Source organism: Campylobacter concisus, from assembly GCF_003048575.1.
Classification (GTDB): domain Bacteria; phylum Campylobacterota; class Campylobacteria; order Campylobacterales; family Campylobacteraceae; genus Campylobacter_A; species Campylobacter_A concisus_U.
Window position 1 is genome coordinate 1 of the sequence record NZ_PIRZ01000007.1, and the last position, 54,499, is coordinate 54,499.

The window sequence follows — 54,499 nt, forward strand, 5'->3', positions numbered from 1 at the left end:
AGTCAAAGAGGCTACAAAGATGTTGCTTTTATAGTTGTAACGGTTGTAATAGTTGTAAGGAGTAAAAAATGATGGATATAGCTATAAATCCTCTTGAAAATCGCGCGGTGGAGCGAACGCAAGCGGCAGGGCTAGTTAGACTGGTAAGAGAATTTGAAGAAAAAGGATTTGAAATGAGAGTAAGTGCTAAAGGTGAGCTATGGGGCATAAGGCGCGGAAACATGATAAAGGGTCAAAAGGCAGACTACTCAAAGAGCATGTTTAAGCTAGTAGGCAAATATATCATAAGAACCGCCGACGGCAAAGTAATCGATACAGCGGCTTAAATTTGATTTTTCGGGAGCTCTGCGGAGCTTCCTATAAAGTTAAATTTTAAGAAAGGAGAATAGATGAAAACAGCGAGATTAGTGTTTGTTTCTACTCCCTACGCCAGTATCGAGTGCAAAGATCGGGACAGAAACTACTACGCTAAGCAAATAGCACAGCAGGCTTGCGCTATCGTCAGAGCTAACGGCTATGAGCCTATCTCGCCCGTGCTTGCATGGATGGATGTATATAGCGAACTTGAGCGCGAAAGAGTAATGAAAAACTGCGAAGAACTGCTTAGAGTGTGCAGCTACTACTACAGCCACCCGTGCAAGTGGAGCGACAAGAGTAAGGGCATGGCACAAGAGGCGGCATGGGCTAAAGAATATGGTCTTAGTGAGCTTAAATTTAGTTTGTTTGAGTGATAGGGCTAATAAAAATTTTTAATGAGGAGCAAAAGATGCAAATAAATAGTTTTAGCGACGTAGACGTCGCTTTAAAAAGACTATGCGAAGTAAGCGTAGGTATAGAAAAAATTAACGGTGAAGTAACGCTTGAATGCAACCGTATAAAAGAAGCTAGAAAAAGCGAAATTGAAAGACTTGAGAGTGAAAAAAGCTACATTGAGCAGCAAATCACACTATTTTGCGAGGACAACAAGGCTGAATTTGCCGAAAAACGCTCTAAGGAATTTACCTTTGGCGAGATCGGCTACCGCATAAGCAAAAGCGTAAGAGTACCTAGCGTAAAAGCCAAGCTTGAGAGTTTGCTAAACTCCATAAAGGCGTTTGGGTTAGGTAAAGAGTGCATCATATACGAGGAAAAGCCTAACAAAGAAGCGCTGGCAGAGCTAAAAGACGAGGATTTGGTAAAGCTCGGTCTTAAAAGAGTGGTAAAAGATAATTTTAGGATAGTGCCTAAAATAGAGAGTTTGGAGGTAGGAAAATGAACGAGATAAAGAGTGATTTTCAAATTTATTGGAGTGAATATAAAAAGTTAAAAGATAGCAAAAATAGGCTTTTGCCTAGGTTTGTAAGACGAGAAAAATTAAGAATTTGCGTTAAAGGGCTTTAAGCCCTTTAAAATGCGTTTAATGCTGAATTAAACGTATTTTAAAAGGTTTAAATTTTAAAGGAAAACCATGCAAAACATCGACGAAAAACTAAAAGTTAGACTTCTAAAGCTCCAAGCTCTAGCGGAGCAAGGTGTAGGTGGTGAAGCGGTAAGTGCCAAAGAGATACTAAACAAACTACTAAAAAAACATAAAATAAGCCTTGAATCACTAATAGACGACGAAAAGAGCAAGGAGTATGCTTTCAAATACGAGAGCAAATTTGAAAAAGAGCTTTTGTTCAGAATTTGTGCCAAAGTAAAAAATATATTCATAAGTGACGGCATAAAATATATGCAGCGTAAAGGCAGACAAATAAGCTTTTGTTTGACCAAATACGAATTCATGGAGTTTGAAATTTTAAGATCGGCATATTTTCAAAGCTGGGAGAAATGTTTAGAAAATGCTCAAGCTGCTTTCGTATGGAAAAACAAACTAGGCTTCAAAGACAACAAACGCATAGGAGAGGTAAAACCTTTAAGCCCTGAAGAGATAAAAGAGATACTAAATATCCAAAAGATGGCCGAGGGAATGCCCGAAGCCCAGCTTCAAAGAAATTTGCTGGAGGGCAAATAATGAAGCATACTGCTAAAGAGATAAAACAAAATAGAATTTACTTCACCGATGTAATCGCAAAGCTGATACAAAAGGAGCCTAAAAAGCAGATGGATAGAGATCTAGCCAACCTTTTTGATGAGTTAAGAGAAACATTAAAGGCAAGAGATGAGCGCTAAGCAAAGAGAACACCTAAAAAATTTAGCTATTAAAAGACACGAAAATGCACTTTTTAGGCTGAAAAATGCACTCGGCTACGATCTTAGTTTTTACCGCTTTAAAAACGGAAAGCTAAACGTGTCAAAACTAGCTAGGTGCAGTGGTTTAAGCCGTGGATTTTTAGAGAAAGAGCTGTGGAAAAAAGGATTATAATGAGCGAAATTTTCGAGTTTTTAAAAAGTTCTAGCCTAACCAAGGATAGTTTCAATGAAAAGGTCGAGTTTTTGATAGATGGCTTTTTAGTAAAGCAGCTAATCACACTGATCTACGCGGACGGCGGCACGGGCAAAAGCTACATGGCCTTTGCTCTAGCTAAAAAACTTTGCAAAGAGGGTCAAAGGGTGTTTTTCATAGACTACGACAACCCCGTAGGCGTACTCAAACAGCGCGGCGTAGATAGGCTACTTATAGAAAGCTACGAGAATATGAATTATATCCAGCGCTCCACTTTGGAGCTTTGCGGATTTGAGCTTGTTCTAAAGCTAGAAGAAAACGCTGTAGGCAAAGCCTACAAAGATTGCGTTTTTATCCTGGATAGCTTGCGTGATTTTGTAGACATCAATAACGATAACCGCATAAATAGGCTATTTGGTGCGCTTAAGAATTTACGTGAAGCGGGAGCTACCGTGATCATCCTCCACCACTCTAACAAAGACGGTAAAAACTATCAAGGCAGCAACCATATAAGAAATTCTCTCGACGTTATGTATCATCTAATAAAACGCCCTAGCAAGGAAAACGAGTTAAATTTCTTACTTGAAGTAGCCAAAGAAAGAGCCGGAGTAAAAGATAGCGGTTTTTGTGTAAAAACGCTAAATTTAGAACTAAACGAGCTTGACGTGGAAGTAGCTAGAATGAGTGAATACGAGCTAAATTTTACCACTCTAGCGCAAAAGATACTAGCCGGCGGCGAGGCAAACAAGACCGAGCTGCTAAACGCTATGAATTACGAAAAAGACGATAGAACGGCTAGGGATTGCCTGGATAAATTCGACGGCAAGCTATGGTTTAGCCGTAAAATGGGCAAGAGCGTGATATATAGTTGTAAAGCGGAGACTACAACCGATACAACTGTTACAACTATAAGGGAAAATACCTTAAATTTGGCGGTTTGAGATGAATACGAGCGAACTAAAAAAATACTATATAAAAATGATACAAACATTGAAGCACAACTATTTCGTGGATGACGAGTGCAGGAAAGTATATTTACGGGCGCAATTTGGCAAAGATAGCCTGAAAGAGCTAAGTATAGAGGAGCTTAGGGTCGTGCTAGAGGTCGTGGGATATAAGCCCCATAAAGACACAAATTTTAAAAGACCTGCGCGAAAAACCAAAGCAACCCGCAAAACCAAAGCAAACAAAACGTCTAATCATTCTTTTGTAGCCGGTGAAGATCTAACGCCAGCTAAAGGCAGCCTATACGCGACCAAAAAGCAGCTTGAAACTATTGTTGGTATTTGGGAAGAGATAGCCAACGTAAAAACGGGCATGGCTTTAAGAGAGTTCATCTTTAGGATAGTTAAAATCAGACCTTTGCATCTTAAATTTCTATCAAGGAGCGATGCCGCCGACGTCGTGCAAGCCCTTATTCAAATGAAAGATAAATATTACAAATGATAAATAGCTTCGATATATTCGCCGAGTTCTACAACCGCGTCAAAGAGAGCGAAAGCATGGCCGACATCATCAAAGAATACGGCGGAGCAAATATTTACGTGCCAAGCTACAAAGGTACATTTAGAAACTACGATATACTCAAAGAATACGAAGAAGGCATAGAGTTAGGCAAGCCACGCCCAGTAGTCATTCGCGAGATCGCCGCGAAGCATAACTTGAGCTATAACAGCGTTTGTGCTATAACCAAAGAGTTAAGAGAGCCTAGTTTGTTCGAGTAAATGCGTCCTCTTTCCTACGCTTTTCTTTAAAATCCAATCTGTAGAAACTTCCGCCTTTAATCCTTTTTTGACAAAATATTCCCAAGCAACTATAATACACCCCAAAAAGGCCTTTAAAAATGCTTAAATTGCTAATATTTACGAGCCTGCTATTTACTTGCGCCTTTACGGACTATGAGGCAAAGGTGGTAAAAATTTCAGACGGCGACACTATAAAAGTCTTGACTGTGGATAAGCAAGAGATAAAGATAAGGCTTCACGGCATAGACGCCCCAGAAAAAAAGCAACCTTTCTCACGTTTATGTAAACAAGCCCTGCAGGCTAAAATAGCTGGAAAGATCGTAACCGTAGCGGGAGATAAAAAAGATAAGTATCAAAGGACTATCGCAAAAGTATTCCTTGATGGAGAAGACGTGAATAAATTTATGGTCAAAAACGGCTATGCTTGGGCTTTTAAGAAGTATTCCAAGGAGTATGAGAATGATGAAGCGTATGCCAGAAATGCAAAGCTAGGCCTTTGGCAAGAAGATAGCCCGACCCCGCCTTGGGAGTTTAGAAAAAAGAGAAAAAACTAGACTACTACTTAAAGCTATCCTTTACGAAATTTATAGCTACTTTTTTTACGACTTCTTCGGTTTTATCCGGCAATTTTCCGCTTTTATCTACCGGCAAGAACGGGCGAGCCGCGATTCTTACGTTTTTACTTCGTCCCGCCTTATTGGTGCCGAATTGATGAACTAATCCATAAGCAAAGCCATTCTTATTCGTATTATTAGATACTGTAGCTTTTTTATCATCTGCTTTAACTATCCACCTATCTGCTAAATTTCCATCTGATCTTAAAATATTAAGAGATTTTCCATGTCTTTGTTTTTGCTTGATAGTGCTAGGTTTTAAGGCTTGCCATTTTTGTCCGAAGGGACTGCTCTCGTTCTCAAAACTAGCTTCTATTTCGTTTTGTAAGATATTGCCTAGTGTTTGCATTAGCGGCTTGGTTTTTTTGTCGATATTTTGCAGAGATTTTAGCTTAGTTTGCAGCTCTTCTAGGCCTTTAACTTCTATCATTGCGTTTGTCCCCTTAAAATGTGGTATAATTACACAAAGTAGATAAGAGATGGCCCAGATTTGGCAGGGTTCCAGTTGCAAAAAGCAAGCTGTATATGACTTGGGTTCGATGCCCGGCCTTATCTACTTTATTCTTATATATCTTTTTTTATCTTTCAAAATAGCTTTATAATTTTCTACGGGTATCCTCGTAATAGTCGCTATAAAATTATCGGTTTTAAATTTTTTAAGCGTATAGTCTAGGCGGATGACGGCGTAATTTACCATGTTATCGTTTTGTAGGCTATTATAAAAATATAGTAAAACATTGTCCTTTTTATCGTAAAATACGCGTTTAGCTTCGTCAAAAACGCCTACTACGGCTTTTATTTCATCGATATTGGGCTCTTTTCCCTTCGGCTTGCTATCTCTCGTGATGTGCGAGATGGTGTTTTGATAAACGGCTATACTGGATGCTTTGGGCTCTACGTCGATGATTTTTAGATTTTTCTTGATACTTTGCTTTAACTCCCCTACTTGAGCCACCTGGTAAATTTTATCCTTGATGATTTTACCGCCGACTACGGCGCCTACCATGTCGTCTAAGCTTTTTTGCCAAACGTAAATGTCTCGCTCGTGCTCGAAGCTATCTATGGATTGTTTTAAATTTTTCTTTGCAAGAGTTGAAATAATGGCGTCTAAGGCCTTATTTTGCTTATCTTTTAGAATTTCGTTTGTTTTATCGACTTTACCTGGGTTGTATCTAAAATCTTTTTCTGCAGCTTGAGGTAAAAAAGAGCCATCTGTAAGTGGCACGATACCTCTAGCTACGCATTCGGCCTCTGTAAGCACCTGCACCTTGCAGCGACACCCCCAGCCATTTGGCGGATAGTTGGTATCCCAAAATTTATCAGTTTTAGGTAGTGTCTTGCCGTGAAGCTTTCTATGAGCTTCTCTTGTTCTGCTATCAAGCACTGCAGTATAGCGGAAGTATTCGCCTAGGCTTTGCATCTGACTTTCATACCTAGCCTTAGCATAGGCCGTTCTCATATTGGTGTTAAATATAGTTCTTAATCTTCTATTGCCTACGTAAATTTCTTTTTCTTCGCCAGTCTTTGGGTCTTTTACTTTGATATTTCCCAGCCAACCCTTCTTTGCCAGCATAGGTTTTACACTATTTTTCCACTCGTCAAACCCAATGCCGTCTTTAAAAGCTTTTGTAAGCGAACTTTGCATATCTTTTAAAAGGTCTAAATTTGTCATCTTGGCTATCGTAAAAGCTTTTTTGTGGGCGTCGTGAATGATCTCGTCGTAATCAAAGTGCGCTTCTGGCTTTTTGCTCTTTAAATATTCATAAACCGCCGTAGGCTCCTCAAAAAAACTAAAATTCATCTACATGTCCTAACATCTGGGCATTTGCTACAGCTCTAAACATTAGTGGTTCAAGCCTCTCAAATGGCAAATCATAAAGCTCGTAAAGCTTATCGAAAGCCTCTTCGTAAGTCTCGCTGCTTGCGATTAGTTTGTTTAAGGCCGCTTCTATCTCGCCGTCTTCTATATCCATCTCGTCCGTGGCTTTATCAAATCTATCTAAAGCCTTTAAAGAGCCTTTTAAGGCTGTTAAATTAGCTTTATTAGCTTTTAAATTTTTCTCTTGCACCCCGGCATTTTCGTCGATCTCGATATTGTAAGTCGAGGTTATATATTTTTTGGTCGGAGCAAAGCCCATATCGTATAGCGTCTTGTCTCTTGCGGCGCGCTCGGTATTAGGAGCGTCTTCGTCGAATAGTTTTGCGTAAAGCTCGCCGTTATAGCCGTTGATCTCCTTAAAAAAACTTATAGCCTTGTTCATCACGAAGATTAAAATTTTAGCATCGTTTGCGGCCAAATCCTCTCTGATTTCATTATGTGTCTTTGCTGCGGCATAGCTTCCCTCTTTTACATCGCTAGTCAAATTTGCGCCTAAAATAGCCTTGCTGATTTGATTGTCAAGGTATGCGGGAAGTCTCGTAAAATCTACGTTTGAGGTAGGCTGCACCAGCGTAATCTCCTCGTCTGTGTCTATGACCGCGCTATCGCCGCTAAGCATAGCTTGCACTTCCGCAGCCATTTCATCGGGCTCGTAGCTAGTTTTTGCTATCGCCCAGGGCGATCCGAATTTTTCTAAAAACCTAAACCAAAACTTTAAACTGGCGTTTTTCATCTTGACGGGGAAATACAGCTTTTTAAGCAGCCCGTCTCCGTATACCTTTCTAAAATTCGCTCTGTTTAATGCGTATATAACTTTTAAAGGCGGAATACTTCGCTCGCTTCCGTTCGCATTAAATGTGAACTCGCCCGCGTCGTTAAATTTAAACTGCCTAAAATCGCGCTGCACTAGTCTTGGGTATACAAGACCTTCTTTGTCTTTGTAGTTAATCTCGAATACGTTTAATCCGTAAAGATAGGTCTCTAAAATTTGGCTGACTACGTCGGGATTAAAAATCTTTTTAAATTCGTCCTTAATTTTTTCATCGTCGCAAACGATTTGGATCTCTTTTTTCTCAGTCACGGACTTGCGGCTTACGTCGCACTGCGTAACGGTAAGATCGGCTAGTATCATATCCATATCGTCGTCGCCTACACTCGAAACTCCTGTATTTATCAGCAAATCTATCAGGGTACCGTTTTGGGGGATGAGAGCCGCCTTCTTGCGCTGTGGCTGCTCGGATTTATTTTTAAATAATTTGTCAAATATCATCTTATGCGCCTTTTTACTTTCTTTTTTAGTTTTGTTAAGTCGTATGCGCCCGCCAAACTGTCGGGCGCGTCGTCGTGCTTGGCTTCGGGATACTCCGTAAGCTGCTCCATAAGCAAGCTTTGACTTTGATGAAAGAGTATTTCGCCGTCTTCTATAGGCACTTCAAGCTCCTCTATTCTTTGCCCTTTGCTTGAGGTATTATTCACGCCTTTTAAAGGTAGTTTAACGCCTATCTCGAAGGCCTTTTCTCTAATCCAGCCTCTAAAAAATTCCTGCCCGCCATTACTCTCTATCGCGCAAACGCGGCATTTATAGAGCTGATTAAGCCTAATGATCTCTTTGATGGCCTTTTTGGTCTTCATGACCTCTACTATGCTTTCTGCTACGTAGATCTTGGCTTCTGCCCTACTTACTCCTAGCACCGTTATAGCCGTGTAGTCGCTCTTTTTCTTTTCTCCTGCTGGGTCGATATACATCACAAAATAATCGCACCTTGGAAGCTCACGATAAAAATGCATACTCTCTTTGGTGAAAATTTGAGTTTCGATACGCGGATCGTTTTGTTGCTCTTTGTTGAAGCTTTTTAGGTTTTCGGCGCGCTTTTGCATGAGCTTTAGGATCGGTAGCGCATCCTCCCAAAGCACCCGCGCTCCGTTGTCCATAAGGGCTTTGTTTTTTAAATAAAACGTTTCGCTAGCCTCTTTTGAGACGTTTTTGTAAAGCTCGCTCCATCTCTCCCATAAATCCATACGCTTTGGGAAATTTATGATGCTTTGGTACTTTTTGGCGTTCCAAAATTTGAGTTTGAGCTTCCTGGCTAAAACGCTATCCGCGTGAAGTACGGTGCCGATATAAAGTACGTCGAGGCTACCGTCTACGCTACCCAAATTTAAAACCGCTTCGTCTAGCCACTCCTCGAGCTTGTCGCGTTGCTCTTTGCTGCGTACGTTGGTATCGTTTTCTAGGTCGTCTAGGACTACTAGATCGGGGCGATAAACGCCGAATTTTACACCGCGTAGTCTTTTACCCGAGCCAAAAGCCTTAAGCTTGACTCCGTTTTTGGATACGAACTCGCCTATCTTCCAATTTTTGCTTGCGCCGCAAACGTGCGGGAAGTCCATTTTTAAATTTGCGTTGTCCTCAAGCTCGGCTTTGATGGCCTCAAGACACCCCTCAACGAGCTCCACGGCATCTGAAATTTCGACTATGAATCGCTTCTTGCTAAAACAAATACACCAAAGCGGAAGAAGCTGTGAGCAGTACGTCGTCTTTGCATGACCGCGCGGCGCGGCGCGGGCGTATTTGTCTCCGCTTGCGTTTTGCGTCATAGCTTCAAAGATTTGCGCTAGATCCTCGTGAAGCGCACAAGAGCTACTAATACTAAAATAGTGCGGGAAATAAGTCCTTGCAAAAAACATAAAATCACGCTCAGCGCGCCGTACTCTTGCGGCCCTATCTTTTGGCGACAGAGGGCTATTTAGATGTATCTGCTCTTTTAGCTCTCCGCTAAGCTCCTCTAGCCAGCCGTAAAAGTCTTTACGCGTAAGCTTGCTAAGCTCGGGTTCTACGGCGCCGGCTTGCTTGTGCGTTTCTCTACTGTCTTCTAAGAAGCTATCTAACTCATCTCTTGAAAAAAGCATGCGTCATCCTAAACGTCGAGCTCTTCTATAGCTTTGACGAATTTCTCGCTCTCGATGAGCTCTACGAGTTTTTTTATGCACTCTTTGTTCTCGTCGTCTTTAAATTTATCGACTACTAGCATAATGACCTTTTTGGCGATGCTTAAGCGGTACGCCGCCGGATTTTCGTAGCTTGCAACTTTGGTCATCTTAACAAAGCTATCGCCTATCTTTGAAAGCGCCTCGGCCTTTTTGCCCGCGGGCAGTTCACTCTCTCTTATATCTTTTACGGCCAGGCGCATCTCTTCGATAAAGTTTTGATAGATGTTTTGCTTATCTTCTCCGCTTTTATTTAGATAGCTTGCTGCTTTTAGTTCGTCCCAGTCGCCGTTTTGAGATTTGTAATTTTTTATGGTTTTTACGGTCTTGTTTAAAATTTCGGCTATGCGCTCAAGGCTGAAGCCTTTTAAATATAGCTCTTTTGCTAGCTCTTTGATATTCGGTTTCTCAGCCATTTAAATCCTTTAAGTCCATTTTTTTCTCACTGTGTCGAAACGCTCTTATACCGAGCCTTGGCGCGCTATCGTCTTCTATTTGGCTCGGAAGCTTCTTATTAGCCATCTTCAAAAGTAGAGCGTCTATCTTTTCTATTTGCTCATTCAGCGCCTCTTTGGGAAAGTTGTTGCGCTTTTTGAGCTCGATAATAGTTAAATTTACGCCGATGTCTTTTAACAGCGGCGTAGGGTTTTGCGGAAGTTTGATGAAAGAGGAGATATAGGCCAAGGCATCGTTTACGCTATCGTCTATGACGTTTTGATTAACGGCACCGCTTCCTTCAAAGTCGCTGAGCTCTTGCAGCTCTCTAGTAGAAACTTCTTTTAGTAGATCCTCGTTTGTTAAAACCATTATTTTGTCTCCAAATATTTTAAACCTTTTGACCGTATTCGTTATTAGCTTTTAGCGAGCGTTAAAAGCGCGTTAAAACGTTTAAAATATTTTTCTCGTAGTTTTAGTCATTTTTGATTTAAAAGGACGTGAAGCCCTTTTAAATCGATTTGTTACATTTTTAGCTCAATGATCGCGTCAAGCCTATTGCAGATCGGAAGCGGTCTGCTTTCACTAACAATGCCCCAGCCCATACCTTTGTCAAGCACCTCTGGAGCCGCAGCGAAGAATTTAGTCGGAGCCTTTCCGATGGCAGACGTATGGTTTGCTCTCGTATAAACTATCTCAAAGATATCGTCCATCAAAGGCACTACTACGCCTTTTTTGCCACTCATGTAGCTCGTATCTTTACCCTTCGTGTTTTTGTACGAGGCATCGTAAGGCATAAAGGTCTTGCCAAAAAGTTTAAGGGTTAAAACGCCGTTACTGTCAATGACTCCGCAGGATTCTAGCTTTAGAAGTTCTTGGGCTTGGGCTAGTTTAAGCAGCTCGCCAAAAAGTTCTCTAGTTACTAGCGCGATATACGGCTTTGCAACGCCTAACACCTCTTTTTGAGCAGCCTCGATATCGCTTAATAAATCCAATAATTTAGTCGCATTCGTGATAGTTATCTCTTTTCTATTTGCGCTAAGCTCAAACAGCACCTTTCCTTTGCCGTCCATTACCTTACCGAAAATAGCGCCTATGGCCATATACTCTACGGTGTTGGTGATCTTGCTCTTTTGGCTAGCTAGTTTTTTGCCGATAGCCGCAGACAATGATTTAAGCTGCTCGCTTTGGGTATTGAGCGTTCTTAGTAAATTCATCTCGCTAGCTGGGAGTGGATCATACTGTGGGAAGCGAGGAAGCGGTACAGAGATGATAGTTTGGTCGGGATTTTTTGTCACTAAGTGCTCTCCGTTTTCGCTAACGCTTTCAAGGATTATGCCCGCACCTTTTTCGATGATAATGTTATGGGTATTGGAAAGCGTCGGAGTCCATTTTTTAAAAAACGTATCCGTTATAAAATTTTGATCGACCTTAGTCTGAATTATGATCTCAGTCATCGCCTCGACCGTAAATTTTTTTAAAAGTTCATCCATTTTTTATCTCCTTATCTAACTATGATTTTTTGTTTGAATAATGCGGTCTTTAGCTCCGCCGCGGCGCCTTCCAGCATTACCTCGCCAAGCACCAGCACGTCTGCGTCCCCTGTGGCCTCTACGTTGTCGCAAAGTACCCCGAATACCGCGGAAGCGTTTGCGATAGTAGTGGTTTGATTGTCGCTGGTCACGGCCGCAAAACTCTCGCCACCGTTAATACTAAACAGCACGGCTCCGCACTCTAAGGTCTTTGTAGTCTCTACTTTGGCGTTAACGCCGAGCACCTTGTTTACGACCACATCTCCGACGGTCTTTGGTTTTTTCTGTTCGTTTGACATCTTATTCTCCTCCTAATGCAAATTTAACGACATCTATTTCTGCGTCCGATTGGCTTTTGTTGGCAAACATATCGTTACTCGGTATACTCGTTTTTTGCTGTGGCAGCATAACGCCTTTTAAAAACTCATTAAAGCCGTTTAAATCGGCTTTTGCGTAACTGAGTGCCCACTGTTTTTGACTTTCTTGCAGCTTATTTGCGATAATAGCTGTGTCTACCGCGCTTTGAGCTAGTTGCTCTTTTAGCGTAGCAACCTCTTGTTTAGAGGCGTCAAGCTGATTTTTAAGCTCGACTATCTGAGCCTCATAGCTCGCGCCGTTTTGCGTAGCGGCCTGAGCCTTCGGCTCGCCTTTTGGATTTTTTGCATCATCCATGTTTGTCTCCTTTGTAAAATTTTTATTTGCTCTTACTTCGCCTAGCTCGTCAAGAAACGGCTTATTAGTTAGCGCCGCCGAGTGCAACGTGCACCCCTGCCAAGCTCCGGTTTTTTCGTCTACCCCCATAAAGTCGTAAACCGGGCTAAGATATTTATATTCGCCGTTCTTGATAAAATCCTTTGCCTTGGTTGTCCAACTTACGCGCCCGTAAAGCGCGCCGTCTTTTATAAAAAGCTCTTTTATCCAGCCCGCAGCAGGCGCTATCTCCCCGCTTAAAGTTTGGTGCTCGTAGTCGATCACTATATCTAGGCTACGCTTGTCGAAATTTAGCTTCATTTTTTCTATGTCTGCAGCGTCTATACTAAACGTTCCTCCAGCATGTCCTTGCCAAAAGCCGGTTACGGCCAGGCAAATTTCGCTTAAAACTTCTTCTTTATCGTCCTTTAGTGCGATTAAGTCTTTTGTTATGAGCATAAGAATTCATCCTTTTCTAAAAATTGCGTTCGTATCTGCATGGTGAGCACGTAGACGTAGCCGTAGTCGGTAATATCGTTTAGCGACGCCTTAGCACTTTGGGGTTCTATTCTAAACTCGTTACATAAATTTGAGTTTCTTAGCTTTTTATCTATCGCCTCGCATAGAGCGTAGGCTTTAAATTTATTGGCTTGTCGGTAGTTTTGATTTTTGTTTGAAGTGCAGGCTAGTATATGGATATTATACGTCGCGCTTCGTTCTACTACGTTTTCGTATTTTTCATCCACGAACTCTACGAATACGAAGCTCTCGCCGCCTTTTATCAATAGTTCCATCTCTTCTTTGTTGTTAAACTCGCCCAAATACGCTCTAATTACCGAGTTTTTGGGTTCGGCCGCTTCTTTAATCGTGTTTATAAGTTCTTTTTCAAATTCTTCTAGCATTTAGCACCTTTGGTATATTTTTGGCGCAATTATGAAATGTTTCGCGCCGAAAATCTATTACAGGACTTTGACAAAGTTTTTTGACAAAAAATCGTGATAGATTTTGGGATGGGTATGGCGTAATATTGCGGCAAAAGTTTGGAGGATGCCATGACCTTAATAGAAAAAATCAAAGAAAATGAGGGCCTTAAAGATCATAGATACGAGGATAGCCTGGGAAGACTAACCGTGGGCTACGGCTTTTTGCTTGCCGCGCTTACGGCCGACGAGCTAGCGCTAAACGGCGGCAAATACGAACCCATGAGTAAAGAGACGGCCGATAAAATTTTAGAGCTCAAGCTTGAAAAACTAACCGCCGCAGTATTCGCGACGTTTGATTGGTTAAAGGAAAAACCGCAAAACGTCCAAGAAGTAGTGATAGAAATGGCCTATCAGTTAGGCGTTTCAAAGGTAAAGAAATTCGTAACCACGATGCACCATATAAGAACGGGCGAATACGAAGCCGCCTATCAAAGCGGCATGAATTCTCTTTGGGCGAAACAAACTCCAAACCGGGCAAAGAAGGTGCTAAGTGGGTTACTTGCTTAATACCAAAATTTGCATCATTTTTGGTGCCGTTTTTTTGCTATGTATTGGTAGTTTTGCACTAAAAATACATTTTTTAAATGCAAGCATCGACGCAAAGAACCTTGAGATAAAAAGCATTGCTCTTGATCTTAACACGTCAAAGCAAAACTTAAAGGCAGCAAATAGCGTCATTGAAAGTCAAAATGAAGCTATTTCAAAGATGAGCGTAAAGGTAGAACAAAAACCTATCAAAGAGGCTAAGAGAGTAGAGAAAATTTACTTAAAAGACGAAAGTTGTGAGGCCAAGCTAAAGGCTTACCAGGAGTTATTTTTTGAGGGCGAGAGATGAAAATGATGCGATTAGGCTTATTGCCATTAGGTGTGCTTCTTTGTGGTTGTGCTTTTAAAGAGCCAACCATCATCTACAAAGAAAAACTAACACCAGTGCGCTGCAATGCTGTAATGCCAGATAAGCCAAATAATGATGGTAGCTTTGAAGCACACAAGGCAAAGATGATTTATTTTTTAAAGTGTGAGGATCTATTAAAACAATGCATAGGGATAGCGGATGGAAAATAGCGGCTTAAATTTTAGTGACGAGATAAGAGAGACAGCTGGATTAATAAATTTAGCTGGATCATGGGGTTTAAATGAATTTATCGTCTTTATGGCGATTTTTGGCTTTATAGGCTTTGTGGTGATCTTTTGGCTGCTTAGTAGATATACGAGCAAAAACACTGATTTGATGATAGATGTGGTGAATAAAAATAGTGAAGCGATAAATAAACAAAGCAGCGCCACTGAAAAACTAAGCGATATTTTGGCAGCAAATTTTGCCATAAATAAAGAGAAGCTCAATGAAATACATGATGATGTAAAAGAGATCAAGCATAGCGTAAAGTACACAAGAACGCCAAGAAATAAAAAATTTAGCGAGCATATAAATGATTGAAGTTGGAATTATAAGTGAAGTAAGAGCAGACCGTGCAAAAGTTGCCATTGGTTCTATGGTAACTGATTTTTTGCCGGTATTTCAAGCACATGCCAACTCTTATGCAGTGAGCTTTTCGCCAATACGTGTAGGAGAGCAAGTGCTAGTGCTACCTGTACATGATGAGTTAAACTCAGGTGTAGTGCTTCGTGGGCTTTATCAAAGTTCTCACAAGGCAGACGCTACTGATAAAAAGGTGCATGTAAGTTTTGAAGATGGCATAAAGATGAGCTATGACAGCTCTAGCTCGTGCCTTGAAATTTCATCTCCAAAGCTTATAAGCATAACTTGCGATAACGCAAATGTAAAGGCTAAAAATGTGATGGTAGAAGCTAGCGATACCACTATAAAAAGTCCAAAAATCAATCTACTTGGCAACACTTTGATACAAGGGGCGATAAATACAGCTGGAGTTGGTGGTGGTAGCGGTAGTTTTGAGATAAACGGAGATGTAAAAATCACTGGCTCAATCACAACAGGTGGTAATGCAAGCTTTGGTGGTAGCGTACGTGATGGACGTGGCAACCTAAGCGATCATACAAATAACGGACTTGCGAGGGATTAAAATGCAGATAATCAAATTTAACCGCGCTCCTTTGCCTTTTCAAGGACAAAAAAGAAACTTTATTAAGCAATTTAGAGAGCTTATAAAGGACGAGTTTAGAGCACACCGAAATGGAATTTTTATCGACGCCTTTGGTGGCTCTGGACTACTTAGCCACAATATAAAGCAAATTTATCCTAACGCAAGGGTAATTTACAATGACTACGATAATTACAGCGAGAGGCTGGCAAACATAGAGACAACAAACGAAATTTTACGATCGATAGCACCTATCACAGAAAAATATAAAAAAAATGAAAAAGTAAGTGAAGAGGATAGGGAAGAAATCATAAAAATTATAGATAATTATTTACAAAGAGGATATTTTATCGACTGGCTAACGCTTAGCTCAAACCTTCTTTTTAGTGGCAAATATGCTCATAATGAAGATGAGCTTAAAAAAGAGAAAACATTTTTTATAACCAGCACAGGAATGCCTTTATATCAAGCAAATGGATATTTAAAAGGTGTTGAGATAGTTCGCAAAGATGCAATGGAGTTAATAAAAGAATTTGAAAATGAAGACGTTGTATTAATCTTAGACCCGCCATATTTACAAACAAGCAAAGTAGGCTATAAATGCTTTTGGGGATTAAGAGATTTTTTAAAGTTGATTAGGCTAGTAAGGGAGCCTTTTATATTTTTCTCAAGTGAGAATAGTGACATCTTGCCATACATAGACGACCGTGTAGAGTGTGGCGATGAAGTTTTTAAAGGATACGGCCTAAAACAAGCAATTTTAGCTAATGGACAAGCGAAGCCTGACTATATGATTTACAAAAGCGACACAGAACTATTTGATACAGCCGATAAGATTAAGACGGCGCAAAAGGAACCGAACTTATGCATTATTTAACAAGCATTCAAGAAAGTATCCGCGACATATTACTCACGCCTCTTGGCTCGCGGGTTATGTTGCCCGAATACGGCAGTCGCTTGTTCGAGCTAATAGACCGCAAGGTAGACGACGAGTTTAGGGCCGATCTTGCCTGCTACGTCATAGAAGCCGTAGAAAGATGGGAAAAAAGAGTAAAGATCGATGAAGTTCGTCTTATAGGTTTAAAAGATCATAAGCTTAGCTTTAAAGTAGTGCTTATGAGTGGTGATGAGATAGAGGTAAGGATATGAGTTTTATCTATAAACTGCAGTTTGCGAGCAGCAAACATAACTTTAGATGGGTCAAGGGTGCTTTAGCTTCCTGCCGGAACATGGGCTATGCTCATGTGAGGAGTAAAAAATGAATTTAAAACAACTTCCATATCCAAACGTTATTGAGGTGCTTAAATATGATGAAATTTTAAATAATGTTAAAAACCTTTTTAAAGAGCATTTAACTGATGAAATTTCACTACTTGAAAGTGACAATTATTCGGCACTTCTTGAAACGCTAGCTTATAGAGAACTGCTCTTGCGAGCCAGGATAAATGATAGCGTTAAGGCTATGTTGCTGCCATTTTCTACTGGAGATGACCTTGATAACATAGTAGCGATTTATGGCATAGAGAGGTTAAAAGGCGAGAGACCAACGGCGCAGTGTGAGTTTAGTCTCTCAATGCCAAGAAACAGCGATACATATTTGCCAAAAGGGCTAATTTTACGCAGCGAAAATGGTGAAATAGCTAGCTTAAAAAGTGAAGTTGTAATAAGAGCAAATGAGCTAAAAGCTGTTGGAGTGATCATCTTAGATGAGTTTACAAAAACCAGCAAAGCAAAGTGCGAATATATCCAAACGCCGCTTCCTTTCGCATTAAAAGCAAAACAGCTAAGTGAGTTTGAAGGCGGAGCCGAGCGTGAAAGCGATGATAGGCTAAGAGAGCGTGCAGTTTTAAGCCTAGAGCGTTTCTCAACTGCAGGCAGTGCTAAAGCATATACTTATCAAACACTAAGCGCAAATGCAAAGGTGCTGGAGTGCAGCGTGCTAAATGGCGGTGCTGGAGTGGTGCAAATTTATCTAAAAACTACTGACATGAGCGAAGAGTCACGCAAAGATGTGGAGAGCTTTTTAAGTGCCGAAAAGGTCAGGCCACTAACCGATAATCTAAGCGTGTTAAATGCTACAAAGATAGATGTAAAGGTAGTAGCTACCCTTGAGCTAACAGATATGCTCTTTCAAGATGAAGTAGCTAAAGCTATATCAGCTCTGCCAACTAGCCTTAGCCTTGGAGAAGATCTAAATTTAAGCTACATCTATAAAAATTTACATCAAAACGGCGTTTATAGAGTAAGTCTTAAAGAACCGCTTAATGATAAAAAGATAAGCGTAAAAGAATTTGTAAATTTAAGCTATGAGATAAGCTACAAAAAGGCTGAATTATGAGCTTGCTGCCTAATCACAAAAGCAAATTTGATAAGAAATTTGACTTGCTTTTTGGCGTAAGGTTTGAGGATCTAGATATTGGTGTCATAAATACTCTTGCTAGCTCTTGCCCAAAAATTTTACTGCCAGTACTTGCAGCTAGCTTTGATGTAGATATTGATGGACTAAACGAAAATGAAGCTAGAGAGCTCATAAAAAACGCTTTTGAGATACATTACTACTCAGGCACTTTTTATAGTCTAAATAAGGCATTAAGCGCACTTTATGCAGATGCCAAGGTTAAAGAGTGGTTTGATTATGCAGGACTACCTTATCACTTTAAACTAGAGCTTGATGCAAGTAAAAATGGAGTAAGCCCACAGACATTAAAGAGATCTGATGAGATCATAAACACCTATAAAAACGTGCGTAGCGTATATGATGGAGCAAGCATAAAAGCGACTGCTAGCATAAATTTAAAAGCCTACTCTTACACATTTAGCGGAGAGAGCATAAGTATAGATCCTTATGTAATATCAAATATAAACCAAAGAGCAAGCTTTAAAGTAGGAGCTACTACGCAGATAAACGAGATCATAAGCATACCAATCAATGCAATAAGAGTTTTAACAAGATAAAGGATGGATAAATGAAGCAATACACACTTTTAACAGCTAGTGGCATAAATAAACTTTTAAAAACTGCTAGCGATGGATCAAAAATCGCATTAAAAGAAGTTGTAGTAAGCGACTTTGAAGGAGAATTAAGCGAACAGACGACATCAATACCAAATGAGAAGTATAGGGGTGCAATAAACGCCATAACGATAGACGAAAACGATAATAACATTCTAGACGTCGATGCTATCATACCGCCTGAAGTTGGCGGATTTTATATAAAAACGGCTGGCATATACTGTGATGATGGTTCACTCTTTGCAGTGGCAAGACTAGCAGATACTTACAAGCCACTTTTAAACGAGGGGTCAAGCAAAGACATCACATTAAATTTTAAACTTCAAATCGCAAACGCGAGCGAAAGCATCATTTTAAAGGTTGATAACAATATAGTGCTAGCAACTAGAAAATGGTGCGAAAAGATGTTTCTTAAGATAAAAGACAAGATAGACGCATACACAAAAGCGGAGAGCGACGATAAATTTACGCAGTTTTCACACTTTCTAAGCTCTAATGCTCAAAACGGATATACAAAGCTACCAAATGGCTTAATCATTCAGTGGGGAGTAGATACTCAAGTTCCACAAGGTGATAATACAAAAATGACATTTTTTCCTATTGTATTCCCAACAGCCTGCATTGCCTTAACATTAGCACACTATGGAGCTGGAAAAGAAGTAAGCGCGATGAGTTATGGAACACCGTCAAGGACGGGTGCTATATTTCGTCACAGCTGGCCACACACACCTACGGCGGTAGCATACATAGCTATTGGATACTAAAAGAAAGGAAAAAAATGAAATACGCAAACTACGACGCAAAAACAAATAAGATACTAGGCTTTTATGACGACGAGATACACGGTAGTATCCCTGAGCCAAATATAAAAATCAGTGATGATGAGTGGAAAAAGGCTTTATCTATCGGAGCAGACTATATACAAAACGGCGAGCTAATTAAAAAAGAGCCAAAGATAGATGAAAAAGCTAAACAACTAGCACAGCTCGAAGCGGATATAAAAGAGTGCGAGGATGATATAAAGCATGCTCTTATTATCGGCAACACCGCCGTGCTCGAGAGCTTAAGGGCGGAGTTAAAAGAGCTAATAGTGCAAAGAGAGGAGCTAAGAAAATGAGCTACATAATAATCTGCATTCTATCGCTAATCTTGGGCGTGCTACTCTGCCCTATCGTGATCTTTTTACGTGCTAGAAAGTGCGAGGGTTGGGACAATAGCAATATGACAAACATTTTAAGGGTGTTCGCCCATCTGGCGACACACCCAGATGACTTTGCCAAAATGCAATACAAAGATGGACAAAAGCCGTTTTGGTATTTGAGTGGCGATGAATTTACCGACATTGTAAAAACTAGACCAACACAAAAGGATAAAAAATGAGAATAAGAATAAAAAGGTGCGAAATTTGCGCGTCAAAGATTGATAAGGACGGCAACTGCACTTGGAGCGAGTGTCCTAAGTATCCAGAATACAAACAGAGCGAAACAAAAGAAAATGAGAAGCCAAGCAAGAAGTCAAAAAAGGAAAATGATGCTAAAGAGTAAAGAGATATTACAACTTATAGCGATCATTTCAGTGGAACTTGTGCTTGAGTTGCTTGCATTTGTGGTCGTGCCAGTCGCATTACTATTTTGCAAAAAAGATGATGAGCATTTGCCAAAGATATTTAGGTGGTTTGAAGATGCAAAAGACTATTACGATGGTAAGTGTGCTGCTATCAATGGCGATAGTGGCTGGAGAGAGAAGCACTATCCTGAACCAACTAATAGAACATATAAAGCAAGACTTCTTTGGCTTTTACGCAATAGGATAGGACACTTTTCAAGTGAAATTTTAGGCGTCAAAGTAAGTGATATAAATCCATATAGCATAGAAACCATAGGTGATCCCAATATCACCAGCAATGGTGGCAAAAAGAGTGGTTTTTGCAAAGTAACTTGTATCTTAAAAGATGGACGCTCACGTTTTGGACTTTACAAAACGATCCGATACAAAGGCTTTTTAAGTGGCTTTTATTGTCGTATTTATGTCGGATGGAAGCTTATGGATATAGCAGGGGCAAATGCCTTAAATTTTAAAGAGTTCACCCAGAAAGATGACAAGAAACATCTAAAAACGGTGTGGTGTATAAACCCATTTAAAAAAGTAAATCAAAAAGGAGAATAAAAATGGCAGCAAAATTTGGTGTAAACGTAACCATCTCAGCTGAGGCGGCAAGACCAATAGCAGTAGAAAGTACTACGCCTATTGGTATAGCAGGATATGAAGAGGTGCTAGAAAATGGCCTACATTTTTATATGACAACAGTAAAGGCACTTGAAGCTCTTGAAGCAAAATACAAAGCTAAAAAGGATGCGAGCCAAGCTTTTAAAAAAGGCTCTATTTATAGGGCTTTAAAAGGTATTGAAGATCAGGCCGTAAATACTCAAATAATTTTAAGTGTATTTACAAAAGATGACGATGAGGACACAAACGATGAGATTACGGAGTGCAAAAGTGCCGTCACAGCGTTTGCTAAAGCTAAATCACGCTTTGGTTATAGCCCAAATTTAATAATCGCACCTGGCTTTAGCCATGAAGATGCGATTAAAGGCGAGATAGAAAAGATGGCAACCAGGCTAAAAGCAACTGGCATTGTAGATCTAAAAGCAGATGACGCAGCAGCAGCCATTGTTAAAATGGGCGATTTTGGTACAAATAGGCTAGTTGCCGCTTATCCAAATGTCAAGGTTTGGGATGATGAAACGAATGCTTATGTCTATGAGGGGCAAAGTGCGAGAATAGCGGGGATGATAGCCCATACAGATGGTGCAAGCGAGTTTGGATATAGCGACAGCTATTCAAACAGGGTTATGATAGGAGTTTCAGGCACGCAAATAGACGTGGATTTTGAGCTTGGGGAAACTTGCACGGCTGATGAGCTTAGAGCTGCAAAAATTTCTACCATCATTAGAGAGAGTGGCTTTAGAGCTTGGGGTGGCGAAACGAGTGACCAAGATACTATTTGGCAAGATCTTGCACGTGTTAGGATATTTGACCGAATATCGCAAGCTTGCCAAAAGGGAGTGCTATTTGCGATCGATAGAAAAGCTAGTGAGCTTTATCATGCAAAAAGATCAGTTAGCGAGCTCCTTCGTGGGCTAGTTGGAGCAAAGGTACTTCTTGGATATGAGCTTAGCTGGAGTGCAAAAAACACCGACGCAACTATCACGGCTGGCAAATTTTACCTTGATGTCAGAATGCAAAACAATCCAATCGTTAAGCAGCTTACACTTGATTTTATCTACGTGGATAAATACGGTAGCGTTTTGATGGATGAGTTAAATAAATAAAGGAGATAAACAATGAAAAGACAAATTCCTCAAGTAATCCAAGAAGGTAACGTTTATATAGATGGCATCGGCTATCTTGGCGTAACAAAAAAGCTTAAGCTTCCCACAATAGAGTTTGAAATGATAGAGAGCAAAGGAGCTCTTAGTACAAATTACACAACTGGCATGCTAAAGGCAACAGAGGTTGAATTTACAGTTAGTGTGCTAGATAAAAACATGTGGGTAAATTTAGGACTAAACAGCTTTACCAACCGTATTCCATGGCTTTTTAAAGCTAGCATTTTCCAAAGCGGTAAAAGTAAAACTGTGCCTTTTAGTGCAGCCTTTACTGGAGATATTGTCAGTTATGAAGTATCTGAGTTTGAAAGCGGAAAAGAGCTAGAAGTTACTATTAAGCTATCAGCTCATTTTGTGGACATCAACGTGGATGGTGTGCCAATGGTACTAAAAGATAGTGAAAATATGATATGCGTTATAGGCGGAGTTGATTATATGGCAGGGGTTCGCTCAAATTTAGGAGAATAATATGGCAAAAATTAGAGTAGAAAAATCAAATATCATAGAAGAGAATGGTGAAAAATACACCGTAGTAAAACTAAGCGATGATAAAGACCTAAAGGTAAGACATCCAAAAGGTAGAGATCTTCGCTTTGCGATGAGAGGCACAAAAGGCGATGAAGGCGCACTTACATTTAAACTAGCAAGCACACTAACTTGCCTAAGTGAGGCAGAACTTGATGAGTTGGATGCAAAAGATTGTGCCCTGATCTTAGGAATGGTGACTAATTTTTTAGGTTAGCCCCTACTTATGAAGGGGTTGCAATAATAGCTCATACGCTTCATTTTTCATTTAATGAAATAATGGAGCTTGAGCTTAATGAGTATCAAAGCTTTTTAGAAATAGCTAGTGAAATTGCAAAGGCCAAATCTCAAAGTTTGGCGTAAAAGATATAGCTTATTAAGAATTTAATAACGCCCTGAAATAATATGGAGCCAAAGGCGCAAGCAAGAGCTAATTCAATGCTAAAAAAGCCTATTAGCCCTGAAAAAATTAGAGCTAAAGCCACAAAAATGCTAATGCTGCTGTCTTTTTTTTCATCAAAAAGAAAATCCATATTAGGCGTAGGGCGATCTTTGACGCACGGGGCTAATCCAAAAGCGTTAAGTAAAGCGAAGATTGGTACGGCCAAGATGGTTCCGAAAAATAGTCCGCCCGAGATATTATCGCTATTTGGTATTTTACCCTCGATCATATAGGCGCTAAGAGTTCCTAAAAGTAGGACGAATGTAAGAAAAATGAGCCGTTTCATACGGATATTTTAAGCCAAAAAACCAGTAAAGTCAAGAAAAGGAGAATAAAAATGGATAGCACGCAAGTGGGCATATTAATTAGCCTAAAAACAGCTGGATTTGGTGCTTTATCTGGCAATATAAGCTCACTTAGCAAGCTTAGTGCTGGGCTTGAAAAAGTTGGCAAAAACGTTACTGGGCTAAATGAAAAAATAGCTAAGATCGGCACACTTAAAGCAAACATCGATACGAATGTAGGCAAGATTAGCGGTGAGCTGGGCAAATGGCAAAGCACTCTAGCCACGGCTGCTAGCTTTGTGGTGCCGGTTAAGCTTGCCGTAGATTTTGAAAGCTCGATGGCGGAAGTTAAAAAATATGTTGATTTTAAAAGTGAGGACGAGGTAAAAAAATTAGGAGAGCAGATAAAACAGCTAAGTCGCGAACTTGGCGTAAACGCAAACGAGCTAGCGCAAATTTCAGCCTCTGGCGGACAGCTTGGACTTGATAGTTCAAAGATCGCAGACTTTACAAAGTTAGTCTCTAAAATGGGCGTAGCATTTGATATGAGTGGTAAAGATGCTGGCGATGCGATTGCACTAACGATGAACAACCTAAAACTAGGAATTGATGAGATAGCAACTCTTGGCGATAAGATAAACTACCTTGACGATAAAATGTCTATGGTAAAGGCAAGAGATATCATAAACGTAATCGGTCGTACGGCAGGCTCGGGCTCGATACTTGGGCTTAAAGGCGATAAAATTTCAGCTCTTGCTAGTAGTTTTTTGTCTCTAGGTAAAGCTCCAGAAGTGGCCTCAACAGCAATGAACTCGCTATTTAATAAGCTTGCGAATATCGACGGACAAGACGAGAAATTTAAAAAAGCTCTGCAAAGCATTGGAATGGATGCAAACTACTTAAAGGTTGCAATGGCACGCGATGCTAGCGCTGGGCTTGATATGTTTTTAAACACTCTAGCCAAAGTCGATAAAAAGGCTCAAATGGGCGTACTAACTAATCTGTTCGGTACTCAATTTGCCGACGATATAGGTTCGCTAGTAAATGCGATCGGTCAATATAACCAGGCTGTAAAACTTGTAAATGACAAGGGCGCGATCGGCAGTATGGACGAAGCAATGAAGGCTAAACTAGCCACTACTAAAAGTGGACTAGAAAGGCTATCTGAAAGCTTCATAAGCTTGGGTATCACGATAGGTGATGCCTTTTTGCCAACGTTAAATTTAATCGTAAATGGACTTTCAAAAGTGACAAATTCTATAGCCGCGTTTACCGAGAAATTTCCAAATTTGTCAAAAACACTATTTGGCATTGTAGGCGGTATGCTTGCTATTATCACCATGGCTCCTATGCTTAAAATTTTGTGGTGGAGTCTTAATATAGCATGGCAACAAGCTAAAATTTTAGGGACTGGCATAAGCTTTTTAAATAGTGTGTTTAAGCTTAAATATCTAAATACTTTAAAATTAAATGCTGCGTATTTGATCACAGCTGCCCGTATGAAAGCCGCGGCAGCAGCTACCTGGATAGCAAACGCCGCGGGCAAAGCATGGGCGGCGACTATGGCGGCGGTAAGAGGCGCGTCTCTCGCGGCTGCGGCCGGCATGAAAATAATGCGCCTAGCCCTCATCTCTACTGGTATCGGAGCGATCGTCGTAGCTTTAGGGGCGAGTGCAGCATGGATTATCGAAAATTGGGACGAAGTAAAGGCATTTTTTCTTGAAATATGGGAGAGTGTAAAGCCATATTGGGAGAGCACGACAAAGTTTTTTAGCGATCTTTGGCAAGGAGCGAGCGAGCTTTTAAGCGCTATTTTTGAGCCAGTTATCAAGATATGGGATGAGCTCTTTGGTGGCTTTTTTGACTGGATAGCTGAGAAATTTGGCTGGATAAACGACATGGTCGGTGAGGCCATTAAGGGGCTAAGTAGTGCTTGGAGCAAGACAAAAGAATTCTTTGGCTTTGGAGACGATGAGCAAGCAAGCAGTGAGCTAAAACCAAAAGATGATAGCGGTGGCTTTTTTAACTCTATCTTTGGCTCAGATAGTGATACTCATGCAAAAGAGGCTCCAGCTCTAGTGACAGCTAGCACAGGTGGTGGTGCTATCAACATTAGCTTTAATGGTGATTTTTTACTTAACTCAGATAATGGCAAATTTGACCTAGAGAGCTTTAAGGCTCAAATAGTAAAAGGCGTTAAAGACGCACTAAGACGTGATGAGTTTAACCGTAAAAACACGGATGTAAGGGGATAATATGGTGCTAAATCTTGGTGGGTTTAAATTTAGATGGGAGCAAACTAATAGCATTGACATTGAGACTGCCTTTGGTATAAGCGAACAAGAGCGTATACAAAACTATCCAGCCTTATTTAGTGCAAATTTAGGGAGCAGCGCTCTTAATATAGAGGGACAAACACTGCCATATCACGGCGATAAACAAGGCGCATTAAAACCACTTTATGCCTTAGCCACCTTACGTCAAAGCTTGCCACTTACAAATGGAAATGGTAAGTATTTTGGTCGTTTCGTTATAGTAAAAATCAGTGAAAAACAAGCGATTTTCACTCCAAATGGAGCATTTTTTACGCAAAGTTTTTCACTAGAGCTAAAGCGAGACTTTAGCTCATAACTTCGCAGATGAGTAAAACTCATCTTTGCGACCAAAGTTTAGCACTTTGGAAACGCACTAAAGACTAAGCTCGCCTGGTGCGAGCTAAATTATTGAAAAGGGATTATGATGGATAAAATTTACATAGCTAAAGACGGTGATAGGCTTGATACTATAACCTACAACCACTACGGACATCTAAGGTTTTTTGAGCAAATTCTAACTATAAACCCAAAGCTTAACGCAACACTTCACGCAGGTGATAAGGTGTTTTTGCCTGATATAAAAGAAGCAGCAAAAGAGCAGGCAAAACTATGGTGAGAAAACCGGCTTTCAAGCTAGAAGCTAGTGGCAAGGACATAACAAACATCATCAGACAAAACCTAATAAGTCTAAGCTTTACCGATAAAGAGGGCAATGAAAGCGACGAAATCAGCTTTACCCTATTTGGCATATATGCAAAGCCAGTATTTGGAGATAAGCTTAAACTTTGGTTGGGATATGAAAATGGGCTCTATCTTTGTGGCTCTTTTAGCGTGCAAACAACTAGCGCAGACTACAAAGCAAACACAACAGAGGTTAGAGCGACTGCTGTAAATTTCGCAAGCCCTGCAAAAGAGAAAAGACGTGTGAGCTGGGAAAATACAACGCTTTTTGGGATAGCTAAAAAGATAGCTGGTATTAATGCACTATCTTTAAAAACAAGCGGTAGCGACCAAAACATAGCTTCTGTTATCCAGGATAATGTAAGCGACATAGAGTTTTTGTATGATCTATGCGTCAAATTTGGCTTTTTAATGGCCGTTAAAAATGGTACCATCATCATAACAGCCAAAGATGCCAAGGGTGATGCTAGCCAAACCTCAAATACTTCAAAAAACGAGAATTTACCCACTTTTACACTAAATTTAACTGATCTTTACTCGCTAGAGATCACTGAAGCTAACAGAAACTCTTATACGGCCGTAATAGTAGAGTGGCAAGACATCGAAGCTGGTAAGGTAAAAAGCATTAAGGTGGGAAGTGGTGAACAGGTATATAAGATGCAGATAGCTCAGCCAAAGAGTGATAATGAGGCCTTTAAACAAGCAGAAGCTAAACTTAACGAGCTGCAACGCGGCGGAATAAATGGTAGATGTAGCTGCGAAGGGAAAAATATCATAGCAGGTGGCAAGCTTAAATTTGGTGGAGTTCCTGGGCTAGAAGCAAATGAGTTTAGTATAAAAGAAGTAAGCCATAAACTTAGCACGAGTGGGTATGAAATAGAGATAGAGTTTGAGGGGTAAAATTTTAGTTATTTAATATGTTTTAAAAGGTCGTAAAAGGCTATTTAAAAATATATTTTTTACATTTAAAATGATAGTGAAGCAAATTTTATCCTTGTCCCGCTCTCATTTTAAATGTAAAATACTCTCATTTTAAATGCGCGCGGATAGATCTATCAGGGCGCAGAGGGTTTTATAACAGCCGTGGACGTCGCCGATGAGATAAATTTGGTCGTTCATTTTGCTAAAATTTATACATTACCAACGATAGTTTTTATCAAAAAGACTATCTAGATTTTGCTTTAATTCATATGCTCTATTCAAGTGTTTTTCTATATCGTTTTTATTCTTGCCGACAGCATTTATTCCCACAAGGTCAATCGATATACTCACGCCGTTATCGCTAATATTTGAAACTCGCATAACATAAAGATAGATATCGAATTTGCTCCCGTTTTTAAAAACCTCAAGCTGCTTGTTGTATGTTGTTATAGCCTGCTTTATTATCATCTTTGACTTATATTCTTCTTCGGTATTATAACCAGATACGGTTGGAACCAAATTTTCGATATTTTTCTCGTAGGACACAAAATCAGCTGTTTTAATTACATTTTTACTCTTATAAGTTTCAAGGGCTGATTTCAAAAACTCTATATTTAAATTTACCATCGAATAAGCCTCAGCCTTAATCCAATCCAATTTATATTCTTTATAATAGCCAGAACTTCGTATATTTCTCCAAAATTTATCGTAGTTTTCTTTATTAAAATCAATCCAGCCGCCCGACATATCTATGGCTATCCTCTTTGCTATATGAAAATTCATATTACTTGAGGCTCCATCACCCTTTGACGCTATACCGCACCCGCAAAATATCAGCACAATCATAAAAATAATCAGCTTTTTCATCGCTTCTCCTGTAAACATAATTTTGCAAAATTTTACTACCGCAAGCATTAAATTTTACTTGCAAAATACGCGCAAGCTAAATTTCGCATCAAATTTGAGCGCTATCACTCGCCGATCACTAGCATCGCGTCAAGCGCACTTTGGTTTATGTCGCTACAAAAGTGCCCAAGCCCCATTAGATACTTTAAATTTTCTGCTTTTTTCATCTAAAATAGCCCTTTTAAAAGCCCCTTTAAATTTTGCTTTTCGCCGCTTGCGCCTTCATCATCTTTGCCAAGCTTTTTATCTAAAAATCTACCTATCTCTTTTTTGACTTTATTTTCAAGATATTGCGAGCCGACATCGTATTTTAGGTTGTCTGTCGTGCCTGAGATTTTCACGTTTAGGTCGGTCTTTTCAAGCCTGCAAACAAGCGGTGCGTTTAGCATTTTTGTAGCGCTGTTATAAGTGCCGTTTGAGACATTTATATCGCTCTTTGGCGAGCTTAAATTTACGTTAAAAATGACGTTGTCGCCCTTTATATCGCCGTAAATTTTGCCGTCTTTGTAAATTTCTTTTGTGATGTCCTTGCCAGTGAAGGTTTTTATATTGTTTGTGAGATTTGTGCTGGCTAGGTGTCCCTCTTTTAGCAATATGTCAAATTTGCCGAGCTTTTGAGTCGTCTCGTAGTTAAATTTAGCGTCGCCATTGCCGTCATAGAGATGATCAAGCGCTAAGGTTTGCGTTAGCCCTTTTACCTCGAAGCTTTTTAGCACTGCATCAAGCACGCCACCTTTGTAGTTTGCCTCGAACTTGCCCTTAAATAGATCATCTGAAGTGACTCTTACGCTTAGATCATCAACTTTGCCATTTGCCGTTACGAGCGATGCAAATTTGCCGTGAAGCTCACGACCCGCTAAAAATGCAAGCTTATTTAGCTCTGAAACCACCGCTTGAAGCTTTAAGCTTAGTGTGTTTTTGCCCACGTCAAAGCTGCCATCTATGCCCTTTATATCAGCTAGCGAGCTAAGAAAGTCGCCACTAAATTTTGCTACTTCACCTTTGTAGTCTAGGCTCAAATTTGAGCTAAATTTCTCGTTTTCTGGGAATTTTTTATCAAGCATTTTACTAAGCGTTGCGGCGTTAAATTTGCCGTCATTTAGGGCGATCGTTGCGGCTATACTTGGGCTTTTGCTAAAGATATTTTGCCCCTTTGCCTGGACATTTGCCTTAGCGTTTGCCAGTCTTTCGTTACCGCTAAGTGCTAAGATCTCTCCAAGCTGCGCCTCTTTTAGGCTAAGATCAAGATTTTCATTTTTTATGGTGGCGTTTAGCTTGCCAGCAAAGGCATCTCCACCTAAATTTAGCTCATCTATCTTGCTCTCTTTGACCTTCACATCTCCCGCAAGCGCCATCTTTGAGCTCACCTCAAAGCCACTAACCGCTTTAAATTTCTCAGGGTCGTTAATAAGCAGGGCAAATTTGCTAAAAATTTGGCTATTTTTTAGGTCATAAACGCCCTTTATATCCTTTAGCTCGCCAAGGTCGCTAAGCACATTTGCGCCAAAATTTACAAGCTCTCCTTTTGCGACAGCACCGCCTTTTAGCTCAAATTTAGTCGCATTTTTAAGTTTTGCAAGATCTTTATTTATAAGGCCGTTTTTTATATCAAATTTAGCCTCGCCGACAAGCTTTTTTAGCTCGTCAAAGCCGCTAAAATTTGCATTTAAATTTATCTCTCCGTCTGCATAGTTAGGCTGCAGGGCAAGTGCTAGAAGCTCTTTTAGTTTGATATTTGCGGCATTTAGGACTAAATTTTTACTATCAAAATTTGCATTTATCTTGCCACCAAGACCGTTAATGTCCGCTTTTAGGTTTTTAAGGGCATTTTCTTGCATCGTAATTTTGCCGTTTGCATCCACTGCGCCATTTAGCTGCTCGCCCAAGAGCTTGCCAAAAAGGGCGAGATCAGGCACGTTTAGCGAAAAGTCGCTCTTTAAATTTTTGCTACTTAGATCATAGGTCGTCTCATTTGCTTTCAAAGTGGCTTCTGGTGCGATGATAATGGTTTTTGCGCTCACTTTTTCATTTGCAAATTTAGTATTTACTCCGCCTTTAAAACTTATATCTTTTGCTAAATTTAGTCCAAATTCGTTTTTAAGAATTTCTTTGTTTATCGCTGCGTTGCTAGCTAAAATTTGAGCGTTAATGATGGGCTCATTTTTCTCATCAACGCCTTGCATGTTGCTCGTTAGATCAAGCTTGCCACTAGCTAAATTTGGCTTTTGAGTGAGAGCTGAGATCTCAGAAAGCTCGATATTTTTTGCGTCAAGATTTAGAGCTTTTGGCAGGTAGTCTTTTAAATTTGCGTTTAAATTTATGTTTGAGCCAAGCGCCGTACCAGTTGCCACTAGCTTAAAGTCGCTAAATTTGCCAGTCACGTTTGCCTTGAGCGCGACAGGCTCTTTTAGCCCGAGCTCGCTAGCCTTTGCCTTGTCGGTGTTTATGTCTATGTTCAAATTCATACTTTGAGTAAGCAGTGAAAGCTCGCCATTTGCCTTTAAATTTATGGCGTTCATCACAGTTGCTTCTAAATTTAAGGTGCTAACTCCTAGGCTAAAGTCTTTAAATTTGACGTCGATACCGCGAGCAAGTGCCTCTTTTTCTATTTTGCTGGCTATAAATTTATTACCAAAAGAGCTAAAGATAAAGCCAAAAATGCAAAGGATTATCAGCGCCAAAGCCACTACTAAATAGGCTATTTTTTTCATAAATTTCCTTTATATTAGTTTTACATATCATAAAACTTTAGTGTAAGTGACTAAAGTTTTAATAAAATTTAACTATAAATTATTGACTTTTTTAGAAAAAAGTGCTAGGATTTCATCACTCAAAAATAAAGAGTGCTAAAAAAGACAATTAAACCAAAAGGATGAACAATGAACTTTCAACCATTAGGCAAGCGTGTTCTAGTCGAACGCGTAGAGGAGACAAAGACCACAGCTTCGGGCATTATTATACCTGATAACGCAAAAGAAAAACCTTTAAGCGGTGAAGTAAAAGCAGTCGGGACTGAAATAGAGGGCGTAAAAGTTGGTGATAAAGTTGTATTTGCAAAATACGGTGGCACTGAGATAAATTTAGATGATAAAACATATCTTGTTTTAAACATCGACGACATTTTAGGTGTTATTAAATAATTTAAAAGGAAAAACAATGGCAAAAGAAATTTTTTACTCTGATGATGCAAGAAACCGCCTATACGAGGGTGTAAAAAAACTAAATGACGCTGTAAAAGTAACAATGGGGCCAAGAGGCAGAAACGTCCTTATTCAAAAGAGCTTTGGCGCTCCAAACATCACAAAAGACGGCGTTAGTGTAGCTAAAGAGGTTGAGCTAAAAGATACTATCGAAAACATGGGTGCAAGCCTAGTTAGAGAAGTGGCAAGTAAGACAAATGACCAAGCAGGTGACGGCACTACAACAGCAACCGTGCTAGCTCACGCTATATTTAAAGAGGGCCTTAGAAACGTAACTGCTGGCGCAAATCCTATCGAAGTAAAACGCGGCATGGATAAAGAAGTAGCAGCTCTTATAGATGCACTAAAAAATATCTCTAAAAAAGTATCAGGCTCAAAAGAGATCGCTCAGATCGCTACTATCTCTGCTAACTCAGACGAGAGTATCGGCAAACTTATCGCTGATGCGATGGAAAAAGTCGGTAAAGACGGCGTCATAACAGTAGAAGAGGCAAAGTCTATCCAAGACGAGCTAAGCGTTGTTGAGGGTATGCAGTTTGACCGCGGATATCTAAGCCCATACTTCATCACAAACCCTGAAAAGATGCAAGTTGAGCTAAGTAATCCATTCATATTGCTATTTGATAAGAAGATTACAAATTTAAAAGACCTACTCCCAGTGCTTGAGCAAGTACAAAAGAGTGGCAAACCACTTCTAATCATCGCTGAAGATATCGAGGGTGAGGCACTTGCAACGCTTGTTGTAAATAAGCTTCGTGGCGTGCTAAACATCTCAGCTGTAAAAGCTCCTGGCTTTGGTGATAGAAGAAAAGCGATGCTTGAAGATATCGCTATTTTAACAGGTGGCGAAGTCATTAGCGAAGAGCTAGGTAGAACACTAGAAAGCGCTACTATAAACGACCTTGGTCAAGCTTCAAGTGTAGTTATCGATAAAGACAACACAACTATCGTAAATGGCGCAGGCGAGAAGTCAGCAATAGACGCTAGAATAACTCAAATCAAAGCGCAAATCGCCGAGACTACAAGCGACTATGACAAAGAAAAACTTCAAGAGCGCCTTGCAAAACTAAGCGGTGGCGTGGCTGTTATCAAAGTAGGTGCTGCGACTGAGACTGAGATGAAAGAGAAAAAAGACCGCGTAGATGACGCACTAAGCGCTACTCGTGCAGCCGTAGAAGAGGGTATCGTAGTAGGTGGCGGTTCAGCTCTTATCCTTGCTTCAAAGAGCGTAAATTTAAATTTACAAGGTGACGAGGCGATCGGCGCTGAGATCGTTAGAAGAGCGCTTCGTGCTCCACTTCGCCAAATCGCTGAAAACGCTGGATTTGACGCAGGCGTGGTAGCAAATGCAGTTGAAACAAGCAAAGATGCAAATTTTGGCTTTAACGCTGCAACTGGCGAATATGTAAATATGTTTGAAGCTGGTATCATCGATCCAGTGAAAGTTGAGAGAGTTGCGCTTCAAAACGCTGTTAGCGTGGCTAGCTTGCTACTAACGACTGAGGCAACTATCAGCGAAATAAAAGAAGAAAAAGCAATGCCTGCAATGCCTGACATGGGCGGAATGGGTGGCATGGGCGGCATGATGTAAACCCGAATTTACCCGACTTTCCGTCGGGTAAATCTCTAAAATCTCAAATTTCTAAAAAATGGCTAAAATTAATAAAAATTTAACTTCTTTTTATCTATAATCCTAAAATTATTTAATTAAAAGATAAAAAATTTATGATAGAAGAAATTTTTAGAGAATATGATATACGCGGCATTTACGAGCGCGATCTAAACGAAACGAGCGTCAAAGCGATCGGATTAAATTTTGGCCGAGAAATGCTACGACGAGGCGCAAAAAACGTTAGCGTGGGGTATGATGCTAGGCTAAGTGCAAATGAGATTTTTGGCTGGCTAGTTAGCGGGCTAAATTTAGCCGGGATCAAGGTCTATGGTATCGGCTTACTGCCGACGCCGGTCGGGTATTTTAGCGTGTTTTCGGATAAATTTGACGCAAACGTAATGATAACCGGCTCTCATAATCCAAAAGAGTACAACGGCTTTAAAATCACGATTTTTAAGGATAGTTACTTCGGCGAGGATTTGCAAAAGTTAAAAGTCGCCGTGCTAGCAGACATCGCGGCAAAAACGCAAATCCCCGATGATTTGAGAGCCGAGAAATTCGACATCGCGACGCCTTATAAAAATTTTCTTATAGAACAGTTTGCACATCTAAAAGCCTTACCGCTTAAAATCGTCATCGACTGCGCAAACGGTGCGGTCGGCGCGGTTCTGCCCGAAATTTGCGAAGCGTTAAATTTGAACGCTCAAATTTTATATCCTGAGCCCGACGGAAACTTCCCAAATCATCATCCAGATCCTAGCGAGGAGAAAAACTTAATCGATCTAAAGGCCGCGCTAAAGGGCGAATTTGACATAGGATTCGGTTTTGACGGCGACGGCGACCGCATTGCGGTTCTGACCAAAAAACGCAACATAAAAGGCGACGAACTAGCATATCTATATAGCCTCGCGATGAAAAATCCGCGAGTTCTCGGCGAGGTAAAATGCTCGCAAAATATGTACGACGAGATCGACGCGCACGGCGGCAAAAGCTTTATGGGTAGGACCGGCCACAGTAACATCAAAAAGGCGATGAAGGAGCTAAATATCGACATGGCGGCCGAGGTGAGCGGGCATATTTTCTTTAAGGAGCGGTATTTTGGCTTTGACGATGCGACGTATGCGATGTTTCGCGCGCTAGAGCTGGTTGCAAAGGGCTTTAACCTAGACGGCGAGTTGGATAAACTGCCAAAAGTTTTTAGTACCGACGAGATAAAGATAAAAACGACCGATGCGCAAAAATTTAAGCTGGTTGCAAAGCTAAAAGAGGTTTTGGTTGAAATTTATGAGAAGGGCGACGCGCAAAATTTGCTAGCAGGCCTAGGTAAGATAGCCGAAATCATCGACATAGACGGCGTTAGAGTGAGATTTGAGGACGGCAGCTGGGCGCTAGTGCGAGCCTCGAATACTACGCCCGTCATCGTTACGAGATTTGAGACCAAGGATCAAATTTTGCTTGTAAAATTACAAGAAACATTTTTAAATTTGGTTGAAAATTTAAAGCAAAAGGCGTAAAAATGACAAACGTTATACTTTGCGGAGGTTTGGGTACGAGACTTTGGCCGCTATCTCGCACTCTGATGCCAAAGCAATTTATTAGGCTTTTTAACGGCAAATCTCTCTTTGACCTTACGCTTAGACGCAACATGCACGCGCAAAAAACGATCATCGTTTGCAACGAGGCGCACTATTTTTTGGCGCTTGATGAATGCGGAAGTAAAAAAATAGATAAATTTATCCTCGAGCCTTTTGGTAAAAACACTGCCGCGGCGATTACTTTTGCGGCGCTTTGCTGCGATGAGAACGAAATTTTACTAGTTACTCCAAGTGACCATCTAATCGAGAACGAAGCGGAGTACAAAAAAGCGCTTTTGATCGCGCAAAGTTACGCAAGTCAGGGCTTTTTAGCGACGTTTGGCATAAAACCTAACGAACCAAATACGGGCTACGGCTACATCAAGGCCGATAAAAACGGCGATGTGGAGCGGTTTATCGAAAAGCCAAACCTTGAAACCGCGACTAAATTTATAAAAGAGGGCGGATATTATTTTAACAGCGGTATGTTTTGCTTTAAGGCGGGCGTGTTTTTAAGCGAGATGAAAAAATATGCGCCAAGTATCGTAAAAGACGTTGCGGCAGCGCGATAGGGGGTTCGGCAAACGAACCGAATTTGCTAAAAATAAGTCCGAATTTCATGGATAAGATCGAAGATATCAGCATCGATTATGCGCTAATGCAAAAAAGCCTAAATATCAAAATGGTGCCACTTGATGCGGGCTGGAGCGATATGGGTAGCTTTAATGAGCTGAGTAAAAAGATAAAAAATATCGGCGAATCGTTACAAATCGACTCAAGCGAAAATTTTATCCTGACCAAAAAACCGACTGCGCTCGTGGACGTACAAAATTTGCTCGTAGTCGATACCAAAGACGAGCTTTTGATCGCCAAAAAAGGCGGTTCGCAAAAGGTAAAAGAGGTTTATAAGCACTTTTCAAATTCATTTCCTGAAATTTGCGAAGCGCACACGAGCGTATGCCGTCCGTGGGGTAGCTACGAGGTGCTAGGCGAGGGTAGCGGCTATAAGATGAAAAAGATAGTGGTTAAACCCGGCAAAAGACTGAGCTTGCAAAAGCATCTTTATAGAAGCGAACACTGGACGGTTGTATCTGGTGTGGCAACCGTAACCGTAAGAGGCGAAATTAGACTAGTTGAGTCAAACGAATCGACATATATAAAAACAGGAGAAGTTCATCGTTTGGCAAACAATGGTAATATGCCGGTTATTTTAATAGAGGTGCAAGTGGGGGAGTATATAGGAGAAGATGATATTATTAGGATAGAAGACGATTTTGATAGAAATTGATAAATAAAAATTTTATATAAAAGGATTATATAGTGGGTAAAGTGGCGTTAATTACCGGTATTACAGGGCAGGTTGGTTCGCAGATGGCTGATTTTTTGCTAGAAAATACTAGCTATGAGATAGTTGGAATGATGCGTTGGCAAGAACCTATGGATAATTTATATCATCTAAATGACAGGATAAATAAAAAGGATAGGATTAGTATATACTATGCTGATTTGAATGATTATGCATCAATTAATAGGATGATTAATGCAGTGAGACCAAATGTAATATTTCATTTGGCTGCACAATCATTTCCAAAAACATCTTTTAATATTCCAATAGAAACACTACAGACGAATATCATAGGAACTGCTAGCCTGCTGGAAGTTATTAGACAATTTAAAGAGACAGATGGTTATGACCCAGTGGTTCACATCTGTTCTTCGAGTGAGGTTTATGGTAGAGCAAAGCCTGGTGAAAAACTAAATGAAGATACTAAATTTCATGGAGCAAGCCCATACAGTATTAGTAAAATTGGAACCGATTATTTGGGTAGATTTTATGGCGAAGCTTATAATATAAAAACTTATATAACTAGAATGGGGACGCACACCGGGCCTAGAAGAAGCGACGTATTTTTCGAAAGTACGGTTGCAAAACAGATAGCGCTAATAGAAGCTGGACTACAAGAGCCAGTCGTCAAGGTTGGAAATTTGTCAAGTGTTAGAACTTTTCAGGATGCAAGAGATGCTGTTAGGGCTTATTATCTTTTATCATTAGAGAGTGAAAAAGGGAATATTCCTTGTGGTGAGGTATTTAATATTGCTGGTGAAGAAGCCTATAAATTGCCAGAAGTTGTAGATTTATTAATTGGTTATAGTACCATGAAGGATAAGATAAGGGTTGAAACGGATACAGACAGATTAAGGCCGATAGATGCCGATTATCAAATGTTTGATAATACCAAAATTAGACAATTTATAGATTGGAAACCTGAAATACCGACCAAAAAAATGTTCTTAGACTTGCTGAATCATTGGAGGGATGAGATTTCAAAAGGCAAGATTCCTTTAAATAGATAAATATAGCAAAGGATATTGTATGATAATTAGATCAAAGGCACCACTAAGACTAGGGCTTGCTGGCGGTGGTACGGATATAGAATTTTATTACTCTACTTATGGAGGGGCTGTTTTAAATGCTACTCTAAATTTGTACGCTTATTGCAATATAGAAGTTACTAATGACGACAAGATAATTTTTAATTCATTAGATCAAAATGAATTCGTAGAAGTTGTAAAGACCAATCTTATCAGTTGTGATGGAAGGTTGGATTTATATAAAAGCATATATAATAAGATAATAGAGCGCTATAATAATGGCAATGCGTTATCATTTAAGCTCACCACATATTCTGATGCTCCATCCGGTAGCGGTCTAGGAGGCTCATCAACCATGGTGGTAGCAATAATAAAAGCATTCTGCGAATGGTTAAACTTGTCATTAGGAGAATATGAAATAGCCTATCTTGCTTATGAAATAGAAAGAATTGATGTTGGTATAATTGGTGGTAAACAAGACCAATACGCTGCAACTTTTGGCGGATTTAATTTTATGGAATTCTACGATAATAATAGGGTGATAGTAAATCCATTAAGAGTTAAAAATTGGATTATTAATGAATTTGAATCATCAATAGTTTTGTATTTTACCGGGATAAGAAGGTCTGCATCCGTTATAGAAGAAGAAAAGAAAAATACCGCAACAAAAAATCCTAAACCATTGGAGGCCATGCACCAAGTAAAAGATGATGCCCGTCTAATGAAAGAGTTTTTATTAAAGGGTGATATCAACGGCTTTGCTAAGATATTGGGCAAATCTTGGGAGTCTAAAAAAAATATGGCAAAATCTGTTACGAATAGTGAAATAGATAAAGTTTTAAATATTGCGCTTGAAAATGGTGCATATTCTGGCAAGGTTAGCGGTGCTGGCGGCGGTGGCTTTATGTTTTTTATGGTCGATCCCATAAAAAAATATCAGCTTGTTAAGGCATTGAATAATAGCGGTGGAAAAGTTATAAATTTCAATTTCACAAAGGAAGGAACTACTGCATGGAAAGTATGATTAATGATTTTATAATAAATCAGTTTGGGAAGTCCTTGGAGCTAAAACAAGCAATTTACAATTCTAAGAATATCGGTATGGTTGTAAGAGATGTATCATTGGCGATAGTTAAAGCATATAAAAATGGAAATAAAACCATAATAGCTGGCAATGGCGGTAGTGCGGCAGATGCCCAGCATATTGCCGGGGAATTCGTTAGTAGATTCTATTTTGATAGACCAGGACTGGCATCTATTGCCTTAACTACGGATACATCGGTTTTAACGGCTATTGGAAATGACTATGGGTATGAAAAAATTTTTGTAAGGCAACTTCAAGCAAATGGGAAAGCCGGTGACGTATTTTTAGGTATTTCTACTAGCGGAAATTCTAAAAATGTAATAGAGGCTTTAAAGTATGCGAGAGAAAATAATATTTTAACGGTTGGGTTTACCGGTGAAAATGGTGGTCTTATGAAAAATGTCTGCGATTATTGTATATGCATGCCATCTAACGAAACGCCGAGAATACAGGAGGGGCATATTCTGATAGCTCACACTATATGTGCAGTTGTAGAAGAATTTATATTCGGTAAAGGTTTTTAGTTTTGGAAGCGATAATTTTAGCTGGAGGTCTTGGTACTAGACTTCGGGCAGTAGTTTCTAATGTCCCGAAGCCAATGGCTCCAATAATGGGTATACCATTCTTGGAATACATTTTTAGATACCTTAAAAAAAATAATATTAATAAAGTGGTATTGTCTGTTTGCTATAAAAGAGACACTATTATTAAATATTTTAGTGATACGTTTTTTGATATAAGTATAAAATATTCAGTAGAAGAAGAACCATTGGGCACCGGTGGCGCAATAAAGCAGTCGTTAAAATTTTGCAATAACGAGAATGTCTTGTTGCTTAATGGCGACACGTTTTTTAACGTAAATTTGGATGCGCTATTCAAAAGTCATCTAAATAATTTAGCGGACTTAACTCTATGTTTAAAGCCAATGTGTAACTTTGATAGGTACGGTATTGTAAAGTTGGATTCCGCAAATAGGGTTATTGGATTTAATGAGAAAAAGTATTGCGAGAACGGTTTAATAAATGGTGGTTTATATATTATAAGGAAAAATTTTTTAGATAATGAAGATGTACAAAAATTTTCTTTTGAAGATTTTATGAATAAAAACTATAAAGAAAAGAAAATTTATGGAGTAATAGATAATGGATATTTCATTGACGTAGGTATTCCGGAGGACTATTATAAGGCGCAAAAGGAGCTAAAATATGTTACATAAAGCTCTATTTTTGGATAGAGACGGAGTTATAAACATAGAAAAAAATTATCTTTATAAAATTTCTGAATTCGAATTTATAGATGGTATATTTGATGTTTGTAGATATTTTCAAAGGCTTGATTATTTTATAGTAGTTATCACAAATCAGGCCGGTATAGCAAGAGGATTATATACGGAAGACAATTTCATTAAATTAAACAATTGGATGATTGGTGAATTTAAGTCAAATAATATTAATATTACAAAAGTGTACTACTGTCCGCATCATCCAGAATTCGGTGTAGAGTGCGAGTGTAGAAAGCCAAGGCCTGGTATGATATTAAGAGCAAAGGCAGAAATTGGTATAGATTTGCAAAATTCTATACTAGTCGGTGATAAAATTTCAGATGTTGAAGCTGGTATAAATGCTGGTATAGGGAGAAACTATTTGATTACAACTGATTCCAGCATAAAAGAAAGTATATATTTTAATAAAATTAGCAATATAAAGGAGCTTGTGAAATATGCAAAAAGATTCTAGAATTTTGATTACTGGCGGCAATGGCTTGGTTGGATATGCCTTAAAAAAATTATTGCAAGAACAAGGATATTCGCAGATATTTACACCAACGAGCAGAGAGTATAATCTAGCAAATATGGAACAAACGTTAAAAATGTTTGCAGAATTGAAACCAGATTATGTTTTCCATAATGCGGCTAGAGTATATGGTATAATGGGAAATATGGAAAATAAGGGATTATCTTATCTTGATAATGTTATGATAAATACTAATGTTGTCGAGGCTAGTAGGATTTTTAATGTTAAAAAAATAGTAGCGATGGGCTCTGGATGTGTTTACCCATACCCGTCTCCTGGGTTACCGCTAAAAGAAGATATGATGTGGATGGGGTATCCGCATGATTCTGAGGACTCTTATGCTATTTCAAAAAGAGCTATGTACGCACAGTTGTGTGCCTATAAAAAGAGTTATAATACCAATTTTGCTTTTGTTATTAGTTGTAATTTGTATGGTCCTCATGATAAATTTGATGAAAATTTCGGACATGTTACGCCGGCTTTGATTAGTAAATTTTATAGAGCTTATAAAAATGGTGATGATATTGTTGTTTGGGGCGACGGATCGGCTCAAAGGGATTTTTTATTTTCCTATGATGCTGCACAAGCACTTATAAATATAATGTTTAATATAGACGGTGCTGTGAATATTGGTAGTAGTAGCGTTATAAAAATAAAGGATATAGTGGATAATTTAGCAGATATAACCGGACTTCATTGTAAGGTCAAATGGGACAGTACGAAGCCTAATGGACAAGATTATCGTGCATATGATTTAACTAAACTAAAATCAACTGGTTTTGAGCCAAAATATGATCTTTATAAAGGTCTAAAAATTACCTGGGATTGGTTTTGTGAAAATATTCAAAATATAAGAAGATGACGTATGCTAAATAGATTTTTATTAAGAAATAAAACTAATAGTATAGCCGTTGTTTGTGATTTTTCTGAAGATAATCCAGTTAAACTATATGCCACAAGGGTATCTAGAGCCATTGGGGCAAGATTAGCGTTTGCCGATACCGGAGCCATAAATAACATATACAATCCAGTACTAAGAGACAAGTCTAAATTTAATAATAATATTGAAAATGTTATAGAGATTGTAAAAAGGTCTGATGTTACACATTTGCATTTGGAACTTGGTATGTATGGTGATACATTGGAAGATATGAGAAGAAATATTTTTAATATATTGGAAAATTCAAGCAAATTGGTTTTATTTGTTCATTCTTTTCATATTCAAGATGATACCTTTACTAATTTATACCTAGACATAATTAGTTTTGTAAATAGTATTAATAATAAAAGTAAAATCTGGGTTAATAATATAAAAGACTATAATGCTGTTAAGAGAATATATAATGGAGATATAGTTTACTATCCGGTAACATATTTTAGCAACAAGATAAGATCTTACTTTTGCAATTACTCTAAAACGTGTATTAATGATAAGGCCAATTATGTAGATATTGGCATGTTCGGCTATATTAATGCCCATAAGGATTTTGAGACTGCCATAAAAGCATTAACTATTTTACCAAGTAATTATAGGCTCCATATAGTAGGTGGAGCTCATCCTGGTGAAAGACAGATTTGTAAGAAAAATGTATCCATAGAAAAATTAGATGAAATTTTATGGAAGTTTAAAGATTTTGATATTGCAAATAGGGTCCTTTTTTATGATAAACTTGGAAATGTTGACTTTTTCAAAGTAATGTCTAAAATGGATATAGTCTTAATTAGCTATCTGGAAACATATATGAGTGCAAGTTCTGTTTTATCACAAGCATATGAACTTAAGAAGAGTATAGTAGCAACCAGATGTACAACATTTGAAATGGCTGAGATGCATTTTGGTAGAGCAATTAGTTTTTTTGATCCAGGTAATAGTATACAGTTAATGCAAGTTATAAAAAGAACCCAAAGAGATAAAGTTAATTATAGTGCCATTTTTAGCCTAGAAGAATTTGTAAATAGGATAAACATATAAAATGAGTAGAATTTTAGTATTAGGCGGGGCGGGACTAATAGGGGCTTCCTTATTAAAAAATTTGATCAAAAAAGGATATAAAGACATAACCGTACTTGATGATTTATCTAGAGGAAAGATTAATAATATACCGCTGGAGTGCAATTTTATTAAAGATAATATATGTAATATCGAAAAGTATAATTTAGGTAGTTTTGATGTAATATTTCACTTAGTCAGTTTTATGCTGGGATTGGGGTTTTCTGAAAAAAATCAATTAAAACTTTATGATAATAATGTAAAGTTGAATGAGAATTTTATATCATTTTTGCTAAAGCAAAATCCAGACAGGTTGCGCCTTATTTATATTAGTTCATCTTGCGTATATTCTGATGACGGAGAAGATATCGTTGATGAATCCTCTCCCTTGGGTAATTTTCCAGAGCTCGCAAATATAGGTTATGGTTTTTCAAAGCGATACCTTGAGGATAGATTAAAATTACTATCTGTAGTGAATAAGTTTGAACTTTCAATAGTTAGGCCATTGAATATTTATGGCGAGTCATACAGATGGGCCGGCGAATTCTCACAGGCTATACCGATGCTTATAAATAAGGTTATGACTAGTAATGACGTAGAAGTTTGGGGTAGCGGAAATCAAAAAAGGTCGTATGTTCATGCCGACGATTGTGCGGAACTATTGGTAAGAATCGCTTTTAATGATCAATTGATCCCATTGCTAAATATAGGACACGAAAAAGTTATATCTATGAATGATTTGGTTATGTTAGTGGCAGAAATCGCAAATAAAAAAATTACCATCATTAATAATCTAAAAAAGCCAGAAGGAAGAAGAGTTAAGGGTTGCTCTTTAAAATCCATAAAAATCTATTTTCCTGATTTTAATTTTAACGTATCTTTAAAAGAAGGGTTGTATAGAATGATATATAAATGGTATATTAACAATAAAGGTAATCTGATATGAAAAAGAGCAAATTGGCTATAGTAAGTAGCTATAATGAATTGTGTGGAAATGCCACATATGCATTTGCATTAAAGAAAGAATTTGAAAAATACTATAATGTAGATGTACTTTCGCTACGCGTTAACTTGTTGCGATCCGAAAATAGACAATATAAAAAATTGGCGCAGCAGCATATTGATGATCTATGTAGTAAACTTAAAGATTATGACTATGTAAATATTCAGCTAGAAGTTGGATTGTTTGGTATAAAAAGAAGAGATATATATAGTAGATTAAAGAAAATTGTTGAGAGTTCTAAAAACCTAATTATTACAATGCATAGAATTGACGTGAAAAATAGTTTTTTATCGGTTGATTTTTTAAAAAAAGTTATAAATTCTCCAATGAAGGCAATAAAGGAATACAGAGATAGCTCATATTATCCAAGCCTATATGCAAAACTAATACTTTTTTTTAAGTATGCTTCTAATGAGCGTAATGTAAATATTATAGTTCATACAAAGAGGGAAAAAGAGATTATTAAGTATATGTTTGGTTTCGATAATGTTTTTGATTTTCCAATAACTTTTTTGAATCGTAATGAGATAAAATATTATTGCGACAAAGCTATAGAAAGTAATAAGGTATTTAGGAATAGGTATAATTTGGGCGATAGCGATGTTATAATAGGCGTGTTTGGTTTTATTAGTGATTACAAGGGGCATTTAACAGCCATTAAAGCATTGAGAATTTTGCCAGAAAACTATAAGCTTATGATTTTTGGAAGTCAGCACCCGCAGTCTATACTAAGCAATAGCGATATTGATCCATATTTAGAAATACTTATAAAGGAAATAAAAAATAGAAGAAAAGGTGATTTATCTAATAGGGTATATTTTTGCGGCTCTTTGAGCGATGATGAATTTATCACCGCGTTGAATCAAGTAAATTTTACTGTTTTGCCATATAAGGAAACGGGGCAATCTGGGTCTGGTGTAGCCTCAATTACATTAGAAACAAGAGCAAAATCAATTTTTTCTAACAATAAGGCGTTTTTTGAACTATCAAAATATGCGCCAGGTGCATTTGAGACATTTGACATCGGGAATTATGTCGAGTTGGCTCAAAAGATATTATTTTATAGAGATAATTATTCAAAAGGGCTAATTGAATATTACGATAAATATAACATTGAGAATAATATAAATTTGCACATTAGTCTGTTTGAAAAGGATAAAATATGATGTATTTTATATTAAATAACTACCAAAAATTAATTGTAATAGCATATATGGATTTAAAGTTAAAGTATCAAAATAGCTTTATTGGTTTTTCATGGTCTTTTATAAAACCATTACTGCAGTTTTTTGTATACTTTACAGTCTTCGGTATATTTTTACAAGTAGATACTGGTGATGGCTACGCATTAAGATTGTTCTTCGGTGTATTAATATGGACATTTTTTTCAGAAGCGACATCGCTGGGGCTAAATTCATTTGTTGGCAAAGCTTCAATAATAAATAAGATAAGTGTCAATAGACTCATACCGCCTATTGCCGCCTTTTTAACGCCATTATTTAACTTTTGTATAAACTTTATTATCTTTATAATTATATATCTGGTTTCATATAATTCTATATCGGATTTTAATATATTTAAATTTTTTATTATTACCGTTTCTTTCCTGCAGATTAGTATATTAATATTAAGTTTAAATATAATCCTATCTTTTTTAAATGTTTTTTTTAGAGATATAAAACAGATTTGGGAAATTGTCCTTATTTATGGCGTTTTTTTAACTCCGATTATTTATAAATTACCTATTCCGAAAGAATATGAAACTTTATATTATTGCACCAATTTATTATCCTTTCCATTAGAAAATATTAAATATTGTTTCTTTAATGGATATACGCCTATTCTAATATATGATATTTGGCTTTGGGTATTGCATAGTGCTGTAATTGTATTATTGTTTGTAGTATCATTAGTTATTGAAAATAAATTAAAATCAAAAATTTCGGATTTTCTATGATAGTATTTAAAAGTGTTAGTAAGTCATATAAATCATATAGGGTTCATACAAATTCGTTGAAAAGTTTCGCTATAAATTACAGGAATTATTTTCGAAACATAAATAGCATACCTACTATTGATGTTCTAAATAATATGTCGATGAGTATTGACAATGGGGATATATTATGTATAGTTGGTAGAAATGGTGTTGGAAAATCTACTTTAGCCAAGCTTATAGCAAAGACATCAACTCCTACGAAAGGTGATATTGTTGTAGATGGTAAAGTTATACCATTTTTAGAGCTGGGTGTTGCTTTTAGTGATGAATTAAGTGGTCGTGACAATGCTTTTTTAAATGGCGTATTATTAGGAATGGATATATGCTTTATAAAGGATAATATGCAAGAGATATTTTCATTTGCTGAAATTGAGAGGTTTATGGATACTCCATTGAAATACTATTCGTCTGGAATGAAAATGAGATTGGCGTTTTCAATAGCGCGATGTGCCAATGGTGACATATATATATTTGATGAAATTTTAGCAGTTGGCGATGAGAAATTTCAGAAAAAATGCTTTGATTTTTTTGATAATTTACTGGTTAACAAAAAAACAATTATATTTATAACTCATGATATAAATTTTGTAAAAAAGCATGCAACTAAGTTATTGGTTCTAAGGGGTGGTGGAGATTATATCTTAATAAGCAATAAAGAAAAAATTTGTAATTTTACCTTTGAGAGTTTATAGTTTGTATTAATGATGATAAAAAAAGCTTTAATATGCGATTGGCTCAATGTTTACGCTGGTGCAGAAAGATGTGTGGAGAGCTTCACAAATATTTGGACTGACTTTGAAATTTATAGTTTGATCGATTTTTTGAATGATACAGATAGGTATGGAATATTAAAAAATAAGCATGCCCATACGAGCTTTATTCAAAATTTGCCATTCGCTAAAAGTAGGTATCGTGATTATTTACCGCTTTTTCCATATGCTATTGAGAATTTTAATCTAAGCGAGTATGATTTAATCTTATCCAGTTCTCACGCGGTTGCAAAGGGGGTATTGACTCATTCGGATCAGCTTCATATTAGTTATGTTCATACGCCAATTCGTTATGCATGGGATTTATATTTTGAGTATTTGAAAAATAGCGGGCTGAATAGTGGATTAAAGGGTTTTTTTGCGAAATATTTTCTACATAAAATTCGTATTTGGGATTTGACTTCCACAAATCGTGTGGATTATTTTATTGCAAACAGTCGCTATATTGCCAGTCGTATAAAAAAAATTTATGGTAGGGCGAGCGATGTAATATATCCCCCAGTAGATACCGATAAATTTGAGGCCAAGGAAAATAAAGATGAGTTTTATTTGACTGTTTCAAGGCTTGTGCCATATAAAAAAGTAGATGTTATAGTGGAGGCTTTTTCACAAATTAATAGAAAGCTTGTGCTTATCGGCGATGGTCCAGATATGGACAAAATAAAAAGTAAGGCTAAAAAAAATATAGAAATTTTAGGATATCAAAGCAACGAAACAATAAAGCATATGATGCAAAATGCGAAAGCTTTTATATTCGCAGCCAAGGAAGATTTCGGTATCGCTCCAGTAGAGGCTCAGGCATGCGGCACGCCCGTTATATGCTACGGCAATGGCGGAGTACGTGAGACGGTGATAGATAACGTCAGTGGTGTTTATTTTTATGAGCAAAGCGTTGAGAGCCTACTTGGAGCGCTGGATAAATTTGAACATAATGTGGATAAATTTGATCCATCTTTTATTCGCAGAAACTCACTTAGATTTTCTCGTAAAAGATTTGAGGAGGAGATAAAAACTTACATAGAGCATAAATTTAATGAATTTAAGGCATTAAAATGAGGCAAATTTTATCATTTTTATTGCTGTTGCTAGCTGATATTTTTGTTATTTTTGGCTCTATATTTTTAGGCATTTTTGTCAAAAATCTTATTTATGGAAGCCCATTATTTTTTGATATATTTACATATCGAGAGTACATCTACGTTTATATTACTATAATATCTTTATTTGCTTATCAAGGTATTTATATTAGGAGATTTGATTTTTGGCATGAAAGCAAAATTATAATAAAAAGTTGCATATTAGGCTTTTTACTTTGTCTTGTGCTTGCGATAGAAAATAGTTTGTTTTCAAAAGTAACCCTATTATTTAGTTTTTTATCTATGATTATACTTTTACCCGGATTTAAATTTATATTCAAACGTATACTTTTTTATGTAGGCATCTGGCAAAAAAAGGCTAGAATTTTATGTGTAGAAAATAGCGAAGAGCTTGAATACGCAATATTTAATAACCATTATTTGGGTTATGTAAAAGCCGTTGGAAAAAGCTATGATGCTCTTTTGATAGGATATAACAATATTAAGCCTAAAACTCTAAATACTATTATAGAACAGAACATAAAGGATAACAAAGAAATCTTATTTACTCCAATACTTAATAGTTATGACTTTTCAAGGGCCTGTGTTTATAATATTTTTAACTCCCGCACGAATCTATTTGCTATTCAAAATTCCCTTCAAAGCAAATTTAATTTAATTTTGAAAAGATTGTTAGATTTATTAATATTATTGCTTGCTTTGCCCTTTTTGGTAATCATGTTTGGCGTAGTTATCTTAATCATAAAGGTAAAAGAGCCAACTGGTGACATTTTTTTTGGCCAGTACAGAATAGGTTTGGGTGGAAAAATATTCAAATGCTATAAATTTCGTTCAATGCATACCGACCAAAGTTTTATGCAAGAATGGTTGGATAAAAATTCGGAAGAAGTAGTATATTATAAAAAGTATAAAAAATATAGAAATGATCCCCGAGTAACTAAAATCGGCAGCTTTTTAAGAAAAACGTCACTTGACGAATTACCGCAGCTAGTAAATGTTCTAAAAGGGGAGATGAGCCTGGTTGGTCCAAGGCCATGTCTTCCGAACGAAATGGAAGATTTTGGAGAATACCTACCGCTTGTTTTGTCTTGTAAGCCCGGGCTTACTGGACTTTGGCAGGTTAGTGGTCGAAGCAATGTGGATTTTGCTACACGAGCCCAAATGGACATATGGTATATGAAGAATTGGAATATTTGGATGGATATTGTAATAATTATAAAAACATTTAAAGTAGTATTCCTTAGGTATGGTGCTATGTAAATAAAGTTTGAGATGAGGTGCTGTAACACCTCATTATTTATAGTTTGCCGCCTTCAACGACAAGTGATTCTGGATTTACGCTATCGCCATAGATCGGTTTTAGCGTAGCATCATAGTCTTTGTGGAAGAAATTTTCTTTTCCAAGCTCAATGATTTCATTGTTTAGCCAGTCAAGTAAAACTTTGTTACCTTTTTTAACAGCTGGTGCTATCACATCCACATCACCAAGTGCTTCAACACCTACGACAAAGCCTGGAGTCTCTTTCGCCCAGGCAAAAAGTAGGGCGTTATCATGTGCTAGTGCGGCACCTCTTTTATCAACCAAAGCTGCAAATGTTTCAGTATTTTGGTCGTATTTTGCAAGCTTAATATCTGGATAATTTTTTGTAAAAAACGCGTCTGCGGTTGTGCCCTTATTTACGATTAGGGTTTTGTCTTTTAGCTCATCGATGCTTTTTATCACTGCACCTTCAGGGCTTACGATGCCAAGCGAAACCTTCATGTATGGAAGCGCAAAATCAACAACTTGTGCGCGCTCAGGTGTTTTTGTAAAATTTGCAAGCGTGATATCTACTTTATCAGCTACTAAAACTTCAACTCTACCAGCAGCCTCGACTAGCTCAAATTTTACCTTGCTCTCATCGCCTAGTAGGTCTTTTGCGATACGTTTTGCAAAGTAAATATCATAGCCTTGATTTTTGCCGTCTTTATCGACATAGCCAAATGGTGGTTTGTCGCTGAAAACACCAATTCTTACATATCCGCGCTCTTTGATCTTTGCGATCGCATCAGCTTCGTTTGAAGCAGCTTTTGCCGTGTCGGCACCTTTGTCATTACCACAACCCGTTAGAAAGACGGTAGCGATTAATGCTAATAAGAAAAATTTAAATTTTCTCACTCTTTCTCCTTGTAAAAAAGTTAAATAAATAAGAGCGTTAAATTTTCGCTCTAAACGCATTTTGGAAAAACGGCAAATTATCTCTTATTTTTTCTAAAACGAGAATAAATTTAGAAATTTCTTAGCGCGATCGCTCTTAGGACTAGTAAAAAACTCCTCTGGTTCGCTGATCTCTACGATCGCTCCAGCGTCCATAAATACGATCTTGTTTGCAACCGCCCTTGCAAAGCTCATCTCGTGAGTGACTATTAGCATCGTCATACCATCTTTGGCTAAATTTAGTATCACATCAAGCACTTCTCTAACGATCTCAGGATCAAGCGCGGCCGTAACCTCGTCAAATAGCATGATCTCAGGGTTTAGACAAAGGCTTCTTACTATTGCTATGCGCTGCTTTTGACCGCCGCTTAGCTCCTTTGGATAGGCAAATTTCTTATCAAGTAGCCCAACCTTGCTTAGCCACATATCAGCAGTTTTTTCAGCCTCGGCCCTATCTCTTTTTTGCACCTTTAAAGGCCCAAGAAGGACGTTGTCTATGACGTTCATGTGATCAAATAGCTCGTAGCTTTGAAAGACCATGCCGACTTTTTGGCGGATCCTTTGCCAATCATTAAATTTAGCATCAATCACTTCGCCATCGATTATTATCTCGCCGCTAGCGATGCTCTCAAGGCCATTTATACATCTAAGAGTTGTACTCTTGCCACAGCCCGATGGTCCAAGAAGCACAACCACTTCGCCGCTTTTAACCTCTAAATTTATATCCTTTAAGGCGTGAAGCTCTCCATAAAATTTGTTTATTTTTTTAAGTTCTAATATGTTTTCGCTCATTTTAACTCCATTTTTCTTCTAGTTTTTTTGATAGTTTTGAGACCGGATAACAGATTGCAAAATATAAAAAGAATATGAGCGTGTATATCCAAAATGGCGCCATAGGATTTGTAAATACATTTCGCTCGATGATCTGCTGACCGACCTTGACTACCTCTACAACGCCAATTAGCACGACTATAGAGGTCGTTTTTATCATACGGCTTAGTAAATTTACAGCTCCAGGCACTAGCCTTCTCGTGGCTAGTGGGATGATGACGTAAGAGTAAATTTGAAATTTGCTAAGCCCCAGCGAGGCGGCTGACTCAAACTGGTGCTTTGGTATCGAGGTGATAGCGCCGCGCACGATATCCATCATCTCAAAAACACCCCAAAGGCTAAAGACGATGAGCGAGGCGGTAAATGCCGAGATATGCAGTCCAAAAGCCTTGCTAACGCCAAAGTAAAATAAAAATAGCCAGACGATCTGAGGCATGATACGAACGATCTCGAGGCAAATTTTTAAAATAAAATAGATAAATTTGTTTTTCATGCTCATAAGTACGCCAAGCACTAAACCACCGATTATAGAGATAAATATAGAGATAAATGAAATTTCTGTGCTAACGACTAGACCGTCAAAGAGCCTTAGTAAATTTTGCGTATCAAATAATATACTAACTCCTTGCATTTCTCACCCTTTTTTCGACATAGCTAAGTACCAGCGAGACTGGCAAAATGATGATGAGATAGCTAATTACTAGCATAAAAAGTGCCTCGTCTGTTTTGTAATAAAGCCCGATAAGATCCTTTGCGACGTAAACTAGATCAGCAAGTGCCACGATACTAACGATGCTTGTTTCTTTTAGCAAAAAGATAATATTTGCACTAATGCTTGGCACCGCTACACTAAATGCTTGAGGCAAGATAACATATCTTAAGAGCTGATTTTTGCTAAGTGCGATGCTTAGTCCCGCTTCTATCTGTGACCTTCTCACCGCCTCAAAGCCAAGCCTAAAGCTCTCGCTCATATAGCTACCACCAAGAAAGCTAAGTCCCGCAACCGCACAGGCAAAGCCGCTCATCGACACTCCAAGCTTTGGCAAGCCATAATATAAAAAGAAAAGCTGTATAAGAAGTGGCGTATTTCTTGAGAGCTCGACGTAGCAGTCAATCACTTTTGATAGAAATTTTAGCTTGTAAAATTTTACAGCCATACAAAAAATACCGATCAAAATAGAAAAAATGATCCCTAAAAAGGCGATCTCACAGGTAAGCACTCCGGCCTTAACATAAAGCGGATAAAATTTCTCAATAAACTCAAAATCCATAAAACTTTAATCCAATCTGAAAAATGGAGTTATTTTATCTTATAATCATAAATTTAAAACTAATTAGATATGATCTTGCTTTAAATTTAAGCTTGCAAAAAGGATAAAATTTGATCGACCTTTTTCAGATCATCGGCTTTTTAGGGATGATTTGCATCGTGATGGGCTACTTTTTACTTCAGATCGGCCGCCTAAATAGCCGCAATCTAGCCTATCAGATAATAAATTTAGTAGGTGCGGTTCTACTCATTATCTCGCTTTTTGTGCACTTTAACCTCGGTTCATTTTTGATAGAGGTCTTTTGGATATTCATCACGATTTATGGAATTTATAAAATTTATAAGGAGAGAGCGTGAGAGCATACGCAGAGTGGGAAGAGCAGGAGCTTTTGTTTTTATCGCTGCCACATAGCAAGAGCGACTGGGAGCCTTATTTAGAGGAGATTTTGGCGGGCTATGAGGAGCTAGTGGCTGCTATTACGCCTTTTGAAAAGGTGGTGCTCATCTGCCCTGATGAGGCAAATTTTGCTAGGTTTAAGAAATTTAAAAATGTAGAGTTTGTAAAGCTTGAGACTGACGATACTTGGATCAGAGACTACGGCATGATCGACGTTTGCACCAAGGACGGCGTAAAGAGCTACGACTTTAAATTTAACGCTTGGGGTGGTAAATTTAAGAGCTCAAAAGATGATGCGATAAATTTAGCACTAGCTAAAATTTATAAGACCAAGCTTGAGCCAGTTGATATGATACTAGAGGGTGGAAGTGTTGAATTTAACGGAGATGGCGTACTTTTAACCACCTCAAAATGCTTACTAAATGAAAATAGAAACAAGGCACTTAGCAAAGAGCAGATCGAGGAGAAGCTAAAGAGTTTGTTTGGCTTAAAGCGTATCATTTGGCTTGAAAATGGTTTTATAAGAGGCGATGACACAGATAGTCACATCGACACTTTGGCGCGTTTTATCACGCCTAATACGATAGCTTACGCAGCTTGCGATGACAAGAGCGATGAACACTTTGAAGAGCTTAAAAGGATGGAGAATGAGCTTAAAAAAACTGGCTTTAAACTGCTTGCTCTGCCACTACCAAAACTTAAATTTTATGATGGCAAAAGGCTTGGTTGCACTTATGCAAACTTCATCTTTATAAATGGTGCGCTAATCGTGCCAACATATAATGACGAAAACGATGAAAAGGTACTAGATTTACTGGCCAAGGCACTGCCAGATAGAAAGATCATCGGTGTAAATTCGTTAGTTTTTGTCCGTCAAAATGGCTCGCTTCACTGCTCAAGCCAAAATAGATACAAGAGGTCTTAAACTTGGGAAGTCCGTTTGATTATGAGTTTAACCGCATAAATAAGCAGGAGTGCACGCAAGGCGAAAATAAGGCTGTTATCGCAGCTGGAGCTTGCGCTTTTTTACTCGCACTTGTGAAATTTACAGCTGGGCTTTTTAGCGGCTCGGTTGCTGTGCTTGGCTCAGCGATTGACTCGATGCTTGATTTTATAGTCTCGCTTTTAAATTTATTTGCGCTTAGAAAGTCAAAAAAGCAAGCCGATGAGAGATTTAACTTTGGCTACACAAAGCTAGAGGCCTTGGCAGCGCTATTTGAGTGCGTCATCATCGTGGTGGCTGCTGGATATATATTTTATGAGAGCGTTAAGAAATTTAGCGAGCCAAATTTAGAGATAGACCTTGGCTTAAGCCTTGGTGTGATGGTTTTTTCGGTAGTTGTGACGTTATGTTTGGTGCTATTTTTAAACCAAATTTCTAAAAAAAGTGGAAACCTTATCATAAAAGCAGACGCACTGCACTATAAGATCGACCTTTTTAGCAATCTTGCTGTCATCATCTCGCTGCTTATCATTAAATTTAGTGGATTTGTGATGATAGATGCGATCTTTGGCATCGTGATAAGTGGCTACATCGCTCAAAGCGCCATAAGCCTTGGCAAAGACGCCCTTGGTGTCTTGTTAGATCACGCAGCAAGCCCTGAGGTCACAGAGGGGATCATCAAGATGATAAAGGCAAAGCAGAGAATTTCTGATTTTCACTATCTAAACACAAGACAGAGCGCAAATACCATATTTTTAACGCTGCATTTAGTTTTTAACAAAGATATCTCGCTTTACGACGCGCACGAGGTGGCCGACTCGCTTGAAGCTGAGATAAGAGAGAAATTTAGGGATTATTCGTGGCAGATAACCACACATTTAGACCCATACAACGACAAAGAAGGGAAATGAGATGAAAGTAGCACTACTTCAACAAGAATTTAAAGGCACAAAAGAGGCGACTATCGCAAAGACGCTTGAGCTAATCGCTGAGGCAAAAAAGGGTGGCGCTGATCTAGTCGTCTGTCAAGAGCTTCACCAGACGCAATACTTTTGCCAAAGCGAGGATACAAATTTCTTTGATCATGCAAACGAGTGGCAAGAAGATGTCGCTTTTTGGGGCAGGGTTGCAAAAGAAAATGGCGTGGTTTTAGTCACTTCGCTTTTTGAAAAGAGGGCTGACGGACTTTATCACAACACCGCCTTTGTCTTCGAGCGTGACGGCAACGTGGCTGGCAAATACCGAAAAATGCACATCCCTGATGATCCTGGATTTTACGAGAAATTTTACTTTACGCCTGGTGATATCGGCTTTGAGCCAATTGAAACAAGCCTTGGCAAGCTTGGAGTTTTGGTGTGTTGGGATCAGTGGTATCCAGAGGCAGCAAGGCTAATGGCGCTAAAAGGGGCGAAAATTCTTATCTATCCAACGGCCATTGGCTGGTTTGAGGGCGATAGTGATAATGAAAAGTCAAGACAGCTTGAAGCGTGGGTAGCGGTGCAAAGAGGTCACAGCGTGGCAAATGGTCTGCCAGTTGTTGCAGTAAATCGTGTGGGCTTTGAAAAAGATGATAGCGGTGTGATGGATGGGATAAAATTTTGGGGAAATAGCTTTGTTTTTGGACCACAAGGAGAGCAACTTTTCCGTGCAAATAGTACAGATGAGCTTTGCAAGATCGTTGAAATAGACATGAAAAGAAGCGAAGAAGTGCGCAGAATTTGGCCATTTTTAAGAGACCGCAGGATCGATGCCTACGCAAATATCACAAAGAGATTTATCGACTAAATTTAGAGCTAGAATTTCTAGCTCTTTTAAAATGCAAATTTCTTATCTACTATGCGAACTATCCTGCCACCAAGCCTTTTTGCCTGCTCTTCATTGTGTGTGGTGATGATGATCGTATATTTTTGTGACAAGCTTTTTAAGAGATCTTCTATGATCAAGATATTTTTCATATCAAGCGATGAGCAAGGCTCATCAAGCATGAGCACTTCAGGCTTTGTAGTTAGCATCCTTGCGATGCAAAGTCTTTGCTTTTGACCGCCAGAGAGCTTGTTAGCTGGCATATCTAGGTCGTTTATTTCGCCCAGTAAATTTACGCTTTTTAATAGCTCCTCTACTCTTTTTTGCTTATCTTTTATGCTGCCTTCATAAAATTCCATCGCATAGGTCAAATTTCTTTCTACGCTAAAGGGAAAGAGTGTGGCGTCTTGAAAGAGTATGGCTAGCTTTCGTCTTAGCCAAATTTCGCCCTTATTTTTGATATTTTCACCTTTAAATAATATCTCTCCGCTATATCTACCACCTTTTTGCTCTAAAAAGCCATTTAGCGCTGAAAGAAAAGTCGATTTGCCACATCCTGAGCTGCCCATTAAGCAGATGATCTCGTTTTGAGCAATGTTTAAATTTAGATCTTTTAAAATTTCACTCTCTTGGTAAAAGATACTAAGATCTTTTATGTTTAAAATATCTGGCAATTTTCTCTCCTATATCAAATAAAACTACGGCTGAAAGCAGGTGCAAAATGATCAGTATAAAAATGAGTACGAGTGCCGTGGCGTAGGCATTTTGCGTTGCGACTGACTGACTTAAAAGCATGTGCA

At 38.5% G+C, this 54,499-nt stretch carries 71 protein-coding genes and 1 pseudogene (1 of these 72 cut by a window edge); 53 read left to right on the plus strand and 19 right to left on the minus strand.

The genetic code is table 11. From position 1 onward, the window contains the following. Window positions 1-68 precede the first annotated feature (68 nt). From CVS84_RS08085 to CVS84_RS08125, 11 genes are all read left to right on the plus strand, one after another. Entirely contained in the window at window positions 69-326 is a 258-nt protein-coding gene (locus CVS84_RS08085) for a hypothetical protein (protein ID WP_107691853.1), read from the plus strand. Between the two features lie 63 nt (window positions 327-389). Further along, the gene (locus tag CVS84_RS08090) at window positions 390-731 is read left to right on the plus strand and encodes a hypothetical protein (RefSeq protein ID WP_087584948.1); all 342 of its coding nucleotides are present in this window, start codon (window positions 390-392) and stop codon (window positions 729-731) included. A 35-nt stretch (window positions 732-766) separates the two neighbouring features. Next, window positions 767-1,255 (plus strand): host-nuclease inhibitor Gam family protein, encoded by a 489-nt coding sequence (locus tag CVS84_RS08095; protein WP_107691854.1) that lies wholly within the window; start codon window positions 767-769, stop codon window positions 1,253-1,255. Beyond that, window positions 1,252-1,380 (plus strand): hypothetical protein, encoded by a 129-nt coding sequence (locus tag CVS84_RS09735; protein WP_258030146.1) that lies wholly within the window; start codon window positions 1,252-1,254, stop codon window positions 1,378-1,380. The genes CVS84_RS08095 and CVS84_RS09735 overlap by 4 nt, the downstream gene beginning before the upstream one ends. 67 nt (window positions 1,381-1,447) lie before the next feature. Continuing rightward, window positions 1,448-1,993: a hypothetical protein gene (locus CVS84_RS08100; RefSeq protein WP_107691855.1), complete on the plus strand. Its 546-nt coding sequence runs from the start codon at window positions 1,448-1,450 to the stop codon at window positions 1,991-1,993. Continuing rightward, entirely contained in the window at window positions 1,993-2,151 is a 159-nt protein-coding gene (locus CVS84_RS09465; RefSeq protein ID WP_159070078.1) for a hypothetical protein, read from the plus strand. The genes CVS84_RS08100 and CVS84_RS09465 overlap by 1 nt, the downstream gene beginning before the upstream one ends. Next, window positions 2,141-2,344: a hypothetical protein gene (locus CVS84_RS08105; RefSeq protein ID WP_107691856.1), complete on the plus strand. Its 204-nt coding sequence runs from the start codon at window positions 2,141-2,143 to the stop codon at window positions 2,342-2,344. The genes CVS84_RS09465 and CVS84_RS08105 overlap by 11 nt, the downstream gene beginning before the upstream one ends. After that, entirely contained in the window at window positions 2,344-3,306 is a 963-nt protein-coding gene (locus tag CVS84_RS08110; RefSeq protein ID WP_107691857.1) for an ATP-binding protein, read from the plus strand. The genes CVS84_RS08105 and CVS84_RS08110 overlap by 1 nt, the downstream gene beginning before the upstream one ends. Window position 3,307: 1 nt before the next feature. After that, window positions 3,308-3,811: a phage protein GemA/Gp16 family protein gene (locus CVS84_RS08115; protein WP_107691858.1), complete on the plus strand. Its 504-nt coding sequence runs from the start codon at window positions 3,308-3,310 to the stop codon at window positions 3,809-3,811. After that, on the plus strand, window positions 3,808-4,089 hold the full coding sequence (locus CVS84_RS08120) for a hypothetical protein (RefSeq protein ID WP_103583832.1): 282 nt from the start codon (window positions 3,808-3,810) through the stop codon (window positions 4,087-4,089). The genes CVS84_RS08115 and CVS84_RS08120 overlap by 4 nt, the downstream gene beginning before the upstream one ends. A gap of 119 nt (window positions 4,090-4,208) precedes the next feature. After that, the gene (locus CVS84_RS08125) at window positions 4,209-4,664 is read left to right on the plus strand and encodes a thermonuclease family protein (RefSeq protein ID WP_107691859.1); all 456 of its coding nucleotides are present in this window, start codon (window positions 4,209-4,211) and stop codon (window positions 4,662-4,664) included. 4 nt (window positions 4,665-4,668) lie between these two features. Here CVS84_RS08125 and CVS84_RS08130 read toward each other — a convergent pair whose 3' ends face one another. The 10 genes from CVS84_RS08130 to CVS84_RS08175 form a co-directional block, all read right to left on the minus strand. Then, window positions 4,669-5,154 (minus strand): phage virion morphogenesis protein, encoded by a 486-nt coding sequence (locus tag CVS84_RS08130; RefSeq protein WP_107691860.1) that lies wholly within the window; start codon window positions 5,152-5,154, stop codon window positions 4,669-4,671. Between the two features lie 123 nt (window positions 5,155-5,277). Continuing rightward, window positions 5,278-6,525 (minus strand): phage minor head protein, encoded by a 1,248-nt coding sequence (locus tag CVS84_RS09685; RefSeq protein ID WP_234411927.1) that lies wholly within the window; start codon window positions 6,523-6,525, stop codon window positions 5,278-5,280. Then, window positions 6,515-7,873 carry a DUF935 family protein gene (locus CVS84_RS08140; RefSeq protein WP_107691861.1) on the minus strand — a complete coding sequence of 453 codons (1,359 nt, stop codon included), beginning with the start codon at window positions 7,871-7,873 and terminating at the stop codon, window positions 6,515-6,517. Before CVS84_RS08140 ends, CVS84_RS09685 begins: the two co-directional genes overlap by 11 nt. Continuing rightward, window positions 7,870-9,513 (minus strand): phage terminase large subunit, encoded by a 1,644-nt coding sequence (gene terL, locus CVS84_RS08145; protein WP_107691862.1) that lies wholly within the window; start codon window positions 9,511-9,513, stop codon window positions 7,870-7,872. Before terL ends, CVS84_RS08140 begins: the two co-directional genes overlap by 4 nt. 8 nt (window positions 9,514-9,521) lie before the next feature. After that, window positions 9,522-10,007 carry a DUF1804 family protein gene (locus tag CVS84_RS08150; RefSeq protein ID WP_021088424.1) on the minus strand — a complete coding sequence of 162 codons (486 nt, stop codon included), beginning with the start codon at window positions 10,005-10,007 and terminating at the stop codon, window positions 9,522-9,524. Beyond that, the gene (locus CVS84_RS08155) at window positions 10,000-10,398 is read right to left on the minus strand and encodes a phage protein Gp36 family protein (RefSeq protein WP_107691863.1); all 399 of its coding nucleotides are present in this window, start codon (window positions 10,396-10,398) and stop codon (window positions 10,000-10,002) included. Before CVS84_RS08155 ends, CVS84_RS08150 begins: the two co-directional genes overlap by 8 nt. Window positions 10,399-10,550: 152 nt before the next feature. After that, complete coding sequence (locus tag CVS84_RS08160) at window positions 10,551-11,519, minus strand: major capsid protein (protein WP_103640419.1); 969 nt, start codon at window positions 11,517-11,519, stop codon at window positions 10,551-10,553. A gap of 11 nt (window positions 11,520-11,530) precedes the next feature. Continuing rightward, entirely contained in the window at window positions 11,531-11,803 is a 273-nt protein-coding gene (locus CVS84_RS08165) for a hypothetical protein (RefSeq protein ID WP_159070079.1), read from the minus strand. Window positions 11,804-11,858: 55 nt separating this feature from the next. After that, a complete protein-coding gene (locus CVS84_RS08170; RefSeq protein WP_107691864.1) occupies window positions 11,859-12,707 on the minus strand; it encodes a phage protease in 849 nt (282 codons plus the stop codon). Further along, window positions 12,698-13,150 (minus strand): hypothetical protein, encoded by a 453-nt coding sequence (locus tag CVS84_RS08175; RefSeq protein WP_107691865.1) that lies wholly within the window; start codon window positions 13,148-13,150, stop codon window positions 12,698-12,700. The genes CVS84_RS08170 and CVS84_RS08175 overlap by 10 nt, the downstream gene beginning before the upstream one ends. A 150-nt stretch (window positions 13,151-13,300) precedes the next feature. Between CVS84_RS08175 and CVS84_RS08180 the strand changes: the two genes are divergently transcribed. The 17 genes from CVS84_RS08180 (at window position 13,301) to CVS84_RS08255 (ending at window position 22,434) form a co-directional block, all read left to right on the plus strand. Continuing rightward, window positions 13,301-13,738, plus strand: coding sequence for a glycoside hydrolase family protein (locus CVS84_RS08180; protein WP_107691866.1), 438 nt, complete (start codon window positions 13,301-13,303; stop codon window positions 13,736-13,738). Continuing rightward, window positions 13,722-14,066, plus strand: a complete 345-nt coding sequence (locus tag CVS84_RS08185; RefSeq protein WP_107691867.1) for a hypothetical protein — start codon at window positions 13,722-13,724, stop codon at window positions 14,064-14,066. Before CVS84_RS08180 ends, CVS84_RS08185 begins: the two co-directional genes overlap by 17 nt. After that, the gene (locus CVS84_RS08190; RefSeq protein ID WP_199906123.1) at window positions 14,063-14,296 is read left to right on the plus strand and encodes a hypothetical protein; all 234 of its coding nucleotides are present in this window, start codon (window positions 14,063-14,065) and stop codon (window positions 14,294-14,296) included. The genes CVS84_RS08185 and CVS84_RS08190 overlap by 4 nt, the downstream gene beginning before the upstream one ends. Next, window positions 14,286-14,669, plus strand: coding sequence for a hypothetical protein (locus CVS84_RS08195; RefSeq protein WP_107691868.1), 384 nt, complete (start codon window positions 14,286-14,288; stop codon window positions 14,667-14,669). Before CVS84_RS08190 ends, CVS84_RS08195 begins: the two co-directional genes overlap by 11 nt. Then, the gene (locus CVS84_RS08200) at window positions 14,662-15,273 is read left to right on the plus strand and encodes a phage baseplate assembly protein V (RefSeq protein ID WP_107691869.1); all 612 of its coding nucleotides are present in this window, start codon (window positions 14,662-14,664) and stop codon (window positions 15,271-15,273) included. Before CVS84_RS08195 ends, CVS84_RS08200 begins: the two co-directional genes overlap by 8 nt. A 1-nt stretch (window position 15,274) precedes the next feature. Beyond that, window positions 15,275-16,168, plus strand: a complete 894-nt coding sequence (locus tag CVS84_RS08205; RefSeq protein WP_107691870.1) for a DNA adenine methylase — start codon at window positions 15,275-15,277, stop codon at window positions 16,166-16,168. Continuing rightward, entirely contained in the window at window positions 16,156-16,440 is a 285-nt protein-coding gene (locus tag CVS84_RS08210; RefSeq protein ID WP_107691871.1) for a GPW/gp25 family protein, read from the plus strand. Before CVS84_RS08205 ends, CVS84_RS08210 begins: the two co-directional genes overlap by 13 nt. Window positions 16,441-16,549: 109 nt before the next feature. Further along, window positions 16,550-17,629, plus strand: a complete 1,080-nt coding sequence (locus CVS84_RS08215; protein ID WP_107691872.1) for a baseplate J/gp47 family protein — start codon at window positions 16,550-16,552, stop codon at window positions 17,627-17,629. Further along, a complete protein-coding gene (locus tag CVS84_RS08220) occupies window positions 17,626-18,246 on the plus strand; it encodes a phage tail protein I (protein WP_107691873.1) in 621 nt (206 codons plus the stop codon). The genes CVS84_RS08215 and CVS84_RS08220 overlap by 4 nt, the downstream gene beginning before the upstream one ends. A gap of 11 nt (window positions 18,247-18,257) precedes the next feature. Then, entirely contained in the window at window positions 18,258-19,067 is an 810-nt protein-coding gene (locus CVS84_RS08225) for a phage tail protein (RefSeq protein WP_107691874.1), read from the plus strand. A gap of 14 nt (window positions 19,068-19,081) precedes the next feature. Next, window positions 19,082-19,420: a hypothetical protein gene (locus CVS84_RS08230; protein ID WP_107691875.1), complete on the plus strand. Its 339-nt coding sequence runs from the start codon at window positions 19,082-19,084 to the stop codon at window positions 19,418-19,420. Further along, window positions 19,417-19,683 carry a hypothetical protein gene (locus tag CVS84_RS08235; protein WP_107691876.1) on the plus strand — a complete coding sequence of 89 codons (267 nt, stop codon included), beginning with the start codon at window positions 19,417-19,419 and terminating at the stop codon, window positions 19,681-19,683. The genes CVS84_RS08230 and CVS84_RS08235 overlap by 4 nt, the downstream gene beginning before the upstream one ends. Further along, window positions 19,680-19,847 carry a hypothetical protein gene (locus CVS84_RS09560; RefSeq protein ID WP_199906124.1) on the plus strand — a complete coding sequence of 56 codons (168 nt, stop codon included), beginning with the start codon at window positions 19,680-19,682 and terminating at the stop codon, window positions 19,845-19,847. Before CVS84_RS08235 ends, CVS84_RS09560 begins: the two co-directional genes overlap by 4 nt. Beyond that, window positions 19,834-20,469: a hypothetical protein gene (locus CVS84_RS08240; RefSeq protein ID WP_107691877.1), complete on the plus strand. Its 636-nt coding sequence runs from the start codon at window positions 19,834-19,836 to the stop codon at window positions 20,467-20,469. Before CVS84_RS09560 ends, CVS84_RS08240 begins: the two co-directional genes overlap by 14 nt. A 2-nt stretch (window positions 20,470-20,471) precedes the next feature. Continuing rightward, on the plus strand, window positions 20,472-21,635 hold the full coding sequence (locus tag CVS84_RS08245) for a phage tail sheath family protein (protein ID WP_107691878.1): 1,164 nt from the start codon (window positions 20,472-20,474) through the stop codon (window positions 21,633-21,635). A 12-nt stretch (window positions 21,636-21,647) separates the two neighbouring features. Further along, window positions 21,648-22,160 (plus strand): phage major tail tube protein, encoded by a 513-nt coding sequence (locus tag CVS84_RS08250; RefSeq protein WP_107691879.1) that lies wholly within the window; start codon window positions 21,648-21,650, stop codon window positions 22,158-22,160. A gap of 1 nt (window position 22,161) precedes the next feature. After that, window positions 22,162-22,434 carry a phage tail assembly protein gene (locus tag CVS84_RS08255; RefSeq protein ID WP_107691880.1) on the plus strand — a complete coding sequence of 91 codons (273 nt, stop codon included), beginning with the start codon at window positions 22,162-22,164 and terminating at the stop codon, window positions 22,432-22,434. A 130-nt stretch (window positions 22,435-22,564) separates the two neighbouring features. Here CVS84_RS08255 and CVS84_RS08260 read toward each other — a convergent pair whose 3' ends face one another. Beyond that, the gene (locus CVS84_RS08260; RefSeq protein ID WP_159070080.1) at window positions 22,565-22,945 is read right to left on the minus strand and encodes a hypothetical protein; all 381 of its coding nucleotides are present in this window, start codon (window positions 22,943-22,945) and stop codon (window positions 22,565-22,567) included. Between the two features lie 51 nt (window positions 22,946-22,996). On the opposite strand from CVS84_RS08260, the gene CVS84_RS08265 reads away from it, so the two are divergent. The 4 genes from CVS84_RS08265 (at window position 22,997) to CVS84_RS08280 (ending at window position 26,839) form a co-directional block, all read left to right on the plus strand. After that, window positions 22,997-25,198, plus strand: coding sequence for a phage tail tape measure protein (locus tag CVS84_RS08265; RefSeq protein WP_107691882.1), 2,202 nt, complete (start codon window positions 22,997-22,999; stop codon window positions 25,196-25,198). A gap of 1 nt (window position 25,199) precedes the next feature. After that, the gene (locus tag CVS84_RS08270) at window positions 25,200-25,574 is read left to right on the plus strand and encodes a phage tail protein (RefSeq protein ID WP_107691883.1); all 375 of its coding nucleotides are present in this window, start codon (window positions 25,200-25,202) and stop codon (window positions 25,572-25,574) included. A gap of 108 nt (window positions 25,575-25,682) precedes the next feature. Beyond that, window positions 25,683-25,874 (plus strand): tail protein X, encoded by a 192-nt coding sequence (locus CVS84_RS08275; protein WP_107691884.1) that lies wholly within the window; start codon window positions 25,683-25,685, stop codon window positions 25,872-25,874. Further along, window positions 25,868-26,839, plus strand: coding sequence for a phage late control D family protein (locus CVS84_RS08280; protein WP_107691885.1), 972 nt, complete (start codon window positions 25,868-25,870; stop codon window positions 26,837-26,839). The genes CVS84_RS08275 and CVS84_RS08280 overlap by 7 nt, the downstream gene beginning before the upstream one ends. Before the next feature lie 237 nt (window positions 26,840-27,076). Here the strand turns inward: CVS84_RS08280 and CVS84_RS08285 are convergent, their stop codons facing one another. Both CVS84_RS08285 and CVS84_RS08290 read right to left on the minus strand, forming a co-directional pair. Next, window positions 27,077-27,727 carry a hypothetical protein gene (locus CVS84_RS08285; RefSeq protein WP_107691886.1) on the minus strand — a complete coding sequence of 217 codons (651 nt, stop codon included), beginning with the start codon at window positions 27,725-27,727 and terminating at the stop codon, window positions 27,077-27,079. A 206-nt stretch (window positions 27,728-27,933) separates the two neighbouring features. After that, window positions 27,934-30,477, minus strand: a complete 2,544-nt coding sequence (locus tag CVS84_RS08290; RefSeq protein ID WP_107691887.1) for a tryptophanyl-tRNA synthetase — start codon at window positions 30,475-30,477, stop codon at window positions 27,934-27,936. Window positions 30,478-30,645: 168 nt separating this feature from the next. On the opposite strand from CVS84_RS08290, the gene groES reads away from it, so the two are divergent. From groES to CVS84_RS08375, 17 genes and pseudogenes are all read left to right on the plus strand, one after another. Beyond that, window positions 30,646-30,906 carry a co-chaperone GroES gene (gene groES / locus CVS84_RS08295; RefSeq protein ID WP_107691888.1) on the plus strand — a complete coding sequence of 87 codons (261 nt, stop codon included), beginning with the start codon at window positions 30,646-30,648 and terminating at the stop codon, window positions 30,904-30,906. A 16-nt stretch (window positions 30,907-30,922) separates the two neighbouring features. Continuing rightward, window positions 30,923-32,557, plus strand: coding sequence for a chaperonin GroEL (groL, locus tag CVS84_RS08300; RefSeq protein WP_002940160.1), 1,635 nt, complete (start codon window positions 30,923-30,925; stop codon window positions 32,555-32,557). Window positions 32,558-32,691: 134 nt separating this feature from the next. Continuing rightward, window positions 32,692-34,092 (plus strand): phosphomannomutase/phosphoglucomutase, encoded by a 1,401-nt coding sequence (locus tag CVS84_RS08305; protein WP_107691889.1) that lies wholly within the window; start codon window positions 32,692-32,694, stop codon window positions 34,090-34,092. A 2-nt stretch (window positions 34,093-34,094) separates the two neighbouring features. Continuing rightward, window positions 34,095-35,440, plus strand: a pseudogene (locus tag CVS84_RS08310) (mannose-1-phosphate guanylyltransferase/mannose-6-phosphate isomerase). A gap of 32 nt (window positions 35,441-35,472) precedes the next feature. Then, window positions 35,473-36,507, plus strand: a complete 1,035-nt coding sequence (locus CVS84_RS08315) for a GDP-mannose 4,6-dehydratase (protein ID WP_107691890.1) — start codon at window positions 35,473-35,475, stop codon at window positions 36,505-36,507. 19 nt (window positions 36,508-36,526) lie between these two features. Beyond that, window positions 36,527-37,549 (plus strand): dehydrogenase, encoded by a 1,023-nt coding sequence (locus tag CVS84_RS08320; protein ID WP_107691891.1) that lies wholly within the window; start codon window positions 36,527-36,529, stop codon window positions 37,547-37,549. Beyond that, a complete protein-coding gene (locus tag CVS84_RS08325) occupies window positions 37,537-38,133 on the plus strand; it encodes a D-sedoheptulose 7-phosphate isomerase (RefSeq protein ID WP_107691892.1) in 597 nt (198 codons plus the stop codon). Before CVS84_RS08320 ends, CVS84_RS08325 begins: the two co-directional genes overlap by 13 nt. Window positions 38,134-38,135: 2 nt before the next feature. Beyond that, a complete protein-coding gene (locus CVS84_RS08330) occupies window positions 38,136-38,825 on the plus strand; it encodes a nucleotidyltransferase family protein (RefSeq protein ID WP_107691893.1) in 690 nt (229 codons plus the stop codon). After that, window positions 38,815-39,345, plus strand: a complete 531-nt coding sequence (locus CVS84_RS08335; RefSeq protein ID WP_107691894.1) for a D-glycero-alpha-D-manno-heptose-1,7-bisphosphate 7-phosphatase — start codon at window positions 38,815-38,817, stop codon at window positions 39,343-39,345. The genes CVS84_RS08330 and CVS84_RS08335 overlap by 11 nt, the downstream gene beginning before the upstream one ends. Beyond that, complete coding sequence (locus CVS84_RS08340) at window positions 39,329-40,264, plus strand: GDP-L-fucose synthase family protein (protein ID WP_103592900.1); 936 nt, start codon at window positions 39,329-39,331, stop codon at window positions 40,262-40,264. The genes CVS84_RS08335 and CVS84_RS08340 overlap by 17 nt, the downstream gene beginning before the upstream one ends. 3 nt (window positions 40,265-40,267) lie before the next feature. Then, window positions 40,268-41,374, plus strand: a complete 1,107-nt coding sequence (locus tag CVS84_RS08345) for a hypothetical protein (protein ID WP_107691895.1) — start codon at window positions 40,268-40,270, stop codon at window positions 41,372-41,374. 1 nt (window position 41,375) lies between these two features. Continuing rightward, the gene (locus CVS84_RS08350; RefSeq protein WP_103628391.1) at window positions 41,376-42,338 is read left to right on the plus strand and encodes an NAD-dependent epimerase/dehydratase family protein; all 963 of its coding nucleotides are present in this window, start codon (window positions 41,376-41,378) and stop codon (window positions 42,336-42,338) included. Further along, a complete protein-coding gene (locus CVS84_RS08355; protein WP_107691896.1) occupies window positions 42,335-43,561 on the plus strand; it encodes a hypothetical protein in 1,227 nt (408 codons plus the stop codon). The genes CVS84_RS08350 and CVS84_RS08355 overlap by 4 nt, the downstream gene beginning before the upstream one ends. Continuing rightward, window positions 43,558-44,352 (plus strand): ABC transporter permease, encoded by a 795-nt coding sequence (locus tag CVS84_RS08360; RefSeq protein WP_107691897.1) that lies wholly within the window; start codon window positions 43,558-43,560, stop codon window positions 44,350-44,352. Before CVS84_RS08355 ends, CVS84_RS08360 begins: the two co-directional genes overlap by 4 nt. A gap of 134 nt (window positions 44,353-44,486) precedes the next feature. Then, window positions 44,487-45,083, plus strand: coding sequence for an ABC transporter ATP-binding protein (locus CVS84_RS08365; protein WP_265094317.1), 597 nt, complete (start codon window positions 44,487-44,489; stop codon window positions 45,081-45,083). 15 nt (window positions 45,084-45,098) lie between these two features. Beyond that, window positions 45,099-46,217: a glycosyltransferase family 4 protein gene (locus CVS84_RS08370; RefSeq protein ID WP_107691940.1), complete on the plus strand. Its 1,119-nt coding sequence runs from the start codon at window positions 45,099-45,101 to the stop codon at window positions 46,215-46,217. Then, complete coding sequence (locus CVS84_RS08375) at window positions 46,214-47,518, plus strand: sugar transferase (RefSeq protein ID WP_107691899.1); 1,305 nt, start codon at window positions 46,214-46,216, stop codon at window positions 47,516-47,518. Before CVS84_RS08370 ends, CVS84_RS08375 begins: the two co-directional genes overlap by 4 nt. 37 nt (window positions 47,519-47,555) lie before the next feature. Here CVS84_RS08375 and CVS84_RS08380 read toward each other — a convergent pair whose 3' ends face one another. The 4 genes from CVS84_RS08380 to CVS84_RS08395 form a co-directional block, all read right to left on the minus strand. After that, window positions 47,556-48,416 (minus strand): cysteine ABC transporter substrate-binding protein, encoded by an 861-nt coding sequence (locus tag CVS84_RS08380; protein WP_021091264.1) that lies wholly within the window; start codon window positions 48,414-48,416, stop codon window positions 47,556-47,558. A 93-nt stretch (window positions 48,417-48,509) separates the two neighbouring features. Further along, window positions 48,510-49,247 (minus strand): amino acid ABC transporter ATP-binding protein, encoded by a 738-nt coding sequence (locus CVS84_RS08385; RefSeq protein WP_084110057.1) that lies wholly within the window; start codon window positions 49,245-49,247, stop codon window positions 48,510-48,512. A 1-nt stretch (window position 49,248) separates the two neighbouring features. Next, window positions 49,249-49,917 (minus strand): amino acid ABC transporter permease, encoded by a 669-nt coding sequence (locus tag CVS84_RS08390; protein ID WP_107691900.1) that lies wholly within the window; start codon window positions 49,915-49,917, stop codon window positions 49,249-49,251. Continuing rightward, complete coding sequence (locus tag CVS84_RS08395; protein ID WP_107691901.1) at window positions 49,904-50,557, minus strand: amino acid ABC transporter permease; 654 nt, start codon at window positions 50,555-50,557, stop codon at window positions 49,904-49,906. The genes CVS84_RS08390 and CVS84_RS08395 overlap by 14 nt, the downstream gene beginning before the upstream one ends. A gap of 110 nt (window positions 50,558-50,667) precedes the next feature. On the opposite strand from CVS84_RS08395, the gene CVS84_RS08400 reads away from it, so the two are divergent. The 4 genes from CVS84_RS08400 to CVS84_RS08415 are packed head-to-tail and all read left to right on the plus strand — an operon-like array spanning window position 50,668 to window position 53,681. After that, entirely contained in the window at window positions 50,668-50,913 is a 246-nt protein-coding gene (locus CVS84_RS08400; protein WP_103589327.1) for a CBU_0592 family membrane protein, read from the plus strand. Further along, window positions 50,910-51,878: an agmatine deiminase family protein gene (locus tag CVS84_RS08405; protein WP_107691902.1), complete on the plus strand. Its 969-nt coding sequence runs from the start codon at window positions 50,910-50,912 to the stop codon at window positions 51,876-51,878. Before CVS84_RS08400 ends, CVS84_RS08405 begins: the two co-directional genes overlap by 4 nt. 2 nt (window positions 51,879-51,880) lie before the next feature. Continuing rightward, window positions 51,881-52,807, plus strand: a complete 927-nt coding sequence (locus CVS84_RS08410; protein WP_107691903.1) for a cation diffusion facilitator family transporter — start codon at window positions 51,881-51,883, stop codon at window positions 52,805-52,807. A gap of 1 nt (window position 52,808) precedes the next feature. Continuing rightward, window positions 52,809-53,681, plus strand: coding sequence for a carbon-nitrogen hydrolase (locus tag CVS84_RS08415; RefSeq protein WP_107691904.1), 873 nt, complete (start codon window positions 52,809-52,811; stop codon window positions 53,679-53,681). A 26-nt stretch (window positions 53,682-53,707) separates the two neighbouring features. Here CVS84_RS08415 and CVS84_RS08420 read toward each other — a convergent pair whose 3' ends face one another. Both CVS84_RS08420 and CVS84_RS08425 read right to left on the minus strand, forming a co-directional pair. Beyond that, the gene (locus CVS84_RS08420) at window positions 53,708-54,373 is read right to left on the minus strand and encodes a phosphate ABC transporter ATP-binding protein (RefSeq protein WP_107691905.1); all 666 of its coding nucleotides are present in this window, start codon (window positions 54,371-54,373) and stop codon (window positions 53,708-53,710) included. Beyond that, a protein-coding gene (locus CVS84_RS08425; protein WP_103600404.1) for a PstA family ABC transporter permease crosses the window boundary here: on the minus strand, window positions 54,342-54,499 show its end. It continues 700 nt past the right edge of the window; the window shows 158 of its 858 coding nt (coding positions 701-858); its start codon lies off the right edge, out of view — the gene reads right to left on this strand; its stop codon occupies window positions 54,342-54,344. Before CVS84_RS08425 ends, CVS84_RS08420 begins: the two co-directional genes overlap by 32 nt.

Coding starts and splice junctions, on each gene's coding strand:
- CVS84_RS08085 (WP_107691853.1), top strand. CDS start 69: ATGATGGATATAGCTATAAATCCTCTTGAAAATCGCGCGGTGGAGCGA.
- CVS84_RS08090 (WP_087584948.1), top strand. CDS start 390: ATGAAAACAGCGAGATTAGTGTTTGTTTCTACTCCCTACGCCAGTATC.
- CVS84_RS08095 (WP_107691854.1), top strand. CDS start 767: ATGCAAATAAATAGTTTTAGCGACGTAGACGTCGCTTTAAAAAGACTA.
- CVS84_RS09735 (WP_258030146.1), top strand. CDS start 1,252: ATGAACGAGATAAAGAGTGATTTTCAAATTTATTGGAGTGAATATAAA.
- CVS84_RS08100 (WP_107691855.1), top strand. CDS start 1,448: ATGCAAAACATCGACGAAAAACTAAAAGTTAGACTTCTAAAGCTCCAA.
- CVS84_RS09465 (WP_159070078.1), top strand. CDS start 1,993: ATGAAGCATACTGCTAAAGAGATAAAACAAAATAGAATTTACTTCACC.
- CVS84_RS08105 (WP_107691856.1), top strand. CDS start 2,141: ATGAGCGCTAAGCAAAGAGAACACCTAAAAAATTTAGCTATTAAAAGA.
- CVS84_RS08110 (WP_107691857.1), top strand. CDS start 2,344: ATGAGCGAAATTTTCGAGTTTTTAAAAAGTTCTAGCCTAACCAAGGAT.
- CVS84_RS08115 (WP_107691858.1), top strand. CDS start 3,308: ATGAATACGAGCGAACTAAAAAAATACTATATAAAAATGATACAAACA.
- CVS84_RS08120 (WP_103583832.1), top strand. CDS start 3,808: ATGATAAATAGCTTCGATATATTCGCCGAGTTCTACAACCGCGTCAAA.
- CVS84_RS08125 (WP_107691859.1), top strand. CDS start 4,209: ATGCTTAAATTGCTAATATTTACGAGCCTGCTATTTACTTGCGCCTTT.
- CVS84_RS08130 (WP_107691860.1), bottom strand. CDS start 5,154: ATGATAGAAGTTAAAGGCCTAGAAGAGCTGCAAACTAAGCTAAAATCT.
- CVS84_RS09685 (WP_234411927.1), bottom strand. CDS start 6,525: ATGAATTTTAGTTTTTTTGAGGAGCCTACGGCGGTTTATGAATATTTA.
- CVS84_RS08140 (WP_107691861.1), bottom strand. CDS start 7,873: ATGATATTTGACAAATTATTTAAAAATAAATCCGAGCAGCCACAGCGC.
- terL (WP_107691862.1), bottom strand. CDS start 9,513: ATGCTTTTTTCAAGAGATGAGTTAGATAGCTTCTTAGAAGACAGTAGA.
- CVS84_RS08150 (WP_021088424.1), bottom strand. CDS start 10,007: ATGGCTGAGAAACCGAATATCAAAGAGCTAGCAAAAGAGCTATATTTA.
- CVS84_RS08155 (WP_107691863.1), bottom strand. CDS start 10,398: ATGGTTTTAACAAACGAGGATCTACTAAAAGAAGTTTCTACTAGAGAG.
- CVS84_RS08160 (WP_103640419.1), bottom strand. CDS start 11,519: ATGGATGAACTTTTAAAAAAATTTACGGTCGAGGCGATGACTGAGATC.
- CVS84_RS08170 (WP_107691864.1), bottom strand. CDS start 12,707: ATGCTCATAACAAAAGACTTAATCGCACTAAAGGACGATAAAGAAGAA.
- CVS84_RS08175 (WP_107691865.1), bottom strand. CDS start 13,150: ATGCTAGAAGAATTTGAAAAAGAACTTATAAACACGATTAAAGAAGCG.
- CVS84_RS08180 (WP_107691866.1), top strand. CDS start 13,301: ATGACCTTAATAGAAAAAATCAAAGAAAATGAGGGCCTTAAAGATCAT.
- CVS84_RS08190 (WP_199906123.1), top strand. CDS start 14,063: ATGAAAATGATGCGATTAGGCTTATTGCCATTAGGTGTGCTTCTTTGT.
- CVS84_RS08195 (WP_107691868.1), top strand. CDS start 14,286: ATGGAAAATAGCGGCTTAAATTTTAGTGACGAGATAAGAGAGACAGCT.
- CVS84_RS08200 (WP_107691869.1), top strand. CDS start 14,662: ATGATTGAAGTTGGAATTATAAGTGAAGTAAGAGCAGACCGTGCAAAA.
- CVS84_RS08205 (WP_107691870.1), top strand. CDS start 15,275: ATGCAGATAATCAAATTTAACCGCGCTCCTTTGCCTTTTCAAGGACAA.
- CVS84_RS08210 (WP_107691871.1), top strand. CDS start 16,156: ATGCATTATTTAACAAGCATTCAAGAAAGTATCCGCGACATATTACTC.
- CVS84_RS08215 (WP_107691872.1), top strand. CDS start 16,550: ATGAATTTAAAACAACTTCCATATCCAAACGTTATTGAGGTGCTTAAA.
- CVS84_RS08220 (WP_107691873.1), top strand. CDS start 17,626: ATGAGCTTGCTGCCTAATCACAAAAGCAAATTTGATAAGAAATTTGAC.
- CVS84_RS08225 (WP_107691874.1), top strand. CDS start 18,258: ATGAAGCAATACACACTTTTAACAGCTAGTGGCATAAATAAACTTTTA.
- CVS84_RS08230 (WP_107691875.1), top strand. CDS start 19,082: ATGAAATACGCAAACTACGACGCAAAAACAAATAAGATACTAGGCTTT.
- CVS84_RS08235 (WP_107691876.1), top strand. CDS start 19,417: ATGAGCTACATAATAATCTGCATTCTATCGCTAATCTTGGGCGTGCTA.
- CVS84_RS09560 (WP_199906124.1), top strand. CDS start 19,680: ATGAGAATAAGAATAAAAAGGTGCGAAATTTGCGCGTCAAAGATTGAT.
- CVS84_RS08240 (WP_107691877.1), top strand. CDS start 19,834: ATGCTAAAGAGTAAAGAGATATTACAACTTATAGCGATCATTTCAGTG.
- CVS84_RS08245 (WP_107691878.1), top strand. CDS start 20,472: ATGGCAGCAAAATTTGGTGTAAACGTAACCATCTCAGCTGAGGCGGCA.
- CVS84_RS08250 (WP_107691879.1), top strand. CDS start 21,648: ATGAAAAGACAAATTCCTCAAGTAATCCAAGAAGGTAACGTTTATATA.
- CVS84_RS08255 (WP_107691880.1), top strand. CDS start 22,162: ATGGCAAAAATTAGAGTAGAAAAATCAAATATCATAGAAGAGAATGGT.
- CVS84_RS08260 (WP_159070080.1), bottom strand. CDS start 22,945: ATGAAACGGCTCATTTTTCTTACATTCGTCCTACTTTTAGGAACTCTT.
- CVS84_RS08265 (WP_107691882.1), top strand. CDS start 22,997: ATGGATAGCACGCAAGTGGGCATATTAATTAGCCTAAAAACAGCTGGA.
- CVS84_RS08270 (WP_107691883.1), top strand. CDS start 25,200: ATGGTGCTAAATCTTGGTGGGTTTAAATTTAGATGGGAGCAAACTAAT.
- CVS84_RS08275 (WP_107691884.1), top strand. CDS start 25,683: ATGGATAAAATTTACATAGCTAAAGACGGTGATAGGCTTGATACTATA.
- CVS84_RS08280 (WP_107691885.1), top strand. CDS start 25,868: ATGGTGAGAAAACCGGCTTTCAAGCTAGAAGCTAGTGGCAAGGACATA.
- CVS84_RS08285 (WP_107691886.1), bottom strand. CDS start 27,727: ATGAAAAAGCTGATTATTTTTATGATTGTGCTGATATTTTGCGGGTGC.
- CVS84_RS08290 (WP_107691887.1), bottom strand. CDS start 30,477: ATGAAAAAAATAGCCTATTTAGTAGTGGCTTTGGCGCTGATAATCCTT.
- groES (WP_107691888.1), top strand. CDS start 30,646: ATGAACTTTCAACCATTAGGCAAGCGTGTTCTAGTCGAACGCGTAGAG.
- groL (WP_002940160.1), top strand. CDS start 30,923: ATGGCAAAAGAAATTTTTTACTCTGATGATGCAAGAAACCGCCTATAC.
- CVS84_RS08305 (WP_107691889.1), top strand. CDS start 32,692: ATGATAGAAGAAATTTTTAGAGAATATGATATACGCGGCATTTACGAG.
- CVS84_RS08320 (WP_107691891.1), top strand. CDS start 36,527: ATGATAATTAGATCAAAGGCACCACTAAGACTAGGGCTTGCTGGCGGT.
- CVS84_RS08325 (WP_107691892.1), top strand. CDS start 37,537: ATGGAAAGTATGATTAATGATTTTATAATAAATCAGTTTGGGAAGTCC.
- CVS84_RS08335 (WP_107691894.1), top strand. CDS start 38,815: ATGTTACATAAAGCTCTATTTTTGGATAGAGACGGAGTTATAAACATA.
- CVS84_RS08340 (WP_103592900.1), top strand. CDS start 39,329: ATGCAAAAAGATTCTAGAATTTTGATTACTGGCGGCAATGGCTTGGTT.
- CVS84_RS08345 (WP_107691895.1), top strand. CDS start 40,268: ATGCTAAATAGATTTTTATTAAGAAATAAAACTAATAGTATAGCCGTT.
- CVS84_RS08350 (WP_103628391.1), top strand. CDS start 41,376: ATGAGTAGAATTTTAGTATTAGGCGGGGCGGGACTAATAGGGGCTTCC.
- CVS84_RS08355 (WP_107691896.1), top strand. CDS start 42,335: ATGAAAAAGAGCAAATTGGCTATAGTAAGTAGCTATAATGAATTGTGT.
- CVS84_RS08360 (WP_107691897.1), top strand. CDS start 43,558: ATGATGTATTTTATATTAAATAACTACCAAAAATTAATTGTAATAGCA.
- CVS84_RS08365 (WP_265094317.1), top strand. CDS start 44,487: ATGTCGATGAGTATTGACAATGGGGATATATTATGTATAGTTGGTAGA.
- CVS84_RS08375 (WP_107691899.1), top strand. CDS start 46,214: ATGAGGCAAATTTTATCATTTTTATTGCTGTTGCTAGCTGATATTTTT.
- CVS84_RS08385 (WP_084110057.1), bottom strand. CDS start 49,247: ATGAGCGAAAACATATTAGAACTTAAAAAAATAAACAAATTTTATGGA.
- CVS84_RS08390 (WP_107691900.1), bottom strand. CDS start 49,917: ATGCAAGGAGTTAGTATATTATTTGATACGCAAAATTTACTAAGGCTC.
- CVS84_RS08395 (WP_107691901.1), bottom strand. CDS start 50,557: ATGGATTTTGAGTTTATTGAGAAATTTTATCCGCTTTATGTTAAGGCC.
- CVS84_RS08415 (WP_107691904.1), top strand. CDS start 52,809: ATGAAAGTAGCACTACTTCAACAAGAATTTAAAGGCACAAAAGAGGCG.